Source organism: Rhizobium sp. OAE497 (assembly GCF_040546565.1).
In the GTDB taxonomy this organism is placed as follows: Bacteria; Pseudomonadota; Alphaproteobacteria; order Rhizobiales; family Rhizobiaceae; genus Rhizobium.
The window spans coordinates 3139037-3193225 of the sequence record NZ_JBEPOA010000001.1 but is presented as its reverse complement, the minus strand read 5'-3'; the positions used below and the strand labels follow the sequence as shown (position 1 = coordinate 3193225).

Annotated in this window: 54 protein-coding genes, 1 other RNA gene and 4 pseudogenes (2 of these 59 only partly in view); 29 read left to right on the top strand and 30 right to left on the bottom strand. The window is 62.4% G+C overall.

What is annotated here, in order from left to right; translation table 11 throughout:
• On the top strand, positions 1-690 hold the 3' portion of the coding sequence (locus ABIE40_RS16120) for a LysR substrate-binding domain-containing protein (RefSeq protein ID WP_199629064.1). 228 nt of this gene lie to the left of the window's left edge; 690 of the gene's 918 nt are visible here — the last part of the coding sequence; its start codon lies off the left edge, out of view; the stop codon is at positions 688-690.
• On the opposite strand, the gene ABIE40_RS16115 is transcribed toward ABIE40_RS16120, so the two are convergent.
• Complete coding sequence (locus ABIE40_RS16115; protein ID WP_199629024.1) at positions 687-1631, bottom strand: GlxA family transcriptional regulator; 945 nt, start codon at positions 1629-1631, stop codon at positions 687-689. The two genes, ABIE40_RS16120 and ABIE40_RS16115, sit on opposite strands and share 4 nt — an antisense overlap.
• Positions 1632-1749: 118 nt before the next feature.
• Between ABIE40_RS16115 and ABIE40_RS16110 the strand changes: the two genes are divergently transcribed.
• Positions 1750-2544, top strand: coding sequence for an SDR family NAD(P)-dependent oxidoreductase (locus ABIE40_RS16110; protein WP_199629025.1), 795 nt, complete (start codon positions 1750-1752; stop codon positions 2542-2544).
• Here the strand turns inward: ABIE40_RS16110 and ABIE40_RS16105 are convergent, their stop codons facing one another.
• Both ABIE40_RS16105 and ABIE40_RS16100 read right to left on the bottom strand, forming a co-directional pair.
• Complete coding sequence (locus tag ABIE40_RS16105; RefSeq protein ID WP_199629026.1) at positions 2545-3519, bottom strand: threonine ammonia-lyase; 975 nt, start codon at positions 3517-3519, stop codon at positions 2545-2547. It lies immediately after the preceding gene.
• Positions 3520-3591: 72 nt separating this feature from the next.
• Positions 3592-4656 (bottom strand): helix-turn-helix domain-containing protein, encoded by a 1065-nt coding sequence (locus ABIE40_RS16100; protein ID WP_199629027.1) that lies wholly within the window; start codon positions 4654-4656, stop codon positions 3592-3594.
• A gap of 156 nt (positions 4657-4812) precedes the next feature.
• On the opposite strand from ABIE40_RS16100, the gene ABIE40_RS16095 reads away from it, so the two are divergent.
• Positions 4813-5520 carry a hypothetical protein gene (locus ABIE40_RS16095; RefSeq protein WP_199629028.1) on the top strand — a complete coding sequence of 236 codons (708 nt, stop codon included), beginning with the start codon at positions 4813-4815 and terminating at the stop codon, positions 5518-5520.
• On the opposite strand, the gene ggt is transcribed toward ABIE40_RS16095, so the two are convergent.
• The 7 genes from ggt to ABIE40_RS16060 all read right to left on the bottom strand — a co-directional run bounded on the left by ggt (position 5521) and on the right by ABIE40_RS16060 (position 11188).
• The gene (gene ggt / locus ABIE40_RS16090) at positions 5521-7263 is read right to left on the bottom strand and encodes a gamma-glutamyltransferase (protein WP_199629029.1); all 1743 of its coding nucleotides are present in this window, start codon (positions 7261-7263) and stop codon (positions 5521-5523) included. It lies immediately after the preceding gene.
• A gap of 64 nt (positions 7264-7327) precedes the next feature.
• Entirely contained in the window at positions 7328-8341 is a 1014-nt protein-coding gene (locus ABIE40_RS16085) for an alpha/beta fold hydrolase (protein WP_199629030.1), read from the bottom strand.
• A 62-nt stretch (positions 8342-8403) separates the two neighbouring features.
• Positions 8404-9018 carry a tetratricopeptide repeat protein gene (locus tag ABIE40_RS16080; RefSeq protein ID WP_112719908.1) on the bottom strand — a complete coding sequence of 205 codons (615 nt, stop codon included), beginning with the start codon at positions 9016-9018 and terminating at the stop codon, positions 8404-8406.
• A gap of 111 nt (positions 9019-9129) precedes the next feature.
• Positions 9130-9255: a type B 50S ribosomal protein L36 gene (gene ykgO, locus ABIE40_RS16075; RefSeq protein ID WP_003582204.1), complete on the bottom strand. Its 126-nt coding sequence runs from the start codon at positions 9253-9255 to the stop codon at positions 9130-9132.
• Between the two features lie 154 nt (positions 9256-9409).
• Positions 9410-10474: a 5-(carboxyamino)imidazole ribonucleotide synthase gene (locus ABIE40_RS16070; RefSeq protein ID WP_199629031.1), complete on the bottom strand. Its 1065-nt coding sequence runs from the start codon at positions 10472-10474 to the stop codon at positions 9410-9412.
• Complete coding sequence (gene purE / locus ABIE40_RS16065) at positions 10471-10965, bottom strand: 5-(carboxyamino)imidazole ribonucleotide mutase (protein WP_112719906.1); 495 nt, start codon at positions 10963-10965, stop codon at positions 10471-10473. Before purE ends, ABIE40_RS16070 begins: the two co-directional genes overlap by 4 nt.
• 19 nt (positions 10966-10984) lie before the next feature.
• Positions 10985-11188, bottom strand: coding sequence for a YdcH family protein (locus ABIE40_RS16060; RefSeq protein WP_112719905.1), 204 nt, complete (start codon positions 11186-11188; stop codon positions 10985-10987).
• 228 nt (positions 11189-11416) lie between these two features.
• On the opposite strand from ABIE40_RS16060, the gene ABIE40_RS16055 reads away from it, so the two are divergent.
• Positions 11417-11590 (top strand): YdcH family protein, encoded by a 174-nt coding sequence (locus ABIE40_RS16055; RefSeq protein ID WP_112719904.1) that lies wholly within the window; start codon positions 11417-11419, stop codon positions 11588-11590.
• A 159-nt stretch (positions 11591-11749) separates the two neighbouring features.
• Here ABIE40_RS16055 and ABIE40_RS16050 read toward each other — a convergent pair whose 3' ends face one another.
• Entirely contained in the window at positions 11750-12010 is a 261-nt protein-coding gene (locus tag ABIE40_RS16050) for an ArsR/SmtB family transcription factor (RefSeq protein WP_112719903.1), read from the bottom strand.
• 149 nt (positions 12011-12159) lie between these two features.
• Here ABIE40_RS16050 and ABIE40_RS16045 point away from each other — a divergent pair, with 149 nt between their 5' ends.
• Positions 12160-12552 carry a GFA family protein gene (locus tag ABIE40_RS16045; protein ID WP_199629032.1) on the top strand — a complete coding sequence of 131 codons (393 nt, stop codon included), beginning with the start codon at positions 12160-12162 and terminating at the stop codon, positions 12550-12552.
• On the opposite strand, the gene ABIE40_RS16040 is transcribed toward ABIE40_RS16045, so the two are convergent.
• Positions 12549-13313, bottom strand: coding sequence for a sulfite exporter TauE/SafE family protein (locus ABIE40_RS16040; protein ID WP_112719901.1), 765 nt, complete (start codon positions 13311-13313; stop codon positions 12549-12551). The genes ABIE40_RS16045 and ABIE40_RS16040 overlap by 4 nt on opposite strands.
• A 107-nt stretch (positions 13314-13420) precedes the next feature.
• On the opposite strand from ABIE40_RS16040, the gene ABIE40_RS16035 reads away from it, so the two are divergent.
• On the top strand, positions 13421-14077 hold the full coding sequence (locus ABIE40_RS16035; protein ID WP_130282058.1) for a thiamine phosphate synthase: 657 nt from the start codon (positions 13421-13423) through the stop codon (positions 14075-14077).
• A gap of 10 nt (positions 14078-14087) precedes the next feature.
• Complete coding sequence (locus ABIE40_RS16030) at positions 14088-15167, top strand: tetratricopeptide repeat protein (RefSeq protein ID WP_199629033.1); 1080 nt, start codon at positions 14088-14090, stop codon at positions 15165-15167.
• 10 nt (positions 15168-15177) lie between these two features.
• On the opposite strand, the gene ABIE40_RS16025 is transcribed toward ABIE40_RS16030, so the two are convergent.
• Positions 15178-16914, bottom strand: coding sequence for a methyl-accepting chemotaxis protein (locus ABIE40_RS16025; RefSeq protein ID WP_199629034.1), 1737 nt, complete (start codon positions 16912-16914; stop codon positions 15178-15180).
• Between the two features lie 342 nt (positions 16915-17256).
• Here ABIE40_RS16025 and ABIE40_RS16020 point away from each other — a divergent pair, with 342 nt between their 5' ends.
• From ABIE40_RS16020 to ABIE40_RS15975, 10 genes and pseudogenes are all read left to right on the top strand, one after another.
• Positions 17257-17586: an STAS domain-containing protein gene (locus ABIE40_RS16020; RefSeq protein ID WP_246777437.1), complete on the top strand. Its 330-nt coding sequence runs from the start codon at positions 17257-17259 to the stop codon at positions 17584-17586.
• Positions 17583-17951 carry a response regulator gene (locus ABIE40_RS16015; RefSeq protein ID WP_112719896.1) on the top strand — a complete coding sequence of 123 codons (369 nt, stop codon included), beginning with the start codon at positions 17583-17585 and terminating at the stop codon, positions 17949-17951. The genes ABIE40_RS16020 and ABIE40_RS16015 overlap by 4 nt, the downstream gene beginning before the upstream one ends.
• Entirely contained in the window at positions 17948-20023 is a 2076-nt protein-coding gene (locus ABIE40_RS16010) for a chemotaxis protein CheA (RefSeq protein ID WP_199629035.1), read from the top strand. The genes ABIE40_RS16015 and ABIE40_RS16010 overlap by 4 nt, the downstream gene beginning before the upstream one ends.
• Positions 20020-20523, top strand: a complete 504-nt coding sequence (locus ABIE40_RS16005; RefSeq protein WP_112719894.1) for a chemotaxis protein CheW — start codon at positions 20020-20022, stop codon at positions 20521-20523. Before ABIE40_RS16010 ends, ABIE40_RS16005 begins: the two co-directional genes overlap by 4 nt.
• 33 nt (positions 20524-20556) lie before the next feature.
• Positions 20557-22269: a methyl-accepting chemotaxis protein gene (locus tag ABIE40_RS16000; RefSeq protein ID WP_199629036.1), complete on the top strand. Its 1713-nt coding sequence runs from the start codon at positions 20557-20559 to the stop codon at positions 22267-22269.
• Between the two features lie 313 nt (positions 22270-22582).
• Positions 22583-23134: pseudogene (locus ABIE40_RS15995) on the top strand (MCP four helix bundle domain-containing protein); the annotation flags it as partial.
• Positions 23135-23269: 135 nt separating this feature from the next.
• A pseudogene (locus tag ABIE40_RS15990) lies at positions 23270-24406 on the top strand (methyl-accepting chemotaxis protein); the annotation flags it as partial.
• A 2-nt stretch (positions 24407-24408) separates the two neighbouring features.
• Positions 24409-24885 (top strand): chemotaxis protein CheW, encoded by a 477-nt coding sequence (locus tag ABIE40_RS15985; RefSeq protein WP_112719891.1) that lies wholly within the window; start codon positions 24409-24411, stop codon positions 24883-24885.
• Positions 24886-24912: 27 nt separating this feature from the next.
• On the top strand, positions 24913-25767 hold the full coding sequence (locus ABIE40_RS15980; protein ID WP_130282048.1) for a CheR family methyltransferase: 855 nt from the start codon (positions 24913-24915) through the stop codon (positions 25765-25767).
• A 12-nt stretch (positions 25768-25779) separates the two neighbouring features.
• On the top strand, positions 25780-26877 hold the full coding sequence (locus ABIE40_RS15975) for a protein-glutamate methylesterase/protein-glutamine glutaminase (RefSeq protein ID WP_130282046.1): 1098 nt from the start codon (positions 25780-25782) through the stop codon (positions 26875-26877).
• A gap of 33 nt (positions 26878-26910) precedes the next feature.
• On the opposite strand, the gene ABIE40_RS15970 is transcribed toward ABIE40_RS15975, so the two are convergent.
• Positions 26911-27651, bottom strand: coding sequence for a 3-oxoacyl-ACP reductase family protein (locus tag ABIE40_RS15970; protein WP_199629037.1), 741 nt, complete (start codon positions 27649-27651; stop codon positions 26911-26913).
• A 71-nt stretch (positions 27652-27722) separates the two neighbouring features.
• Positions 27723-28301 carry a TetR/AcrR family transcriptional regulator gene (locus ABIE40_RS15965; RefSeq protein WP_199629038.1) on the bottom strand — a complete coding sequence of 193 codons (579 nt, stop codon included), beginning with the start codon at positions 28299-28301 and terminating at the stop codon, positions 27723-27725.
• A 211-nt stretch (positions 28302-28512) separates the two neighbouring features.
• Between ABIE40_RS15965 and ABIE40_RS15960 the strand changes: the two genes are divergently transcribed.
• The 4 genes and pseudogenes from ABIE40_RS15960 to ABIE40_RS15945 all read left to right on the top strand — a co-directional run bounded on the left by ABIE40_RS15960 (position 28513) and on the right by ABIE40_RS15945 (position 33308).
• Positions 28513-29313, top strand: coding sequence for an inositol monophosphatase family protein (locus ABIE40_RS15960; protein ID WP_112719886.1), 801 nt, complete (start codon positions 28513-28515; stop codon positions 29311-29313).
• A gap of 113 nt (positions 29314-29426) precedes the next feature.
• Positions 29427-30512, top strand: a complete 1086-nt coding sequence (locus ABIE40_RS15955; RefSeq protein WP_199629039.1) for a MotA/TolQ/ExbB proton channel family protein — start codon at positions 29427-29429, stop codon at positions 30510-30512.
• 3 nt (positions 30513-30515) lie between these two features.
• Positions 30516-31548 (top strand): annotated as a pseudogene (locus ABIE40_RS15950) (peptidoglycan -binding protein).
• Between the two features lie 122 nt (positions 31549-31670).
• Positions 31671-33308: an FAD-binding dehydrogenase gene (locus tag ABIE40_RS15945; RefSeq protein WP_199629040.1), complete on the top strand. Its 1638-nt coding sequence runs from the start codon at positions 31671-31673 to the stop codon at positions 33306-33308.
• Between the two features lie 40 nt (positions 33309-33348).
• Here ABIE40_RS15945 and ABIE40_RS15940 read toward each other — a convergent pair whose 3' ends face one another.
• On the bottom strand, positions 33349-33537 hold the full coding sequence (locus ABIE40_RS15940) for a YegP family protein (protein ID WP_112385480.1): 189 nt from the start codon (positions 33535-33537) through the stop codon (positions 33349-33351).
• Positions 33538-33602: 65 nt separating this feature from the next.
• A complete protein-coding gene (locus ABIE40_RS15935; protein ID WP_199629041.1) occupies positions 33603-34592 on the bottom strand; it encodes a Bug family tripartite tricarboxylate transporter substrate binding protein in 990 nt (329 codons plus the stop codon).
• A gap of 230 nt (positions 34593-34822) precedes the next feature.
• Here ABIE40_RS15935 and ABIE40_RS15930 point away from each other — a divergent pair, with 230 nt between their 5' ends.
• Positions 34823-36043, top strand: coding sequence for an adenylate/guanylate cyclase domain-containing protein (locus ABIE40_RS15930; protein ID WP_199629042.1), 1221 nt, complete (start codon positions 34823-34825; stop codon positions 36041-36043).
• A gap of 3 nt (positions 36044-36046) precedes the next feature.
• On the opposite strand, the pseudogene ABIE40_RS15925 reads toward ABIE40_RS15930, so the two are convergent.
• Positions 36047-37776 (bottom strand): annotated as a pseudogene (locus tag ABIE40_RS15925) (ABC transporter transmembrane domain-containing protein).
• Positions 37777-38043: 267 nt separating this feature from the next.
• Here ABIE40_RS15925 and rpmE point away from each other — a divergent pair.
• Complete coding sequence (rpmE, locus tag ABIE40_RS15920; protein WP_007527409.1) at positions 38044-38265, top strand: 50S ribosomal protein L31; 222 nt, start codon at positions 38044-38046, stop codon at positions 38263-38265.
• Between the two features lie 147 nt (positions 38266-38412).
• Here the strand turns inward: rpmE and rcdA are convergent, their stop codons facing one another.
• The 3 genes from rcdA to ABIE40_RS15905 all read right to left on the bottom strand — a co-directional run bounded on the left by rcdA (position 38413) and on the right by ABIE40_RS15905 (position 40804).
• On the bottom strand, positions 38413-38928 hold the full coding sequence (gene rcdA / locus ABIE40_RS15915) for a protease adaptor protein RcdA (RefSeq protein WP_112719877.1): 516 nt from the start codon (positions 38926-38928) through the stop codon (positions 38413-38415).
• Between the two features lie 378 nt (positions 38929-39306).
• Positions 39307-39498, bottom strand: a complete 192-nt coding sequence (locus ABIE40_RS15910) for a DUF1192 domain-containing protein (protein WP_112719876.1) — start codon at positions 39496-39498, stop codon at positions 39307-39309.
• A gap of 25 nt (positions 39499-39523) precedes the next feature.
• Entirely contained in the window at positions 39524-40804 is a 1281-nt protein-coding gene (locus ABIE40_RS15905; RefSeq protein ID WP_199629044.1) for an MFS transporter, read from the bottom strand.
• A gap of 174 nt (positions 40805-40978) precedes the next feature.
• On the opposite strand from ABIE40_RS15905, the gene ABIE40_RS15900 reads away from it, so the two are divergent.
• Positions 40979-41143: a hypothetical protein gene (locus ABIE40_RS15900; protein WP_199629045.1), complete on the top strand. Its 165-nt coding sequence runs from the start codon at positions 40979-40981 to the stop codon at positions 41141-41143.
• Here ABIE40_RS15900 and ABIE40_RS15895 read toward each other — a convergent pair.
• From ABIE40_RS15895 to tkt, 7 genes are all read right to left on the bottom strand, one after another.
• Positions 41140-42057, bottom strand: a complete 918-nt coding sequence (locus ABIE40_RS15895; protein WP_199629046.1) for a PhzF family phenazine biosynthesis protein — start codon at positions 42055-42057, stop codon at positions 41140-41142. The genes ABIE40_RS15900 and ABIE40_RS15895 overlap by 4 nt on opposite strands.
• Positions 42058-42170: 113 nt before the next feature.
• Entirely contained in the window at positions 42171-43091 is a 921-nt protein-coding gene (locus ABIE40_RS15890; protein ID WP_199629047.1) for a fructose bisphosphate aldolase, read from the bottom strand.
• 237 nt (positions 43092-43328) lie between these two features.
• The gene (locus tag ABIE40_RS15885) at positions 43329-44528 is read right to left on the bottom strand and encodes a phosphoglycerate kinase (RefSeq protein ID WP_112719872.1); all 1200 of its coding nucleotides are present in this window, start codon (positions 44526-44528) and stop codon (positions 43329-43331) included.
• A 70-nt stretch (positions 44529-44598) separates the two neighbouring features.
• A complete protein-coding gene (locus ABIE40_RS15880; RefSeq protein WP_199629048.1) occupies positions 44599-46467 on the bottom strand; it encodes a potassium/proton antiporter in 1869 nt (622 codons plus the stop codon).
• A 285-nt stretch (positions 46468-46752) separates the two neighbouring features.
• On the bottom strand, positions 46753-47250 hold the full coding sequence (locus tag ABIE40_RS15875) for a GNAT family N-acetyltransferase (RefSeq protein ID WP_199629049.1): 498 nt from the start codon (positions 47248-47250) through the stop codon (positions 46753-46755).
• Positions 47251-47342: 92 nt separating this feature from the next.
• Positions 47343-48353: a type I glyceraldehyde-3-phosphate dehydrogenase gene (gene gap, locus ABIE40_RS15870; protein ID WP_112719870.1), complete on the bottom strand. Its 1011-nt coding sequence runs from the start codon at positions 48351-48353 to the stop codon at positions 47343-47345.
• Between the two features lie 62 nt (positions 48354-48415).
• Positions 48416-50389: a transketolase gene (gene tkt / locus ABIE40_RS15865; protein WP_199629050.1), complete on the bottom strand. Its 1974-nt coding sequence runs from the start codon at positions 50387-50389 to the stop codon at positions 48416-48418.
• 341 nt (positions 50390-50730) lie between these two features.
• Between tkt and ABIE40_RS15860 the strand changes: the two genes are divergently transcribed.
• From ABIE40_RS15860 to ssrS, 3 genes are all read left to right on the top strand, one after another.
• On the top strand, positions 50731-51006 hold the full coding sequence (locus tag ABIE40_RS15860) for a DUF4164 domain-containing protein (RefSeq protein ID WP_112719868.1): 276 nt from the start codon (positions 50731-50733) through the stop codon (positions 51004-51006).
• A gap of 13 nt (positions 51007-51019) precedes the next feature.
• Complete coding sequence (locus ABIE40_RS15855; protein WP_112719867.1) at positions 51020-51397, top strand: cell division protein ZapA; 378 nt, start codon at positions 51020-51022, stop codon at positions 51395-51397.
• A gap of 60 nt (positions 51398-51457) precedes the next feature.
• Positions 51458-51616, top strand: a non-coding RNA gene (gene ssrS / locus ABIE40_RS15850) — 6S RNA.
• A gap of 1 nt (position 51617) precedes the next feature.
• Here the strand turns inward: ssrS and ABIE40_RS15845 are convergent.
• Complete coding sequence (locus ABIE40_RS15845) at positions 51618-51854, bottom strand: hypothetical protein (RefSeq protein WP_199629051.1); 237 nt, start codon at positions 51852-51854, stop codon at positions 51618-51620.
• A gap of 11 nt (positions 51855-51865) precedes the next feature.
• Between ABIE40_RS15845 and ABIE40_RS15840 the strand changes: the two genes are divergently transcribed.
• A complete protein-coding gene (locus ABIE40_RS15840) occupies positions 51866-52786 on the top strand; it encodes a LysR family transcriptional regulator (RefSeq protein ID WP_199629052.1) in 921 nt (306 codons plus the stop codon).
• A gap of 4 nt (positions 52787-52790) precedes the next feature.
• Here the strand turns inward: ABIE40_RS15840 and ABIE40_RS15835 are convergent, their stop codons facing one another.
• Complete coding sequence (locus tag ABIE40_RS15835) at positions 52791-53192, bottom strand: hypothetical protein (RefSeq protein ID WP_112719865.1); 402 nt, start codon at positions 53190-53192, stop codon at positions 52791-52793.
• Between the two features lie 278 nt (positions 53193-53470).
• Between ABIE40_RS15835 and ABIE40_RS15830 the strand changes: the two genes are divergently transcribed.
• Positions 53471-54189, top strand: the 5' portion of a protein-coding gene (locus tag ABIE40_RS15830) for an MFS transporter (protein ID WP_130282015.1). The gene runs 478 nt beyond the window's last position; the window shows 719 of its 1197 coding nt (coding positions 1-719); its start codon is at positions 53471-53473; the stop codon falls past the right edge of the window.

Sequence of the window (54189 nt, the reverse complement as noted above, 5' to 3'; positions counted from 1 at the left end):
CTGGAGCTCAACGATGAGGCGGTGGCGGCGATCCAGAGCGTCGAGCTCGAAGGCTGGGTGCGGCTCGGGCTGCAGGAGGATTTCGGCGAGACCGTCTTGCCGGAGGTGCTTGGCCGTTTTGCCAGGGCACATCCGAAAGTCCGCATCGAGGCGCGCGTGGTGCGCAATGCCGAACTGATCGAGCGGGTGACGACCGGCAAGCTCGATCTGGCGCTTGCCTGGAGCAACGGCAATGCGACGGCGCATTGCGAGATGGTGGGCGAGGTGCCGATGCTGTGGGTCGGACCGGCTTCGGGGCCGCAGGGCTGGACGGTCGAAAGCGGCGAGCCGCTGCCGCTGGCTTCGCTCGAAGCGCCCTGCCTGCTGAGGACAGCGGCGATCGATGCGCTCGACCGGGTCAACATTCCCTGGCGGCTTTCCTTCGTCAGCCCCAGCCTCGGCGGCCTCTGGGCGGCGACGGCGGCGGGGCTCGGTATCACCATCCGCACACCGCTCGGTCTCCCTGCCAAGGTGAAGCCGGTTTCGCCTGAAGCTGCCGGTTTGCCCGCTCTGCCGTCGCTCGGCCTGATGCTGCATCGCGCCGAGGCGGATCCGGATGCGGCAACCGCGCGGCTGTCATCGATCGTGCTGCAGGCGGCGCAGGAAGCGCTTGCCGGTCTTTCGCCGCAACAGATGCTGATGCGGGCCTAGGCGACCAGTTCGCTCTGGGCGTTGCGGCGGATGACGGCCGGCGGCTGGCCGAAAGCGCGCAGGAAGGCGCGGCGCATCCGCTCGCGGTCGGCAAAGCCTGTTTCGCGCGCCACGACATCGATTGGGTGCCGGCCCTGTTCCATCATCAGCCGCGCCGCCTCCAGCCGCAGGTTTTCCACGGCCTTTGCCGGGGACTGGCCGGTCTCGGAGCGGAAGGTACGGCTGAACTGGCGCGGGCTCAGATGCGCGGCATCGGCGAGTTCCTCGACGGAGAGCGCGCTCGTCAGATTGCTTCTGGCATAAGTGAGCGCCTTCTGGATGCGGTCCGATTTCGGCTCGAGATCCAAGAGCGTCGAGAATTGTGACTGGCCACCGGCGCGGCGGTGATAGACGACCAGCTTGCGGGCAACGGCGCGGGCGACGTCGGCACCATGATCGTTCTCGACCATCGCCAATGCCAGATCGAGACCGGCAGTCATGCCCGCCGAGGTCCAGATCGAGCCATCGACGATGAAGATGCGGTCCTCATCGAGCTTGATGGCGGGATAGCGGGATTTCAGCTCGCGGGCGAGATGCCAATGGGTGGTGACCCTGCGGCCGTCGAGGACACCGGCATCGGCCAGCAGAAAGGCAGCCGTGCAGATCGAAGCGAGCCGCCGCGAGGCATCTGCCGCCTCACGAATGAACGCGGCCTCTCCCGCCGTAGGCAGGCGGATATCGGGCGCACCGGAAACGATCAGCGTATCGAAGGCAGGATCAGCGAAAGCCTCCGTGTGGATGATCATGCTGAGCGAGCTCGGCACGGGGCCGCCGGTTTCCGAGACATAGAGGATCTCGTAGGCCTGCTCGCCAAGCTGGATATTGGCGAACTCGAAAGCCGAGACGGCGGCGAGGCTCATGATCTGGAAGCCGGGATAGACAAGAAAGCCGATGCGCTGCATGGCCGAAAACTCCGTTTGTCCTAAAAGGTGGTTTATATGACATTCAGGACATCGGCAATCCCTCGTAAAACATCCTTCAGGCGATGGCACCCGCCAGAGCAATTGAAGGAGAAAGACCATGAGCGATTTGAACAAGGGCATCGCGCTCGTCACCGGTGCGTCATCGGGCATCGGCGCGATCTATGCCGACAGGCTTGCCAAGCGCGGCTACGATCTCATTCTGGTGGCGCGCAATGGCGAACGCCTCTCGGCGCTCGCGAGCCGCATCGGCGCTGAGACCGGCCGCAAGGTCGAGACTGTCGTTGCCGATCTCGGCGCGCAGGCTGATCTTGCCAAGGTGGAAGCGCTGCTGAAGGGCGACCGCAACATCACGCTCTTGGTCAACAATGCCGGTGTCGGCGGCACGGCGCCGCTGCTTTCGGCCGATGTCGACAAGATGCAGCAGATGATCGACCTGAACGTCACCGCGCTGATGCGGTTGACCTATGCCGCAGTGCCGGGCTTCGTTGCCCGCGGCGACGGCGCGATCATCAATATCGCCTCGATCGTGGCAATCGCGCCGGAGATCCTCAACGGCGTCTATGGTGGCACGAAAGCCTTCGTGCTGGCCTTCAGCCAGTCGCTGAAGCATGAGCTGACGGACAAGAATATCCGCGTTCAGGCCGTTCTGCCGGGCGCCACCGCGACGGAATTCTGGGGCATTGCCGGGATGCCGGTCGAGCATCTGCCGGGCGAAATCGTCATGTCCGCCGAAGCGATGGTCGATGCCTCGCTCAAGGGCTTCGACCAGGGCGAGTTCGCGACCATCCCGGCGCTCGAAGACGCAGCGCTGTTGCAGGCCCATGAAGATGCGCGGCAGGCAATGATGCCGCACCTCTCGCGTTCGGTGCCTGCAGCGCGCTACGGCGTCTGATTAGCCGAAGCGCTCCAGCGCCGTCGCGAAGACATCGGTATCGACATTGCCGCCCGAGGTGATGGCGATGATGGTGTCGCTCTCCAATGCCTTGCCGTGGAACAGTGCCGCGGCAAGCGCCACTGCGCCGCCCGGCTCGACGATGATCTTCAGCCGCTTGAAGGCGAGCGCCATGGCACGCAGGGCTTCCTCGTCGGTGACGACGATGCCGGCGCCGGCGAGGCGCTTCAGGATCGGGAAGGTAATCTTGCCCGGTTCGGGCGTAATGATCGCATCGCAAATCGAGCCGGTCATCGCGGCATTGCGCTTGATTTTGCCTGACGCCAGCGAGCGGGCGTAATCGTCGAAATTCTCCGGTTCGCAGGTGCGGACCATGAACGACGGAGCGCTGGCCTCAAGCGCGAGGGCGACGCCGGAGCTCAGGCCGCCACCGCCGCAGGGGATCAGAACCTCGGCCGTCTTGATGCCTTCCTCTTCCGCCTGTTCGGCGATTTCCAGACCGGTCGTGCCCTGGCCGGCGATGACGAGCGGCTCGTCGAAGGGTTTGACCAGCGTCAGGCCGCGCTCGGCGGAGAGGCGGTCGCCGATCGCGTCACGGTCTTCCTTGGCACGGTCGTAGAGCACCACTTCAGCGCCGAAGGCGCGGGTGTTGTCGATCTTCAGCTTCGGCGCGTCCGAGGGCATGATGATCACCGAGGGGACGCCGTGCAGCTTGGCGGCCAGCGCCACGCCCTGGGCATGGTTGCCCGACGAGAAGGCGATGACACCGCGCTTGCGGACATCTGGCTCCAGCCCCGATACCGCCGACCAGCCGCCGCGGAACTTGAAGGAACCGGTATGCTGCAGACATTCGGCCTTCACGAAGACCCGCCGCCCGGCCATTTCATCGAGGAACGGTGAGGAGAGCAGCGGCGTGCGCCTGGCATGCCCGCGCAGGCGGGCACGGGCGGCAACGATCATTTCAATGGATGCCATGGGATGTTCTTTCGGCTGATGTGCTGGGCCATGAATAGAATGTGACAAAGCCGTTGTGAACGGCGGTTTTTGTCACGGTGACACGAATGCCGGGGCGCGGCTTGGGCTCGCGACCGTTCCGGCCTGCTCGCGCCGCCGGTATTCGGTCGGGCTCGCGCCTGTCACCCGCAGGAATTCGCGATTGAAGTTTGACTTGCTGATGAAGCCCGCCTCGAACATGACGCTGGTGACCGGCAGCTCGGTGCGGACGAGCTGATCGCAGGCAAAACGGATGCGGAACTCGTTGACATATTGCGAGACGCTCATGCCGTGGATGCGGTTGACCGCCGTCGAGACGCTGCGGGCCGGCAGGCCGAGCTTGCGGGCGATGCGGCTCAGATTGAGTTCGGGACCGCGGTAGATCTGCCTGGTCTCCATCAGGCTGTCGAGATGGGCGGCAACGGCGCCATCCTCCTCGGTCGGCAGGCTGGGCGGGGGTGGCGCGGCTTCGGTTGCCGGCTGCTCCGGCTGGCTTGTTCCGGCAGCGGCCGCCGCGCTGCCGAGGATCAGCAGCACAATGACATTGCCGAGCGCCACGATCCGCCCGGCATGGGCGCCGCCGGTATTGTCGAAATCCAGGCTGATGAAGACGTCGCTGAGCGAAGAGGCGATCAGGGCGACGGCCGTTACCATCAGGGAGCGATGGGAGAGGAAGGCGCCGTCGAGCCGCGAGGCGACGAGGCCATCGGCGCCGCTGCGCGAGATCCAGAGCAGGCTGAGGCCGTAGCCGAGAAAGATCAGGATCAGGCTCAGACCGACGATATCGCGCCAGAAGGCGAAGGAGAGCGCCACGCCGATCGCCGGCAGAAGATGCGGCCATTGGCGCTTCAGCGGACGCGGCGTCTCAAGTGTCAGGTCGGCGAAGCTGGCGAAGGAAAGCGGTGCGACGAGTGCCGCCAGCACTGCCTGAAACGGCATGATGGCGAGCGTGTCATAGCCCCAGCGAAAGCCGATGAGGACGGATTGCAGGGCATAGGCGGCGATCAGCGCCAGAAACAGCCGGCGGCCGGGCGCATTCCATTCCTCCGTCCGCAGCATCCTGACGAGCAGGATGAGCAGCAGCAGTGCGACGACGAAGGGCAGCGGCACGAAAATCATGGTCGGCGTCCGGATGATAGCCTTGAGGATATGAGCACGAGAATGGCCTCGATCGCAATTGCGGGCGACCCGAAACACGATCGAGGTCTCCGGAAAGTGGTGTGAATTGCATCGTGGTTTCGCCGGATCTGCCGGCCTTATTCAAGGAGCAAACCGATGAGCCTCATCCTTTCCATTCCGCTTTTCTTCATGACCCTGCTGTCGGCCTTCGGCGGCTCGATCACGCCGGGCGAGACATTCGATATCACCGCGATCCGCTCGATCGTCATCCGCGGCGATTCCAGCTCGATCCGGATCACCACGGATGCCGGCAGGCCCTATGAGGCCGTGACGACGGGGCGGCGCATCGGCTGGTTCTCGTCCTGGTATTCGAACTGGTTCTTCAATGCCTGCAAGGATGAGAGCCGGGTGCAGATCGACGGGACGTCGATGACGATCGATGTCGCGGTGTCGGCCTGGAGCGATATCGGCGATTGCGCGCCCGATGTCTCGGCCAACGTTCCGGCGGGGGCTTCCGTTAAGATCGACCAGCATGCCTTCATGGCGCGGCTCGACGGCAATTTCTCGAGCTTTCGCACATCGGGCAATGCCGCCGATATCACCCTCGACGGTCATGCGTCGGAGGTCGATATCTCCGGAACGGCTGTGCGGGCGAACCTCACCTATGCGTCCATCGCCAGGGACGAAAAGATCGGCATCGAGGCGACCTCGCTCGATGCCACGCTTGGGTTTGGAGCGGACGTGCCGGTCGATTACACGGTTACGGCCAAGGCATCGCTTGTCGATGCCGAGAAGCCGAGCGTGCCGGGTGCCAAACCGCAGGTGACGATCCGGGGCGATTATGTCCGCGCCCGGATCCGCTGATCAGTAACCCTTGGCAGCGCCCTCGACGGCGCGGCTGTCCATGGCGCCGTAATAGCGTGCGCCGCCGCCCTTTTCGATATGGGCAAGGCTCTTGCCGCCGACGAGGATGCCAGCTGCCTGGCCCCAGACCGGCGCGTCATTGCCGCCGTCGAATGTGTAGCCCATGGCGGCGAGCGTCTTTTCCGTGTCCGGCGAAAGCGCGTAGGGCTCGAGGAAGACCTTGTCCGGCTGCCACTGGTGGTGGATGCGCGGGGCGTTGACGGCCTGGCTGATATCCATGCCGAAATCGATGACGTTGAGGATCGCTTCCAGCGTGATGGTGATGATGCGCGAGCCGCCGGGGCTGCCGATCACCATAAAGGGCTTGCCGTCCTTGGAGATGATCGTCGGGCTCATCGAGGAGAGCGGCGTCTTCTTCGGCGCGATGGCGTTCGCCTCGCCCTGTACGAGGCCGTAGAGGTTCGGCACGCCGGGCTTGGAGGTGAAGTCGTCCATCTCGTTGTTGAGCAGGATGCCGGTGCCGGGTGCGACGACGCCGGCGCCGAAGGAGCCGTTCAGCGTGTAGGTGACGGCCACCGCATTGCCCTCGTCGTCGATGATCGAGTAATGCGTCGTCTCGGTGCTTTCCTTGCCGCCGAGCGGCTTCAGGTCGGCCGACTTGCCGGCCTTGTAGGGATCGATCTTTTCGCGGATCTCCGTGGCATAGCCCTTGTCGAGCAGCTTGCTCACCGGGTTGTCGACGAAGTCGGGGTCGCCGAGTGCGGCGTTGCGGTCGACATAGGCGTAGCGCATGGCTTCCACCATCGCATGCACCGTTTCGGCCGAGCCATAGCCGAGATAGGAGAGCGGGTAGCCTTCGAGGACGTTGAGAATCTCGCAGATGATGACGCCGCCGGATGAGGGCGGGGGCGAGGAGACGATGTCGTAGCCGCGGTAATTGCACTCGATCGGCTTCAGCTCGCGGACGGAATATTGCTCGAAATCCTCCTTGGCGAGAATGCCGCCCTTTGACTGGCTGGCCTTGACGATCGCCTCGGCGGGCGCGCCCTTGTAGAAGGCGTCGGGGCCCTTCTCGGAGATTGCCTGGAGTACGGTACCGAGCTCCGGCTGAACAAGCTTTTCGCCGGCGGCCAGCGGCTTGCCGTCCTTCAGGAAGATCTTCGCGGCAGCTTCGTCCTTGGCGAGGCGCTTGGCGCTGTCGGCGAGGATTGCGGCATCGCCCTGCTCGAAGGTGAAGCCGTCCTTGGCGAAGGCGATGGCAGGTGCGAGAAGATCGGCACGCGACTTGGTGCCGTATTTCTCGCGGGCGGTCTCGAAGCCCATGACGGAGCCGGGGACACCGACGGCGAGATAGCCATCAAGGCTGGCGCGCGGCACGATATCGCCCTTGGCGTCGAGATACATGGTCTTCGTGGCGGCAAGCGGTGCGCGCTCGCGGAAATCGAGGAAGGTGGTCTTGCCGTCCTTCATGCGGATGGTCATGAAGCCGCCGCCGCCGATATTGCCGGCGGTCGGATAGACGACGGCGAGCGCATAGCCGACGGCGACTGCGGCATCGACGGCATTGCCGCCATTCTTCAGAACCTCGACGCCGACATCGGTCGCCAGATGCTGGGCGGTCACCACCATGCCATGCTGCCCTTCGACGGGCGCGGGCGAGGCGGCGAAACTGGTGGAAAGCGGGCTGAGAGAGAAAGCGAAAGCGGTGAAAAGCGAAATGGTTCTGGCCTGAAGCCGGTCCATGAAATCCCCTCCAAAAGATAAATTATCGAGTGGATATGGTTCGGCTTTTCGCCGGTGCAAGGCTTCAGGCGGCAACTGCCGCTATCTCTCCGGCAAGGCGCGCTTCCGCTACGCGTGCGGCGGCCTGCAGATCGCGCGGAAGACCGGCGATCTTTTCGAGCGCGGCGATCGCTACATCGGTCGCGAGATAATCCGGCTTGTGGCCGACGCCGCGGATCTTCACCAGCTCGGAGCCGGCGATATCGCGGGCAAGACCCTGCGAATGAAGATGCTCCCAGACGATATCGTCGCTGTCTCCTGTTATGATCACCGTCGGCGCGGCAATCTCGGGGTAGCGGTGCGATTCCGCCTCAAGATAGGCGTGGAGACGCGTGAAGTCGGCGGCGTTGTTGTAGAAGGTATCGGGGCGCAGCACGAGGGACGGGCCGGTGCTGGCGATATAGTCCGATGGCCTGAGGTTCGGGCGGAAGACGTTCAGCGTGCCCTGTTCGAGACGCCGCAGACCCATCGGCACGACGAGGGCATGATTGAACAGCCAGCCGAGAACGGGTGCCGTCGCGATGTGATAATACCAGTCGATACCGCCGGGCCATGGATGCGTCGCAGGCGCCAGAAACAACAGGCCCGCCGTCTTTTCCGGATGATGGACGCCGAAGGCGGCGGCAATGGCGCCGCCGAAGGAATGGCCGACGATGATCGCTTTCTCGATCCCGCGCTTTTCCATCAGTAGGGCGATCGCAGCGGCCTGGCCGGAAGGGATGGCGTTTTCAGGTCCGCCGCGTTCGGAATAGCCGTGGCCCGGCCGGTCGACGAAGAGCATTTCGGCGCGGCCCTGCAGCGGACGCAGGAAGGCGCCGGTCTGGTCGAGCAGATTGCCGCTGGCGCCGTGAATAAAGACGACGGGCGGCAGATCGGCAGTCTCCGGGCGCGGGAGATGCAGCGAGTTCAGGCGATAGCCGCCGACATCGATGAGTTCACCGACATTGGGATAGTCGCGTTCGAACTGGCGGGCCTTGTAGGAACTGTAACCGATCGCGGCGGCAATGGGGGCGAGGAGGGCGGAAACTTCGGCAAGCATGGTCGGACCGGGAGGGTGTATCACTTATCCCTAAGATTGGGTGCGGCGCGCCGCCGTCAAGATCAGGTCCGGCTGCCGGCGAGTTTTTCCGAAAGGGTGTTCACCTGCTCCTGCGCCGTGCGGTTGGCGGGGAAGACGTCGAGGAAGCGTTCCCATGCCTTCAGCGTCAGCTGGTCGTTGCCGGTGTCGTTGAGGATGGCCGCCATGCCCGACAGCGCGCCGAAATGGCGAGGGTCGAGTTCGAGCACATGCTCGATATCGGACATCGACTTGCGATAGTTGCCGGAAGCATAATTCAGCGTGGCGCGGCGGTTCCAGCTCTCGGCATAGGTCGGCTTCAGCGCGATCGCCTCGTCGAGGAAGTCGAGGGCGGCCGCGCTGCGCTTGTCCTCGATCGCCTTGTCGGCCCATTGCATCAGGAGATTGACGGTGGCGCTGCCGGAATCATTCCATTCCATGCGGATTTCCTGAGCGATGCCGTTCGCCTTCTCGGGATCACGCTCGCGCTTCAGCTGCGCGTAGAGATTGTCGAGGCGTTGCTTGGGGGAGGCATTGGCATCCGGCTGCTCGACAATAACGTCCTTTTCCGCAGCGGCGGCAGGAGCGATTGGAGCGAGGAGACCAAGGGTCAGCGGCAGGGCCGCGGAGAGCAAAGCAAAAAAGCGCATGGCGGACAATGTAGCCCGCCAACGCACAAGATCAAAGAAAATTTGACGTGATCACCGCAGCGACCCACCGGAAAGCATGGCAGCGGCACGAATGCCGCCCAGATGCCCCGGAACGCTAGATCAGCCCTGACGAGCCTTGTAGCGCGGGTTCAGCTTGTTGATGATGTAGATGCGGCCCTTGCGGCGAACCAGACGGTTGTCACGGTGACGAGCCTTGAGCGACTTGAGCGAATTCTTGATCTTCATTTTTCTGATCCGCGATCTCTGGGGGGAATTTCACATTCGCCCGTATCTTTAAACATTCAAAAGCGCGCTCGTGGCGCGCCTTTAGGTTGGGCAGGCAGATAACCCGATGGCATTCCTGTGTCAACCACATGAAGGCCTTTTATCCGGCAAAATCCTAGGTTTTCGCCGTCAGCACCGTCACGTGGCCCATCTTGCGGCCCGGCCGGGACTCGGTCTTGCCGTAGAGATGGACGAGGGCATCCTTGCGCTTCAGCCAGTCCGGTACGGTCAGGATGTCGTCGCCGATCAGGTTCTGCATCACGCAGTCCGAATGGCGCCCGGCATCGCCGAGCGGCAGGCCGCCGACAGCGCGAATGTGCTGCTCGAACTGAGAAACCACGCAGGCGGCCTCCGTCCAGTGGCCGGAATTGTGGACGCGCGGCGCCATCTCGTTGGCAATCAGGCCGCCGTCGGCGAGCACGAAGAACTCGATGCCGATGACGCCGACATAGCCGAGCGAGGAGAGAATTGTCCCGGCGGCCTCGCGGGCAGCCTCGGCGGTGGCGTCCGAAATCGATGCCGGGATCGTCGAGGTATGGAGGATACCATTCCTGTGGACATTCTCGGCCGGATCGAAGGCAACGACGGTGCCGTCGGTCGAGCGGGCGGCAATGATCGAGACCTCACGCTCGAAGGCGACGAAGCTTTCGAGAATCAGCGGCACGCTGCCGAGCGCGGCATAGGCGCCCTCGGCGCTATCGGCCGGCGAGCGGAATACTTTCTGCCCCTTGCCGTCGTAGCCGAGGCGGCGGGTCTTGAGCACGCCCTGCCCACCGAAATCCTTGAGCGCCGCTTCCAGGTCTTCCTGGCTGTCGACGGCATGGAATTTCGCGGTCGGGATGCCGCAGTCATTGATGAAGCGCTTTTCGACCAGACGGTCCTGCGCCGCTTCGAGAGCCTTCGGCGGCGGATAGACCGGCACGCTTGCGGCGAGCGTTGCGGCGGCGGCAACGGGCACGTTCTCGAATTCGTAGGTAACGACGTCGCAGAGCTTGGCGAGCTCGGCAAGCGCTGCCGGGTCGTCATAAGCGGCGGTGATCTGGCGGTTGGCCACCTGGGCGGCCGGAGAATCGGCTTGTGGCTCCAGAATGACGGTGCGGAAGTTCAGCCGGGCTGCGGCCATGGCAAGCATGCGGCCGAGCTGGCCGCCGCCAATGATGCCGATCGTCTTTGCAGTCATCTGTCGTCCATCGGGTATTCGGCGATCGCTCCGCTCTGGCGTTCGCGCCATTCGTCGAGCCGGTCGGCGATATCTTCATCGGAAAGGGCGAGAACCGCGGCGGCGAGCAGCGCCGCATTGATGGCGCCCGCCTTGCCAATCGCCAGAGTGCCGACGGGAATGCCGCCCGGCATCTGCACGATCGAGAGAAGGCTGTCCTGGCCGGACATGGTTTTCGACTGAACCGGAACGCCGAAGACCGGGAGCGGTGTGAAGGCGGCCGTCATGCCCGGAAGGTGGGCTGCGCCACCGGCGCCGGCGATGATCACCTTGAAGCCTTCATCACGCGCGTTCTTGGCGAAGTTGACCATCCGGTCCGGCGTGCGGTGCGCAGAGATGATGCGCGCCTCGTAGGGAATTTCGAGCGCCTCGAGCGTGTCGGCGGCGTTCTTCATGGTTTCCCAGTCGGACTGGCTGCCCATGATGATGGCAACGGGTGGTCTGTCTGTCATCGTCAACGGCACGTCCCCTTCAGGCGATGATATCCGGGATAATCTGATCCTCGATCTTCGTCAGCTTGTCCTTGATCACAAGCTTCTTCTTCTTCATGCGCTGTACGCGCAGAGCATCGCAGCCGGTAGCAATCATGGCGTTGATCGCGGCGTCATAATCCTCGTGCTCCTGCCGCAGCCGAGCTGCCATGAGCCTGATTTCCGCCTGTTCCTGATCGGCCATTTGCATTCCCCATTACCGTCCTCGGACCTTGTCCGTTCTGCCGATGATTTCCGCAAGCTCCTATCACCAAATAGCGGTAACGGGAAGTTAGTGTTGATCATGAATTTGCCATCTAGGCACCACGTTTTCGCCTTCGACAAGCCTTCAAAAATATGTCACAGTCGAAAGGTTGACGCCTAGAACTCCAGCGATGGATGGCTGGGGAAGGCAAGAGGAAGGAAGGGTCAAATGACTGTTCAAGCTCATCTTGAGTCACTTGAGAAGAAGCATGGAGCTCTTGAGGAGGAGCTGCACGCGCTGATGACATCTCCCTCTAAGCGCGATGCAGACATTGCAGAGTGCAAGCGCAGAAAGCTGCGTATCAAGGACGAAATCCAACGTCTGAAATCTTCCGTTCACTAATGGAATAACTCGAGATCACCGGTCGATCACTTGCAGTCTTGAAGGACAAAAATCCAAACTTTAAATAGGTTTAGCAAGGGCCCGGTGGCTTTACAAAATCGTGCGTCAGTCCATTCAGTGCGGAGTTGGACTGGCGCATTTTCATTTGTAGCGCGTGCTTTAGGCCCAGAACTGGTCCAGCCACAGATTGAGCCTGTCGAAACCGCGGTTGTTGACCGCGTAGATCCGCCGCGTACCCTCGGAGGTAACGGAGACGAGGTTCGAATCCAGAAGCGCCTTCAGGTGCTGTGAGACAGCAGGGCGGCTGATCGGGAGGGTTTCGGCGAGTTCGTTGACCGTCTTCGGCGCGCGCCTCAGCTGTTCCAGCAGGAACCGCCGGTTCGGATCTGATATCGCGGCGAAGGGGTCGATGTTCGACATGCCGAAACGCTACGTCAAAGACCGCTTTCCGGCAAGGAAATTGTGCGGTGCACCCAAGCTCGATTGTCTGCCGCTGAGCGCCCGGATTTGCTGTAAAGGCGGGCTTCGTTGTAAACCGTCAGCTCTCTTGGATGACGAGGAGATGCAGGATGGACCGCTTCACCGGTGGCTGCCTCTGCGGCAATGTCCGTTTTGCCGCGACGGGAGCGCCCTACCGCGTCGGCATTTGCCATTGTCTCGATTGCCGCAAGCATCACGGCGCCTTGTTTCATGCTTCGGCGATCTATCCTGAAGACGCAGTCGAGGTTCAAGGCGAGACGGGGAGCTATGCCGGCCGCTTCTTCTGCCCGCGCTGCGGGTCTCCGGTCTTTGGCCGTAGCGGCGATGAGGTCGAGCTCAATCTCGGCTCGTTCGACGAACCCAATCAGTTCAAGCCGACCTACGAGCTCTGGACCATCCGCCGCGAGGCGTGGCTGCCGGCGTTCCCCTGGGCCCGGAGCTATGAACGCGACCGCGACAATGCCGGTCGATCGGAAGACTAGAAACCGAGACCTTCGCGCATGATGAGGAACGCGGCGATCATCGCCATGGCATACATGAACGGATAGAAAATCTCCGGCTTCATGCGGCGCACGCACCAGGCGCCGGCGATCGTTGCCAGCGGTGCGAAGGGCAGGAGGGTCATCGAGGTGACCAAGTTCTTGGTGTCGAGCTGCCCGAGCGCGAAGTAGGGGATCAGCTTGACGGCATTGAGGATGGCGAAGAAGCGGACGCTGGTGCCGGTGAATTCGCGCGGCGGCAGCTTCAGCGGCAGGGCATAGATTTGGAAGGGTGCGCCGCCGGCATGGGCGACGAAGCTGCCATATCCCGACAGCGTGCCCCAGGCGCTCGCAAGGATCGGGCGCTGGCCGCGCGGCGGCACGACCTTTCCGGCGCCGGGGCCGAAATTGTTCCAGAAGTAGCGCAGGCAGAAAAGCACGGTGACCGTGCCGATGACGATGCGCAGCGCATTGCCGGGAATGAGTGCGGATGTCGCCCAGCCGAGCGCGATGCCGAAGAGCGCGCCGGGAAGCATGATCTTCAACGTCGTCCAGTCGCCATGCTGGCGCCAGATGATCAGCGAGATGATGTCCATGAAAACGAGGATCGGCAACAGGATCGCGGCGGCTTCGACCGGCGAGACGACGAGGGCGAGGAAGGGAACGCCGATCAGCGAAAGGGCATCTCCCATGCCGCCTTTCGCGAGGCCAACGAGCAGCACGGCGGGCACTGCCGCATAAAAGAATGACAGTTCCGGCAGCATGCTTTTCAAGTCCTCCCCTTGCCAGCCCCGTCTATCGGAATTACTCACACAAAACGAGTGCGGATTTACCGCCTGCTGGCGGAATCGGCAGAAAATGGAAAGACTTCATGAGCACCGAACCAGAAAACCGCTGCCGCCTGGTCCTGATCGCGCCTGACATTGCAGACGCCGACGAGAGGGCGAAGATTGTTGGCGATGCGCTGAAAGGCGGAGATGTCGCCTCGGTGATCGTGCCGCAATACGGCCTCGACGACGGCGTTTTCCAGAAGCACGCCGAAAAGCTGGTGCCGATCATCCAGGAAGCGGGCGCGGCTGCCCTGATCGCCGGCGACAGCCGCATCGTCGGCCGCGCGAAGGCCGATGGCCTGCATCTGACCGGCCCGGCTGCCGAGATCGCCGAAGCGATCGACAAATATGCCGACAAGCTGATCGTCGGCGGTGGCAATGCCACCGATCGCCACAATGCGCTGGAGATCGGCGAGGAACGTCCCGACTACATCTTCTTCGGCAAGCTCGACGGCGACATCAAGCCGGAAGCGCATCCGAAGAATGTCGCGCTCGGCGAATGGTGGGCGTCGATGATCGAAATTCCCTGCATGGTGATGGGCGGAACCGATCCTGCTTCGGCGCTCGTGGTTGCCGAATCCGGCGCCGAGTTCGTGGCGTTGCGGCTGGCTGTTTTTGCCGATCCGGCACAGGCGCCGGCGATCGTTGCGCAGGTCAACGCACTTCTTGACGAAAAAGCGCCACGGTTTGAGGATTGAAGTCGCGCTTATGCCGATCCGCGCCGTCCACATTCGCCGTCTGATTCTCGCCGCTGCCGCGTTTTCCGCGGCCATTCCCTATGCGGTGATGGCCCAGACGGTCGACAATGTGGTGACACGGCCGGTCGGCAGCGATGCCGAACCGCTGAAGAAGGGACGCCCGCCGGAAGGTGTGCAGCCCTCGACCGGTCTCGGCGTTCTCGACCGCATGGGCGCGAAGCTTCCCGACCTGCCGCCTGAGAAGGACTACAAGGGGCCGGTCGATGATGCCTATGGCGCCTATCAGCGCGGCTATTATCTGACGGCGATGCAGCTTGCACTGCCGCGCGCCCAGCTTGGCGATCCCGCCGCACAGACGCTGGTTGCCGAAATTCAGTATGCCGGTCTCGGTGTGCGCCGCGATCCGAAGAGCTCTGCTTTCTGGTACGGCAAGGCAGCCGAAGGCGGCGACGGCGCGGCGATGTTCAAATATGCGCTGATGCTGATGGCCGGCGAAGTCGTGCCTCGCGACAAGGCCAAGGCCGACGAATACATGAAGAAATCGGCTGATGCCGGCAATTCTTCCGCGCAGTTCAACTGGGGCCAGATCCTCACCTCCGACCATCCCGGCCAGGACGGACTGAAGCTCGCGCTGCCCTATTATGAGAAGTCGGCGGAGCAGGGCATTGCCGATGCTCAGTACGCCGTGGCCGAACTCTATTCGACAATGCCCGATATTCCGGACGAGAAGCGCCGTCTTGCGCGGCCCTGGATGGCGCGTGCTGCCCATGCCGGTTTCGATACCGCGCAGGTCGATCTTGCCGTCTGGATGGTCAATGGCCAGAACGGCCCGCGTGACTTCGTGCACGGTTTCCAGTGGATGCAGCTTGCCGCCAACCGCGGCAACGTGGTGGCGCAGAACAAGCTCGCGCATCTCTACATCTACGCGCTCGGCACCAAGCCCGATCCGATCGAGGCGGCCAAATGGTATGTGCTGTCACGCCGGGCCGGCCTGCCCGATCCTGAGCTTGAGGATTTCTTCCTGGGGATCGAGGACGATCAGCAGAAGGCGGCCATCGACCGGGCGAACAAGTTCCGCCGCCTTCCGTAGTCTTTAAGTCCTAGAACAGCGCGTCGGCGAAGAGGTCTTCGTCGTCACCGGCAGCCGCGGGGGCTGCCGTAGCGGCCGGTGCCGCTTCTTCTTCGATGGCCGGAATGATGGCGCGGTGGACGTTGCGTTCCTGAACCATCGTGTAGAGCTTGAAGATCTTGCGGTCGAGCGGAGCGATCAACTCGGCGATATCGTCGATATTGGCGATTTCCATACCGGCGACGTCTTCGAGAACGGTGGCGCAGCGCACCAGCGTTTCGCCGAGATCGTGTTCGAAGTCGAGCTTGCCGATCATCAGGGTGATCTTGCTGGCGACCTCGCGGCCGTGCTCGGCCAGAACCTTCAATTCCTCTTCCATCATGTCCGCGCCCGAACGGATGCTGCCGACGGCAGCCGTCAGGCTCTCGGCGAGACCGCCGGAATTGCCGCCTGCGGCAGGGGCCATGTTGCCTGCCGCTGCTTCGAGCGCAGGCAGGCCGTTCACGATCGCGTCGGCGGAATCGTCGAGCTTGCTTGCGAAGATGCGAAGCTCCGCGGTCACGACATTGATCGACTTGCCCTCTTCACCGAGACGGCTGCAGCGCAGGTTGGTGTTTAGTGCCATGTAGTTGATGTCGGTCTTGACGGCGCGAATATTGCCGATCGCTTCCAGAAGCTTGGCCGCGGTGCCGAGCGTCGACTGGCTGACCTGGTCGGCCTGACGGCTGGAGGCATCCACCTGCTTGACGATCTCGTGGGCGGCCGAAACGCTGGATTCCAGGGCGCGCATGAAATTGCCTTCGCCGCCGCCAGCCATCTGGTCGCGCAGCTTCATGATCTCGTGCGTGTCGTGGCCGAAGCTCTTGATCGTCTGCACGACATTCTGCGAGTCGCGGCTGAAATCGGCGGACATTTCCGCCATCTGTGCCGCGGTCAAATGATTGATGACATTGCGCAGCCGCTCGCGCTGGTCGGCATTCAATGCCTTGCCATCGCCATCGAGGAATTCGTCGAGCAGCGAGAAGGTGCTCTGGACGTGCTCGATGCGCTGACGGGTGATGTCGCCGATCTGCAGGGCCGAAAGGGTGGAGGCGACCTTGGACTGGACGCCGCGGGCGATCGCGCCGACTTCGCGGGCGATGACGCCGAGTTTCTGGCGGTGTTCGGCGATCTTCTGCGCATCCTGGCGCAGCGCGCCGGCAACGGCGGGCACGGTTTCCGAATAGCTCTTCGACAGGTTGGCGCCGACACTCAGCGCCAGCTTTACTTCCTTCTGCAGGCTGTCGAGGTGGCCGGCGAAGCGATTGACTTCCTCTGTGCCGGAATAGATGCGCTCAAGAATTTCCTGGGCGAAGCCAGCGAATTCCGGGAGACCGGCGCCGGTGATCTTCACCGTCACCGCGAAGGTGCGGAGATAACGCATGGTCTCCTGCATCTCGGCGATATGCTTGTGCAGGCCGCTGCCGGTTTCGGCGAGCGTCGCAAGTGCCGTCTGGCGCGCCTGTTCGGTGACCGGCAGGGCGGTCAGGCTTTCGACGGTGGCGCGCAGATCAGCGTCGGCATTGCTCGACTCATTGTTGTCGAGAGCCTTGGTGATGTTATCGAGGGAATTCAGCAAACGGTTGAGAACGTCCATGACGGACAGCAGCACCGTGCCGCCTTCCAGGAAGCGTTCTTCGACTTGGCTGCGCGCGGTTTCGAGCGTCTGACTGACCTCCGTACCGGTGGTCAACTCTATCGCCTGTGCCGATCCTGCCCCGTTTGCCACGTTGTTCCCTTTACTTATTACTTCTGCAAAACTGATGCTATTTTTACGGGCAGGATGGAAATGAGGGGTAAACGCCGGCGACTCGCCTGCGTTGTGATTAACGATGCGTAAAAAATGCGGAGCCTTTCTCGTTAGAAAGCTCTCATGTTAATTTAACCATATGATTTTGCTTATCAAAAATACCCATAAAAATTGCCGACTATAACTTATCTTGGGTAAGAATTTGGGAGTCGGGACTCGCGGCAATTGTAGATCGGTTACAACCACAGTTTACTCCCCGTTAAGCCTGTCATGAGAGTCCTTTAGAGGAATAAAAGTATTTCTCATGCCTCGGGGGCTGTCTTGAGCGGCGATAATCAGCATCGCGATTCTATATCATTGCCTGAAGTTCTAAGTATCAGGAATGTATTGGATCTTAGCGCGACAATTTCTAGTGAAATCGAAAGTAAAGATCGAATTATACTGGAAATTCCATCGAGTGCGGAGGCCGATCTGAGCTTCGTGCAACTCGTGGAATCCGCGCGCCGCCAGGCCAAGCTGCAAGGCAAGACCCTGACGCTCTCGTCCCCTGTTGGCGAGCGTATTCTCAAGGTTCTCGAACGCGCCGGCTTCGTCGAAGCCTTCACCGCCGAGGACGCGAAGTTCTGGTTGCATAAAGAGGTTACAGCATGAGCGCCAATATCCTGACAGTCGACGATTCCGCCAGCATCCGGCTGACGACCAAGGTCACGCTGACCAATGCGGGCTATACCATCACCGAGGCGGTCAACGGTGCCGAAGGTCTGGCAACCGCGCAGACCGCGCAGTTCGACCTGATCGTCACCGATCTGAACATGCCTGTCATGGACGGCCTGACGATGATCGAGGAGCTGCGCAAGCTGCCGAGCCAGGCGGGCGTGCCGATCATCTTCCTCACCACCGAGTCCGATGCCGATCTCAAGGCCCGCGCCAAGGCGGCCGGTGCCACCGGCTGGCTGACCAAGCCGTTCGATCCTGAAAACCTCGTGAAGATCGTCAAGAAAGTTCTCGGCAGATGAGCACGCTCGATCCGGTCGCAGTATTCCGCACGGAAGCCGCCGAATGCCTCGAGGCAATCGAGGCCGGGCTTCTCGATCTCACCCATCAGCTCGACGACAAGGGCCTCGTCGATGCCGTCTTCCGCGGCCTGCACACCCTCAAGGGTTCCGGCGCGATGTTCGGCTTCGAGGCGCTTGCAGCCTTCACGCATCACTGCGAGACGGCATTCGACCGCGTCCGCAAGGGCGAAGTTCCGGCAACCGCCGAACTGGTGGCGGCGGTACTGGCGGCGCAGGATCACATGCGCGCGCTCGTCGATCAGCCCGACGCCGACCACGGCGATACCGGGCAGAAACTGCTTGCCCAGCTGCAGGCCGCCGTCGGCGGTTCCGCAGCACCGAAGGAAGCGGCACCTGCTGTAGCGGCGCCCGCAGCCGTTGTTGCACCTGCTCCGCAGAAGAAGCTCAATCACTGGCGCATCCGCTTCAGCCTGCCGTCCAATGCGATGGCCAACGGCACCAACCCGCTCGGCCTGCTCGACGAGCTGCGCGAGCTCGGCGAATGCACGGTGCGCGCCAATACGGCCGGTATCCCGCCGCTTGGCGAATTCGTGGCGAACGAACTCTACATCTCCTGGGAAGTGACGCTGAAGAGCGAGCAGGACCGTTCGGCGATCGACGATGTTTTCATCTTCGTGATGGACGACATGGAGCTCGAGGTCGTCGATATCGATGACGCCGCCCCGGCGCCCGCGCCTGTCGCAGCCGAGCCGGTCAAGGCCGCCGAGCCCGCACCGGTCGCGGCGCCCGTTGCCGCACCGCAGGCTGCCGCCGCTCCGGCCTTCAAGCCGGTCGAGGCCGTTCCGGTCAAGCGCGATGCGCCGGCCGCTGCGGCCGTCGACAGCCGTCAGGCCAAGGCACAGGAGAACGTTCGTGTTCCCGCCGAGCGCCTCGACGAACTGATGGACCGCGTCGGCGAGCTCGTCATCGCCCAGTCCCGCCTCAGCCAGCTGGCAAGTTCAAGCTCGGATATCGCACTGCGCTCCGTCTCCGAAGAAATCGAGCGCCTGTCCGGCGAGCTTCGCGACACGATGATGGTGCTGCGCATGGTGCCGGTCGCCACGCTCTTCTCGCGCTTCCGCCGCCTCGTTCACGATCTTGCCCGCGAAACCGGCAAGTCGATCGAGCTGATCACCGAAGGCGAAAGCACCGAAGTCGACAAGACGGTCATCGAGCGCCTTGCCGATCCGCTCGTCCATCTTGTCCGCAACTCGATCGACCACGGCCTGGAAACCCCGGCCGACCGTCTTGCCGCCGGCAAGAGCGAAGCCGGTACCGTGACGCTGTCCGCCCGCCAGTCCGGTGGTGAAGTGATCATCTCGATCAAGGACGACGGCCGCGGCATCAACCGCGAACGGGTCCGCGCCAAGGCCGAATCCTCGGGCCTCATCGCTCCCGGCCAGCAGCTTTCCGATCAAGAACTGTTGCAGTTGATCTTCGCGCCGGGCTTTTCGACGGCTGCTACGATCACCAATCTCTCCGGCCGCGGCGTCGGCATGGATGTCGTCAAGAAGACGGTCGAGGCGCTGCGTGGCGCCATCGATATCGAGAGCCGTTCGGGCGAAGGTTCGGAAGTCTCGCTGCGCATCCCGCTGACGCTGGCGATCATCGACGGCCTTCTCGTTCGTGTCGGCTCCGGCCGCTACGTCATCCCGCTCTCGGCGGTCGAGGAATGCCTCGAACTGTCGCTGGAAGAGGATCTGCGTTCGCGCGGCCGCAGCTTCATCTCGCTGCGTGACAGCCTGGTGCCGTTCCTGCGCCTTCGCGATCTCTTCCGCACCGGGACCAAGCCCGACGTGCATCAGAAGGTCGTGGTCATCTCGACCGGCACGGAGCGCGTCGGCCTCGTCGTCGATCAGATCATCGGCGACCACCAGACGGTCATCAAGTCGATGTCGAAGCTGCACAACGACGTGGTCACCTTCTCCGGCGCCACCATTCTCGGCGACGGCAGCGTCGCACTCATTCTCGACGTCGGCCATCTCGTGGCCGCCGGTCAGCAACAGGAAGCGCAGATGAGGGTCGCAGGATGAGCGCCGTAGCCGAACGTGTAGACCAGCATTGGGCCTATGCCGAAGAAGTCGAGGTCCTGACCTTCGACATGAACGGCGAGACCTTCGCTCTCGAGGCCGTCATGGTTCAGGAAATCCTGGACCTGCTGCCGGAGACCGCCGTGCCCGGCGCGCAGTCCTATGTGGCGAGCGTCATCAATTTTCGCGGCAAGGTCATTCCGCTGGCGGACCTGCGCCTCGCCTTCGGCATGGAGGCGACGGAAGCGACGATCGACAGCCGCATCATCGTTATCGAAATCGACCTGCAGGGCGAGCGTACGCTCGTTGGCCTCAGGACGGACAAGGTGAATGAAGTCACCACGCTCGCAAAGACGGCGAGCGAACCACCGCCAAGTGTCGGCATGCGCTGGCGCGCCGACTACATCAATTGCCTCGTCAAGCGGGGAGGGGAGTTCATCATCATCCCCAATCTGCAGGCAATCTTCTCCGCCCGGCACGACAGCGCCGGCAACTCAAACTGAAACGCCGTTGATATCAGCTAGGGGGCTGGGACGATGCGACTGACAATTAAAGCCAAATTGGTGACAGCGTTCACCTTCATCATATTAATGCTCGTGGGCACGGCCGGTTACGGCATCATGAGCCTGGGTTCGCTCAACGACACGCTCGGCAACCTGCTCGCAGGCCCGGCCGCGCGTCTCGATCTTGCGCAGCAGATCAATATCGCGCAGCTCGAAGCGATCCGTCAGCAGAAGAACCTGCTCACGGCCCGCACGCCTGACGATATCGCGTCCTCGATTCAGAAGGGCGATCAGGCCCGCAAGGACTTCACCGACGCGTTCAACGGCGTCGTCGCGATCGCCAGCGAAGAAGGCAAGCCGCGCTGGGCGCAGATTGCCGAGTTCTCGAAGGCATTCAACCAGTCCGACGACCAGATCCGCGACCTCATGAAGGCCGGCAACCTGGACGCTGCCAACAATATCTCGATCACCACGGCCCGCGACTCCGCCAACAAGATCGATGCGGCTCTTGACGATATTCTGGCGCTTGAAAAGCAGCGCATGCAGGATGCCGACGACAGCGCTGACCAGCAGTATGCCTCGACCCGCACGGTCATGATCGGCGTTGCCGGTGCTGCGCTGGTTCTGGCCGCTATTGTCGCCTTCTGGATCGCCAACACGATCTCCAAGGGGCTCGCCCGCGCCAACACCGTCGTTCGCGAAGTCTCCGAAGGTGACCTGACGAAGACCGCCGAAATCACCAACCGCGACGAAATCGGCGAATTGCTCGGCAACGTCAACGTGATGATCGAGCGTCTGCGCGGCGTCGTTGCCGATGCTCTCTCGGCCGCTGACAACGTCTCCTCGGGCAGCCAGGAACTCTCGGCTTCCTCCGAGCAGGTTTCGCAGGGCGCGACCGAGCAGGCAGCATCTGCCGAAGAAGCATCCGCCTCGATGGAAGAGATGGCTGCCAACATCAAGCAGAACGCCGATAACGCCGCCCAGACGGAAAAGATCGCCCGCCAGTCGGCAAAGGATGCCGAGGCTTCCGGCGATGCCGTCAACCGCGCTGTCGATGCGATGCGCACGATCGCCGAGAAGATCGGCATCGTTCAGGAAATCGCCCGCCAGACGGACCTGCTCGCTCTGAACGCCGCCGTCGAAGCGGCCCGTGCAGGCGAACATGGCAAGGGCTTTGCGGTCGTTGCTTCGGAAGTCCGCAAACTGGCCGAACGCAGCCAGTCTGCCGCTGCCGAGATCAGCTCGATGTCGAGCGATACGGTCAAGGCTGCCCGCGACGCCGGCGAAATGCTGGGACGCCTGGTTCCGGATATCCGCAAGACCGCCGAACTCGTCTCCGAGATCAGTGCTGCTTGCCGCGAACAGGATATCGGCGCCTCGCAGATCAACGAAGCGATCCAGCAACTCGACAAGGTGACCCAGCAGAACGCCGGTGCATCGGAAGAAATGTCGGCGACGTCGGAAGAGCTTGCTGCACAGGCAGAAGAGCTGCAGGCCTCGATCGCCTTCTTCAAGGTCGATACCGCAGGTGCGGCCCGTTCCAGCGCGCAGCGCACGCCGGTCAAGGCCGTGACCAAGGTCGTCAAGGCTTCGGCTCCGGTTCGCAAGCCCGCCAGCGATCACTCGCACTTCAGCCATAGCAGCCAGTCGGTGTCGGCCCAGCAGGCCCGTGCCAAGGGCTTCGCACTCGACATGTCGATGGGCGGCCCGGACTCGCACGACGACGACTTCCGCGAAAGCGCCTGATCGATAGATGAACAAGTGCCGCGGGCTGAGAAGTCCGCGGCATGAAATGCCCGGCGTGTGTATGCGCCGGTGTCGATCGGCCCAGGCCACCGCAGGATGCGGACCGGCTTGAAGGCTCTCCGAGGGAGAAGCATCCGTGGCTGGCGCTCAGCGGTTTGCTGCCGATCGTGAAAAGGCCGGTACAAAACGGTGCCGGTGACGCGACGATGATTTTGGAACCAGCAAGACATTTCGAACGACTGCCGTCTGGGCGGCGCGGAAAGCCGCGCGTTCAGCCGGATCAACCAGAACATCTCTAGCGAGGAATGCCCCCATGACTACCGGCCGCAAAAAGGGAATCTTCCGTTCCATCGGCGCCAAAATTCTTGCAATCCAGATCTCGTCCAGCATCGCTATCGCCAGCGTCATCGGCGGCGGCGCATATTACGGCATGAACGCCATGACGGAATCGATGAAGTCGATCTATGACGACCGCGTCGTTCCGCTGCAGCAGCTCAAGCTGGTGTCGGACGCCTATGCCGTCAGCATCGTCGATACGACGCACAAGCTGCATGCCGAAAAGCTCGACTGGCAGCAGGCCGCCTCCAATATCGAAGGCGCCAAGCATGTCATCTCCGATCAGTGGTCGGCCTATCTCGCCACCCAGCTGACGCCAGAAGAAAGCGTGATCGCCGAGAAGGTGAAGTCCGACATGGCGCGCTCCGACGTCAAGGTCGCCGAGCTTCAGGACATTCTCCAGACGCGCGACACCGCCAAGCTCGATACATTCGCCAAGAACGACCTCTATCCTGCGATCGACCCGACGACCGACGGCATCAGCAAGCTGACCGAATATCAGCTGAAGGCCGCCAAGGATCTGCGCGAGCAGGGCATTGCTCTCTTCCACTCGCTGATACAGATGACCGTGACGATGGGTCTGCTGATTACGCTCGCCGCGATCGGTGTCGTGATTTTCGTGACCCGCGCCATCAAGCGGAACCTTTCGGCAGCCACCGATCTCGCAAGTGCCGTCGCACGCGGCGATGTCTCGGCAACCGCGACCGTCAATTCCAACGATGAAGTCCGCGACCTCGTCGATGCCCTGAACACCATGACGGCCAATCTTCGCGATACGGCAAGCATTGCCGACAAGATCGCCAATGGCGATCTCACCGTCACACCGAAGCCGCTGTCCGACAAGGACGTGCTTGGACTGTCGCTGGAAAGCATGGTCGAGCGTCTGCGCGGCGTCGTTGCCGATGCTCTCTCGGCCGCCGACAACGTTTCCTCCGGCAGCCAGGAACTCTCGGCCAGCGCCGAGCAGGTTTCGCAGGGCGCGACCGAGCAGGCAGCATCGGCCGAAGAAGCGTCTGCTTCGATGGAAGAGATGGCCGCCAACATCAAGCAGAACGCCGATAACGCCGCCCAGACGGAAAAGATCGCCCGTCAGTCCGCCAAGGATGCTGAAACGAGCGGCGAGGCCGTGGCACGCGCTGTCGAGGCTATGCGCACCATTGCGCAGAAGATCGGCATCGTTCAGGAAATCGCCCGTCAGACCGACCTTCTCGCTCTGAACGCCGCCGTCGAAGCCGCCCGTGCCGGCGAACATGGCAAGGGCTTCGCGGTCGTCGCATCGGAAGTCCGCAAGCTTGCCGAACGCAGCCAGTCTGCTGCCGCCGAGATCAGCTCGATGTCGACCGACACAGTCAAGGCAGCGCAGGATGCCGGCGACATGCTCGGCCGCCTGGTGCCGGATATCCGCAAGACCGCAGAGCTCGTTTCCGAGATCAGCGCCGCCTGCCGCGAGCAGGATATCGGTGCGGCCCAGATCAACGAAGCGATCCAGCAGCTCGACAAGGTGACCCAGCAGAATTCCGGCGCATCGGAAGAGATGTCGGCAACCTCGGAAGAGCTCGCCACCCAGGCCGAGGAACTGCAGGCCTCGATCGCCTTCTTCAAGGTCGAAACCTCGGGCCATGCCCGCACGACAGCTGCCCGGATGAGCGCCCGCCCCGCCGCTTCACCGCGCAAGCCCGTCAAGGCGGTTGCGGCAGCCAACAGCGTCGCCAGCCAGCAGGCCCGTGCGAAAGGTTTTGCCCTGGACATGTCAATGGGTGGTCCCGACGACGGTGACGCCGAATTCAAGGAAAGCGCATAATCATGGCCTCGACATCCCTGGAAGCTCAATTCGTGACCTTCAGCCTCGGCGATGAAATCTTCGCCGTTCCGGTGGAGGTGGTGCGGGAAATTCTGGACTATGCGGAAGCTTTCAAGATTCCGAACGGTCCCGACTATCTGCTCGGCCTTCGCGACGTGCGCGGCCAGGGTGTTCCGACCATCGATCTGCGCCTGAAACTCGGCATGTCGAAGACCGTGCCCACGCCGCATACGCGTGTGCTCGTTCTCGACATACCGATGGAAAGCCGGGTGCTGACGCTCGGCCTCGTCGCCGACCGGGTCTTCGAGGTGACGCCCTTCCGGCAGGACCAGATCGAGGCGGCGCCGGATATCGGCACCCGCTGGCGTTCCGATTACATCGCTGGCGTCGTGCGCCGTGAAAACGGCTTCGTCGTCATCGTCGACCTGGCGCGGCTGCTGTCGCGCGAGGACGCTTCGGCATTGCAATCGGCAGCTTAGGCTGCCGACTTTTGGGGGTTTTGAGTTATGAGTATGGCAGCAGTGGAAGCCCAGTTGCCGGGCGACCGGATCAGCAAGCGCAATTTCGACAAGCTTTCCCGGTTCATCTACGACTACAGCGGCATCAAGATGCCGCCGTCGAAGCTGACGATGCTGGAGGGCCGGCTGCGCCGCCGCCTTCGCGCCACCAACCATTCGACATTCGACGACTATTGCGATTTCCTGTTCGATGAAGGCGGCCTGGATCAGGAGACGGTCTATCTGATCGATGTCGTCACCACCAACAAGACGGACTTCTTCCGCGAAGCCAAGCATTTCGAATATATGCAGATGACGGCGCTGCCGGCGCTGGTTTCGAGCGGCGTGCGCAAGATCCGCACCTGGAGCTCGGCCTGCTCGACGGGCGCCGAGCCCTATACGATGGCGATGGTGCTTTCCGAATTCGTCGAGGAGAATGCCGGTCTTTCCTACAGCGTGCTGGCGACCGACCTCAGCACCGATGTGCTGCAGACGGCGCGCCGCGGCATCTATGCGCAGGATCTGGTGCAGCCGGTGCCTTACGATCTGCAGCGCAAATATGTGATGACCGCCAAGCAGGCCGGGCGCCGCGAAGTGCGCATCTCGCCGAAGCTGCGCAGCAAGATCGGCTTTGCGCGCATGAACCTGATGGACGACAAATATCCGGTCGGCGAGCCGATGCAGATCATCTTCTGCCGCAATGTGCTGATCTATTTCGACAAGCCGACGCAGCAATCCGTGCTGACGCGGCTCTGCGACTGCCTTGCCGATGGCGGCTACATGTTCATCGGCCACTCGGAATCGATCACCGGATTCGACCTGCCGCTGAAGCAGGTTTCCAACACGGTGTTCCAGAAGAAGTAGAGCAGGAAAGAGATGGGAAAGAAGGTTCGCGTTCTCGTCATCGATGACTCCGCCAGCGTTCGTCAGACGCTGGTGCGCATTCTCGAGGAAGATCCCGATATTGAAGTCATGGGGGTGGCGACAGATCCCTTCATGGCCGCCCGCAAGCTGCAGGAAGACGTTCCAGATGTCATCACGCTGGATGTCGAGATGCCACGCATGGATGGCATCACCTTCCTGCGCAAGCTGATGTCGCAGCATCCGATCCCGGTCGTCATGTGCTCGTCGCTGACGGAAGCAGGTTCCGAAACGCTGATCCAGGCGCTGGAAGCCGGTGCCGTGGATATCATTCTCAAGCAGAAGATCGGTGCGGCCGACAGTCTGGCCGATGACGCGATCCGCATTCGCGAGGTGGTGAAGGGTGCGGCTCATGCGCGCCTTCCCTCCGCTCGCCGTGTGGCGGGTGCGGCGCGTTCAGCCTCGGCCGACGGTCCGGCCAAGAAGCTGACGGCTGACGCAATGCTGCCGCCGCCGACGGGCCGCGCCATGGCGAAGACCACCGAGATGGTCGTCTGCGTCGGCGCCTCAACGGGCGGAACGGAAGCATTGCGCGAATTTCTGGAAGGATTGCCTGCGAATGCGCCGGGTATGGTCATTGTTCAGCACATGCCGGAGAAGTTCACCGCCGCCTTCGCCAAGCGCCTCAACGGTCTCTGCGAAGTCGAGGTCAAGGAAGCGGCGGATGGCGACGCTGTTCTGCGCGGCCACGTGCTGATCGCGCCGGGCGACCGCCACATGCTGCTGGAGCGCCAGGGGGCTCGCTACTATGTCTCGGTGAAGACAGGGCCTCTGGTTTCCCGCCACCGCCCTTCTGTCGACGTGCTCTTCCGCTCGGCGGCGCGAGCTGCCGGCTCGAACGCGATGGGCATCATCATGACCGGGATGGGCGACGATGGCGCCCGCGGCATGCTCGAGATGCACCAGGCCGGCGCCTATACGGTGGCACAGGACGAAGCGAGCTGCGTCGTCTTCGGCATGCCGAAGGAAGCGATCGCCAAGGGCGGCGTCAGCCGCATCCTGCCGCTCGACCAGATCGCCCGCGAAGTGCTTCTGACACAGCAGAAATTCTAGGAAAACCGGCGGCCTTGGCCGCCGGTTCTGTTTTCAGGCGAGATAACCGCCGTCGATCGTCAGGCTAGCGCCGGTGACGAAGGATGCCTCGGGGCTGGCGAGATAGGCGGCGAGGCTTGCAATCTCGCGGTCCTCGCCGAGACGGCCGAGCGCCATCAGCCCTTGCAGCATCTCATGCGAACCCGGATCCGAGTTCATGTCCGTCGCCGTCGGGCCGGGCTGGATGGCGTTGACGGTGATGCCGCGTGGACCGAGATCGCGGGCAAGGCCGCGGGTCATGGCGGCGACAGCGCCTTTCGTCATGCTGTAGACCGATGCACCGGGAAAGCCGCTGCGCTCGGCAGTGACGCTGCCGACGGTGATGATCCGGCCGCCACTCTGCATGTGCCGTGCAGCCGCCTGCGTCCCGGCAAAGACCGCTTTGACGTTTATGGCGAACATGCGATCGAAATCGTCGAGCGAAAAGGTGTCGATCGGGCTGCGCATCAGGATCCCGGCATTGTTGACCAGAATATCGAGCCCGCCGAAGTGCCGGGCGGCCTGATCGATTGCCGCCTGCAGTGCGGCCGCATCGGCGCTATCGGCCTGGATGGCGATTGCCTTGCCGCCCTCGGCCTCGATCCGGGCCGTTAGAGCCTCGGCCTTTTCCTTCGAACTTGCATAGGTGAAGGCCACCGCCGCGCCGTCCCCGGCAAGACGGCGGACGATTGCAGCGCCGATGCCGCGGGAGCCGCCGGTCACCATTGCGGTCTTTCCATCAAGAGGTTTCGTCATTTCACGTCTCCTTATTTGGACTATTTAGTCTAGAATTGGATATGCAAAGGCGCGCTCGGCCAACCCTCTTGTTAGCGAAGGCTGCGGATGGCGAGGCGGGCGATTGTTCTGAGGATGTCCGGTGTGGCGCCGTTGCGGGCGCTGACCTTCATGCCGGATAGCGTTGCGCCAAGAAATTGTACGGCGGCATCCGGATCGATCTCGGCGCTGATCTCGCCGCTTGCCAGGCCGTCTTCGATCAGCCTGGTGATTGCCCGGCCGAGAGTGGCCGAAGCGCTGTCTGTCAGCGTCGAGACGTCATTGTCGGTCCTGCCGAACTCGCAGACGGCGCTGACGCCCATGCAGCCGAGCGATGCCTCGGCAGTGGGACGCGAGGCGAAGGCGACGAGGGCGGCTTCCAATGCGTCGAGCGCAGAGCCGTTCCCCTTCATATCATCAACGATGCGCGAGACGCTGTCGGTGTTGTAGCGCTTCAGCGCCTCCAGATAGAGGCTGCGTTTGTCGCCGAAGGTATCGTACATGCTTTGCCGGCTGATCTTCATCGCCGTTAGCAGCGCATCGGTCGAGCTCCCCTCATAGCCATACTGGGAGAAGATGCCGATAGCGGCGCCGAGAGCCTTGTCCCGGTCGAATTCCTTGTGACGTGCCATGACCCTCAGATAGGGTTTCTGGACTGATTTGTCCAGAATAATTTTAACCTCTCCGGCGTTGGCTGGCGCCGCTCAGCGCCTCTCCCCTTGAAATTTCCGTGATTTTGTGGTCTTGAGGCCGCCAATCTTATAAAGCGCTGCCTTTTCCGGCGATCAGGGACCTTTCCCGCCCTGACAGCGACCCCGTACCAGTTCCAAGGAAATTGCCAACATGGCCCGTTCTGCTCTTCTCAATGTCATGGTTCAGGCTGCCATCAAGGCAGGCAAGTCGCTGGGGCGTGATTTCGGGGAAGTTCAGAACCTGCAGGTTTCGGTCAAGGGACCGGGTGACTTCGTTTCCAACGCCGATCGCAAGGCCGAGAAGATCGTCAAGGACGAACTTCTGAAGGCCCGCCCGACCTACGGCTTCCTCGGCGAGGAAAGCGAGGAGATCAAGGGCACCGACGGCGCGCATCGCTGGATCGTCGATCCGCTCGATGGCACGACCAACTTCCTGCACGGCATTCCGATGTTTGCCGTTTCGATCGCTCTTGAGCGCAACGGCGAAATCGTCGCCGGCGTGGTCTTCAATCCGGCGACCGACGAACTCTACACCGCCGAGCGTGGCGGTGGCGCATTCCTCAACGATCGCCGCCTGCGCGTCGGCGCCCGCCGCGTCTTGTCGGATGCCGTCGTTGCCTGTGGCGTGCCGCATCTCGGCCGCGGCAATCACGGCAAGTTCCTCGTCGAGTTGCGCCATGTGATGGGCGAAGTTGCCGGCGTGCGCCGCATGGGCTCGGCCTCGCTCGATCTCGCCTACGTCGCTGCCGGCCGTTTCGACGGCTTCTGGGAAAACGGTCTCTCGGCCTGGGATATCGCTGCCGGCATCCTGCTGATCCGCGAAGCAGGCGGCTACGCAACCGATTGGGATGGTGGAGCAAACGTCGTTGAAGGTGGCGCAGTGGTCGCCGGCAACGAGTACATCCACAAAGCGCTTATGGAAGTCATCAAGCGCCCTATCCCTTCGAAGTAGGACCTCATCAAAACCGACTGTTGTAAACACACGGTTTTCTGTCCCGGCATACTTCAATTCGGCACAATGTTGCTCTAGTCTCCCGATGCTAGCAATCCGGAGGCTGCGAGACCATGGAAAATGTGAATGCGGCGGAGTTCGGCTCGACCGAAAAACCGAGCAGTACCTATACGTACAAACTCTCCAGCCCGATGTCCTTCCTCTGGACGATGCTCCTGTTCCTGGTGATCGTCGGCTTCATCGCCGCGATCCTTTTCAGGCAGACGCAGACGGCCTTCATGCACAATCCCGGCCTCAACGGGCTGATCCTCGGCGTTCTCGCCGTCGGCATCATTCTGGTTTTCAATCATGTTCTGGCGCTGCGCCCGGAAGTGCGCTGGTTCAATTCGTTCCGCGCCGCAGGCAGCGCCGACAAGGTGAACCGCAATCCGCGGCTGCTGGCGCCGATGCGGGCGCTGATCGGTAACCGCAAATCGACGGCGACGCTGTCGACGACGGCGCTGCGCTCGATCCTCGATTCGATCGCCACGCGCCTTGATGAATCCCGCGACACCTCGCGCTATCTCATCGGCCTGCTCGTCTTCCTCGGTCTGCTCGGCACCTTCTGGGGCCTGATCGGCACGATCGGCTCGATCAGCAACGTCATCCAGTCGCTCGATGCCGGTTCGAACGGTTCCGGCGATGTTCTCGCCACCCTGAAGGAAGGCCTGTCGACTCCGCTGTCGGGCATGGGCCAGGCCTTCTCGTCCTCGTTGCTCGGCCTTTCCGGCTCGCTGATCCTCGGCTTCCTCGACCTGCAGGCCGGCCGCGCGCAGAACCGCTTCTATATGGAGCTGGAAAACGCACTGTCCTCGGTCACAGACGTCGGCTCCGATATTCCCGTTGCCGCCGCGCTCGATGCGCCTGCCGGATCGTCCGAAGATGTCCGTGCGCTTTCCGATTATCTGAAGAAGGTTTCGGAAGAAGGGGGCGCGGGCAACCAGCGCTCGGTCGCCGCGATGGCGAGCCTCGCCGAAGGCATTCAGGGCCTCGTCAAGAACATGCGCAACGAGCAGCAGATGCTGCGCGACTGGATAGAGGCGCAGCAGGACGAGGCGAAGGCAATGCGCCGCACGCTCGACAGGCTTGCCGAGCGCATCGGCGGCCAGGAGCGCACCAGCTACCGCAGCAGCCAGACCGAAAAGAGCGAGGGCAAATAAGCCATGGCTCTTGCCAAGAACCGCCGCCGCGAGCGTACGGTCGACTATTGGCCGGGTTTCGTCGACGCGCTGTCGACGCTGCTGATCGCCATCATGTTCCTGCTGACGGTGTTCGTCGTCGGCCAGTTCATTCTCAGCCGCGAGATTTCCGGCCGTGACGAGGTGCTGAACCGCCTCAACAGCCAGATCAACGAGCTGACGCAGCTTCTGGCGCCTGGAGAAGGGCAGCAAGCAGGATCTCGAAGATTCCGTTGCCAATCTGCAGGCTTCGCTTGCTGGAGCCGAGAGTGAGCGCTCGCGGCTGCAGGCGCTGCTTGATGCCGGTTCCGGCGGGCAGGACGCCGCGCAGCAGAAGATCGGCGGCCTGACCAAGGAGCTCGACGAGCAGAAGCAGGTCAGCGAGCGGGCGATGAGCCAGGTCGAGCTGCTCAATCAGCAGATTTCGGCACTGCGCAGCCAGATCGCCGCCGTCGAAGCGGCCCTGCAGGCATCCGAGCAGAAGGACCAGACCTCGCAGACGAAGATCGCTGATCTCGGCCGCCGCCTGAACGTCGCGCTGGCGCAGCGCGTGCAGGAACTCAACCGCTATCGCTCCGACTTCTTCGGCCGCCTGCGCGAAATCCTCTCCGACCGCGAAAACATTCGCATCGTTGGCGACCGTTTCGTGTTCCAGTCGGAAGTGTTGTTCCCGTCGGGCAGCTCGGATCTCAATCCTGACGGCACCGCGGAGATGGGCAAGCTTGCTGCGGCCCTTCTCGACCTCGCCAAGGAAATTCCGCCGGAGATCAACTGGGTGCTGCGCGTCGATGGCCACACGGATAATGTCGCGCTCTCCGGCAGCGGCCGCTACCGCGACAACTGGGAGCTCTCCTCGGCGCGCGCGATCTCCGTCGTCAAATACCTGATCTCGCAGGGTGTTCCTGCCGACCGCCTGGTGGCCGCCGGCTTCGGCGAGTTCCAGCCGATCGCGCCGGGCGATACGCCGGAAGCCCGGGCGACGAACCGCCGTATCGAGCTCAAGCTCACCGAGAAATAAGTGTGGGGTGGCGTTTCGCCGCCCTGCCATCGCCCCAAATTTCAGAGAGTGAAATCCAGCAGTTGCGGCTGACGCTGCCACTGCATAACCTTGGATTCGTGAATGCGGGGGAGGCGTTCGGGATGGAATGTGATGTGCTCGTCATCGGCGCAGGCCTGGCGGGATTGGTGGCGGCGGCCGAGGCTGCCGATCGTGGACACAAGGTCTGCATCGTCGATCAGGAAGGGGAGCAGAGCCTTGGGGGGCAGGCTTTCTGGTCTCTGGGCGGGCTGTTCTTCGTCAACAGTCCCGAGCAGCGTCGGCTGGGCATCCGCGACAATATCGATCTGGCGCGGCAGGACTGGTCTGGATCTGCGGGTTTCGACCGGCCGGAGGATTACTGGCCGCGGCTTTGGGCCGAAGCCTATCTCGAATTTGCCGCGGGCGAGAAGCGGTCCTGGCTGCATCAGCAGGGCATGCGCTGGTTTCCCGTTGTCGGCTGGGCCGAACGCGGCGGCGGCATGGCGCATGGTCACGGCAATTCGGTGCCGCGCTTTCACCTGACCTGGGGAACGGGACCGGCGGTTCTGGAGCCGTTCATTCGCCGTGTGCGCGCGGCAGGGGAAGAAGGAAAGATCACCTTCGCCTTCCGCCATCGCGTCGACGACCTGATCGTCGAGAACGGCACTGTCGTCGGGGCCTTCGGCACCGTGCTGGTGCCCGACAATGCCCCGCGCGGCAAGCCGACAGCGCGGATGATCTCCGGCACCTTCCAGATCCGGGCCGGTGCGATCATCGTCACCTCCGGCGGTATCGGCGGCAATCACGATCTCGTCCGGCGCAACTGGCCGCAGCAGCGGCTCGGACCTCCACCGGCTTCGATGGTCGCGGGCGTGCCCGCGCATGTCGATGGCCGCATGCTGGAGATCGGCGAGCGGGCGGGCGCCCGCGTCATCAATGGCGATCGCATGTGGCACTACACAGAGGGCTTGAAGAACTGGGATCCCGTCTGGGCGAACCACGGCATCCGCATCCTGCCCGGGCCGTCGTCCTTCTGGTGCGATGCGCGCGGCAACCGGTTTGCCGCCCCTGCCATGCCGGGCTTCGATACGTTGGGGACGCTGAAGGCGATCAGACAGACTGGCTACGACTACAGCTGGTTCATCCTCACTAAGGCGATCATCAAGAAAGAATTCGCGCTTTCCGGCTCCGAGCAGAACCCGGATCTGACAGGCAAGGATATCAAGCTGCTGTTGCAGCGCCTCGGCAGCGAGCCGCCGGGGCCGGTGAAGGCCTTCATGGACAAAGGCGAGGATTTCATCGTCCGCAACACGCTGGAGCAGCTGGTCGATGGCATGAATGCGCTGACGGGCGAGGGGCTGCTCGACGTGTCGCATATCCGCCATCAGATCGAGGCGCGCGACCGCGAGATAGAAAACAGCTTCTCCAAGGACGCGCAGGTGACGGCGATCCGCGGCGCCCGCAGCTACATCGGCGACAAGCTGCTTAGAACCGCGCGGCCGCACAGGTTGCTCGATCCTGCCAAGGGTCCGCTGATTGCTGTCAAGCTGCACATCCTGACGCGCAAGTCGCTCGGCGGGCTGGAAACGGATTTGTCGGCCCGGGTTATCGGTCCTGATGGAAATGCGGTGCCTGGTCTCTATGCAGCGGGCGAGGTCGCGGGTTTCGGCGGCGGCGGCATGCATGGCTACAACGCGCTGGAAGGGACCTTCCTCGGCGGTTGTATTTTTTCCGGCCGCGTGGCCGGGCGAGCGGTATGAGAAAAGGCGGCAACCTTATCGGGTGCCGCCTTTGTCAGGATCAAGCCGTGGGCTTGGTCTGATCGTCAACTGTTGCGCCGGGCGCATTCTTCTTGATGGATTCAATGGCGCTCAGCGCGGATGCCTTGGCCTTGTAACCTTCCGAGCCGAACATCTGCTCGCCGTTTGACGCCTTGAAGCGGAAACGGAATTCGCCGGCCTTGTCTTTGTACACTTCAAACTTATACATCGAATGTCTCCCAAAATCAGGAAGTTGCCCCGGTAACAGCCGATAATCTAGAGCAAAAGTTGAGACTATTCCATCTGGATATTTGCGCCTTTTACGATTGGCTCCCACTTCGCCAATTCGGCCTTCACATGGGCGCCAAGCTCGTCCGGCGTCGAGCCGACGATGGTGGCGCTGAACTCCTTCATGCGGCCTGCGACGGCCGGATCCTTCAGCGCCTTGTTGGCTGACTCGTTCAGCCTGGCGACGACATCTGCGGGCGTATTGGCCGGGGCGAAAAGCGCGTTCCAGGTATAGGTCTCGTAGCCGGGAACGCCGGATTCTGCGACCGTCGGAATGTCAGGGAAAGAGGGCGCGCGCTGGGCCGTCGTGACCGCCAGCGCGCGAAGCTTGCCGCTCTTGATATGGCCGGACGAGGAGGGGAGGTTGTCGAACATGATCGACACCTGGTTGCCGAGAAGATCGGTCAGCGCCGGTCCTGCCCCCTTGTAGGGAATATGCTGCATCTTGGTGCCGGCCATTGAATTAAAGAGCTCGCCGGAGAGATGCAGCGGCGTGCCGTTACCCGAAGAGGCGTAGCTCCACTTGTCCGGCTCGGCCTTTAAAAGCGCGATCAGTTCCTGCACGTTCTTGGCGGGCAGCTCCGGATTGACGACCAGCACGTTCGGCACGATGACGAGAAGCGAGACCGGCGAGAAATCCTTCTGCGGGTCGTAGGGCGTCGATTTCAGGATCAGCGGGTTCAGCGCGTGGGTGGCGACGGTGCCCATCAGGATGGTGTAGCCATCCGGTTCGGCGCGGGCGACATTATCGGCGCCGAGATTACCGCCGGCGCCGGCAACGTTCTGGACGATGACCTGCTGGCCGAGATCGGCAGACATCTTTTCGGCGATGATGCGGGCCACTACGTCGGTCGATCCGCCGGCCGCGAAAGGCACGACCATCGTGATCGTGCGATCCGGAAAGCCTTCCGCCATCGCCGTGCCGGCGCTGAGCGTGGCAAACAGCCCAAGGCCGAGCGCCAGGCTTGCCCGGCGGGTGAAATTGAAAAGCGCCATTCGATTCTCCTCCCAGAATTCAACAGCTATGCACCCGGCTGCGTCTGACCGGGCAGGAGGAGGTTAGGGCAGCGGGCTTTAAAGGCAACCACGGATGGTGCCGAAGCGAATTCGACTTTAGTCGCCTTGGAATAGGGGATTGATATTACATTTGCTCCTCCGATAACCATCTAGGGATAAAGCAAGTCTTCTGCCGCTCGCCCCGCGGGTGGCCCTCATGAGGTTTTGATATGCATCCGTCCCCCGATGCTCTTTCCATCTCCACTGCTGCCGAAGACGGCGCCTGGCCGCTGCGCCGCCGCCGTATCCTCGACTGGCTCGTCAACGAAACCCGCAGCGAACGCTTCATCGATAATATCTTCGTCGAGATGAACGAGCGGCTGATCGAGGCGGGCGTGCCGCTCGGCCGCGCCAGCCTGCACTTCCGTACGCTGCATCCGCAATGGATGGGTGCGCGGGTTCTCTGGCGGCCGGGCATGAAGGACGCAAAAATCACCACCTTCGGCTATGGTGTCGAAAACACGCCGCAGTTTCTCAGCAGCCCGATGAACGAGATCTTCAGCGGCGCTTCGGAAGTGCGTCAGGACCTCGAAGGCGAGATCCGCAGCGACTATGCGCTCTACGAGGAACTGCGCGGCGAGGGGCTGACAGATTACATCGCCTGGCCGTTGGAGCACACGCTCGGCAAGCGGCATGTGGTGACCTTCTCCAGCAATGTAGCCGGTGGCTTCACCGCCGATCAGATCGCTTTCCTGCGCGATCTTCTTCCGGCGCTGACGCTGGTCAGCGAAATCCGGGTGAAGAATATCCTGGCGCGCACGCTGCTGCAGACCTATGTCGGCCCGCATGCGAGCGAGCAGATCCTGGCGGGCGCCACCACCCGCGGCAGCGGCAGCACTGTCGGCGCCGCGATCCTGATCTGCGATCTGCGAGACTTCACGACGATCTCGGACATGTGGCCGCGCGACGACGTGATCGAGCTGCTCAACGCCTATTTCGACGCGATGTCGGAGCCGATCGAGCGGCATGGCGGCGAGATCCTGAAATTCATGGGCGACGGGCTGCTCGCGATCTTCCCGCTCAGCAATCCCGATGCCTGCCGCAATTTGCTGACGTCGCTGAAGGAAGCCCGCAAGGCGATCAACGACCTCAACACGTTTAACGCCGAACGCGGCGTCGTCGAGCTCCGCTACGGCGTCGGCGTCCATGTCGGCGATGTGATGTACGGCAATATCGGCTCGCGCAAACGCCTCGACTTCACCGTCATCGGCCCGGCCGTCAACGTCGCCTCGCGGCTGGAAACCCTGACCAAGGACGTCGGCCAGCCGGTGCTGATCTCGAAAGCCTTCGTCGACATGGCCAAATGCGGCGCCGAACTGAAACCCGTCGGCACCTTCCCGCTGCGCGGTCTCGGCGAGCCAGTGGATGTCTTCACGTTTCCGGAGGGGTGAGGCTTACTTCACCGCCGCCAGAAACTCTTCAGCCCCTGCATCGAATTGCAGCTTGGCAAGCTTGGCGTAGATGCCGCCGTGGCGGATGAGGGTTTGGTGGGTGCCTTCCTCGACGACGCGGCCCTGGTCCATGACGAGGATGCGGTCGGCCTTGAGGACGGTTGCGAGGCGGTGGGCGATGACCAGCGTCGTGCGGCCCTGCATCAGGCCGTCGAGAGCCTTCTGGACCAGCGTTTCGCTTTCGGCATCGAGAGCCGATGTCGCTTCGTCGAGGAGCAGGATCGGGGCATTCTTCAGGATGGCGCGGGCAATGGCGATGCGCTGGCGCTGGCCGCCTGAAAGCGTGATGCCGCGTTCGCCGACCTCGGTATCGTAACCATTCGAAAGACGGGCGATGAACTCGTCGGCCTGCGCGGCGATTGCGGCGGCGCGCACCTCTTCGCGGCTGGCGCCGGGGCGGCCGAAGGCGATGTTGTCGTGGATCGAGGCGGCAAAGATCGTCACGTCTTGCGGCACGATCGCCATGCGCTCGCGCAGATCGTCAGGCGAGACGCTGCGGGCATCGAGACCATCGACGCTGATGCCGCCGAGTTGCGGATCGTAGAAGCGCAGCAGCAGCGAGAAGACCGTGCTCTTGCCGGCGCCTGACGGACCGACGATCGCTACGGTTTCACCGGGCACGACATTGAAGGTCAGGCCGTGCAGGGCGGACTTGTCCGGCCGCGAGGGATAGGCGAAATGGACATCGGTAAATTCGACCCTGCCACGGGCGGGCTTCGGCAGCGTTTCGGGCTTGGCCGGGGCTGAGATAGGGGAGACTTCGTCCAGCAGCTCGGTCAGCCGGTCGGCGGCGCCGGCGGCCTGCGAGAGCTCGCCCCAGACTTCCGAGAGCGCGCCGAGCGAGCCGGCGGCAATCACCGAATAGAGCAGGAACTGGCCGAGCGTGCCGGCAGACAGCGTGCCAGTCAGAACGTTATGGGCGCCGACCCAGAGAACGGCCACGACGCTGCCGAAGATCAGGGTGATGGCGATACCGGTCAGGAGCGCCCGCGAACGGATGGCGGAACGCGCGGCCTGATAGGCGGATTCGACGGCGGAAGCATAACGGCCGGAAGCGGCATCCTCGCCGTTGAAGGCCTGTACGGTGCGGGTGGCGGCAATCGTCTCGTTGGCGAAGGCGGAGGGCTTGCGCCAGCGTGTCCTGCGCGGCGCGCGAGCGTTTGCGCACCGAGCGGCCGAAGGCGACGAGCGGGAAGACGATCAGCGGAATGGCGCCGAGCGCCAGGCTTGCGAGCTTCGGCGATGTCACGACCATCATGCCCATGGCGCCGAAACAGAGGATCAGGTTGCGCAGCGCCACCGAGGCGGTCGCGCCGACGGCGGACTTGATCTGCGTCGTATCGGCCGTCAGCCGCGAGACGATCTCGCCGGACTGGTTGACGTCGAAGAAGGAGGGGGAGAGGCGGGTGACATGCGCGAACACATCCTGGCGCAGATCCGAGACAATGCGCTCGCCGAGCGTGATGACGAAATAGTAGCGCAGCGCGCTGGCGATCGCGAGCACGACGGCCATGCCCATCAGCATGGCGAAGTAGCTGTTGATGAAGGTGCCGTCAGGCTGGGTGAAGCCGTGATCGATCATCCGGCGGACGGCGAGCGGCAGGGCAAGAGAGGTGACGGCGGCGCAGTGCGAGCGCGACGAGAGCTCCGGCGACCATGCCGCGATAGCGCATGATGTAAGGCGTCAACCGTCCGAGAGGCTTCAGCGACCGCGACTTCTTTTCCCCGCCCTGCACTGCGTCTGTCAAATCATCTCCAATCGCCTTCAAACCGTTGATCACCAGCTTGTTGGCACTTGTTATCCGGATGGCCTTCATGTATAGGCACCGCATCCGAATGGGAAGCCGTGGCCTTCGAGACTGCGGCTTCATTTATTCAATCGGTTCTCTTGCCGCAATGACATGCGTCAAATTGGACCCTGGCATCGCAGGAAGATTGTTATGAAGGCTGATATCCATCCCGACTACCACACCATCAAGGTTGTGATGACTGATGGCACCGAATACGAAACCCGCTCGACCTGGGGTTCGGAAGGCGCTGTCATGAACCTCGAAATCGACTCCAAGTCCCATCCGGCATGGACGGGCGGCAACCAGCAGCTCATGGACCGCGGTGGCCGCGTTTCCAAGTTCAACAAGCGCTTCGGTGGCCTCGGCCTCTAATCGCTTCTGCGGTACTACGGAATTTGAAAAGAGCCCGGTTTCGACCGGGCTTTTTTATTGTCCGGATACTGGATTCCGGCCGGAAATGAAAAGGCCGACTGTGCAGGGAACACAGCCGGCCGGTCTTTAAAGTATGGCAGTAGAAACTTAGTTGTTGCCGAACGCCGTCTGCAGCAGGCTGAGCTGTGCCTGGACGCTGTTCTGGTTGTCGTGCACGATCGGTGCTTCCGACGGACGGTAGATTTCGCGGTCGAGCAGGGCGATGCGGTTCTGCAGGCGCAGCGAGCGCTCGACGAGATCGCGGAAGGATTCCGGCAGATCGCCCCAGCCCGGAGCGTTGCGGTCGACGTTGAAGCCGTCGAGGCGAACCTTGTTCTTTTCAGCGAGAACCTGATCGCGGGACATCTCGCCGTTGTTGACGGCGCGCTGCAGGAGCAGCCAGGATGCCATTTGCATCAGGCGGGTGGTGAGGCGCATGGATTCTGCTGCGTAGAGGACGGATGCCATACGGGGCAGGACCTTCGAAGCGGCGCGGCCGTTACCATCGAGGTAGGCTGCGGTTTCTTCGACCAGCGACATGCCTTCTGCATAAAGCGTCTTGAACTGCGACGATGCTGCGGCGCGTCCTGCGAAGCTGATCGTATTCAAACCAAGTTCCGACATTCCAATGGTCCCTGTTGCACGCGTCTACATATGGTCAGGTAACGCCAGCCGGAAGTAAAAGTTTCAGCGGCGGGTCTTTATGTCTTTAAGATGGTATCATTACCCTAAATGCGCAAGGCGTTTCTTAAGAAAGGGTTAACTTCCACAGATTCGTGGTGAACGGCCGCGCAGGCAAAAAGAAGAGCCGCAAAAGCGGCTCTCAAGATAAAACAGGGAGAAAAATCAGACCAATTCACCGCATGGAAAACTGTCTGAGATCCAGACGAAATCTGGATGCGTTAAGTAATAGCTCGTAAAGCTTAATTGTATGTTAATACTGTTCTTGATTGAGACTTGCCGCGGCGCGTTTTGCGCTTGCCTGTGACTTTTTTCGGGCTTTTACGAGCGGAACAGGCCTTCGGCCGCAGCGCGCCCGGAAGCCTTCTTCGCCGACTCGGCTTCGAGTCTCGCGATCTCGCTTTTCAGGAGCTCGACGCGCTCCTTGAGTTCGCCGACGGACAGCAGCGACAGATCCTGGCCGATCTCGTGCGCTGTCTTCTTCTGTGGCCGTTCCTCGTCAAAGAAGCTCATGGGGCAATCCTCCTGCGTTGGCTTTTCAGCCGTACTTTACAGCAGGATCGCCGCTTTCGGGAGCCTTGCTGGAACCGCGGTCGGCAAGGGTCATGCTCTCGGGCGTGATCATCGGCGAGGTTGCCGTCGGGATCGTCGTATAGGCGTCGCGTTCGCTTGGATGAATGGCGGCGCGCAGGCGGCTGCGGATGATCGCATAGGCGGCGATCAGGATATGCGCGATGGCGGTCACCAGGAACAGCGCGTGCGGGCTGACGACGGACATGACCGGGCCGCCGATGGTCGGGCCGATTACCGTGCCGATGCCGTAGAGCAGCAGCAGACCGCCCGAGACCTTTACGAAATCCTCGGAGGAGGCGAAGTCGTTCGCATGGGCGACGGCGATCGGATAGAGCGTGTTGGCGACCGCGCCGTAGAAAACGACGAGGCCGATCACCCAGAAGGGATCCGACGGACTGAAGACGACGATGAGGATGCCGGCGAGGGCGGCAAGCGCCGACATGGCGGCCAGCACATAGCGGCGGTCGATACGGTCGGAGAGGCGTCCGGCCGGAAACTGCATGACGGCACCGGCGAAGATGGTGGCGCTCATCATGATGGCGATGCTGGTATCGGAAAGGCCGGCGCCGGCGCCGAAGACGGCGCCGAGCGTACCATAGGCGCCGTTGGCGATGCCGACGAGCAGGATGCCGAGGCAGGAAACGGGCGAATTGCGGTAGAGCGCCGGCAGGTCGAGCCTGACCGCCTTCAGCGGCTGCGGCGAGGCTGCCGTCGAGAGCGTGGTAGGCAGCATGGCGACGCAATAGAAGACGCCGCAGATCATGAAGAGGATGGGCGTGCGCACATCTTCGAGCGGAATCATCATCTGGCCGCCGACAACGCCGAAGAGCGTGATGGCGATATAGAGCGAGAAGATCGCGCCGCGGCTCTCATTGGTCGCCCGCTCGTTCAGCCAGCTTTCGATGATCATCGAGGTGCCGGCGGTGGAGAAGCCGGTGACGGCACGCAGTGCGATCCACCAGAACGGATCGATGATGATGCCGCTGAACAAGGCGGAGATGGCGATGATCGAGATGAAGCCGGAGAAGGCGCGCACATGGCCGACACGGCGCACCAGGTTCGGCGCTACGAGGCAGCCGACGACGAAGCCCGCGGCCCAGGATGTGCCGAGCAGGCCGAGCGTGGTTGTGGCATAGCCCTCGAGATTGCCGCGGACGGGAAGCAGGATGCCCTGCAGGCCGTTGCCCATGAAGAGGAAAAGCGTTCCGAAAAGCAGCGCGGCGACGGACAGCAGATTTCTTCTCATATCCCCACTCTCGAAGAGTTCTGTGTTGAAAAGACATAAGACGAGACGCTGTCCCGCCTAGCCCCTATGGTGTTGATTGTGCCCCGGAATGCCGTTACGGCATGAAGAAATCTTGTGTTCGCGCGGAATAATGTCCGTCCTGTGACATTCTGATAATGTTGGAAAAATAAAACCATGACCAAGCTGCTCGCATTGCTGCTCATCCTGGCCATGGTCATACACATCATCAAGCCGCTGGGGCTGCCCGGTTTGCGACGCCGGATGGATTTTTGGAAGATTGCGCTGGTCGCTTTCGCGATCTGGTCGGTGGCGCTGATTGCCCGCGAGTTCGTCGGCTAGGCGAGGATCTCGCCGCGCATGACGAACACACAGCTGCCGGAGATCCGGACATCGGTGACCGTGTCGCCGTTTTTCGTCACATCAACCTCGATGATGCTGCGGCGGCCCATCTCGACACCCTGTTCTATGGTGACGCGTTGCTGGCCGTCGGTTCCGGGCGCGCGGGAAGCCAGATAGGCCGAGAGGGCAGCCGAGGCGCTGCCGGTCGCCGGGTCTTCGGCGACGTTGTCGAGCGGCGCAAACATGCGCGCCCGAAGGTGCCAGGGATTCTCTTGAGACCGCACATAGAGGAACAGCGAGAAGTCGTGATTGTTTTCGCTGCGGTTGCCTGCGGCTTCACGGAACAGGGCAGGGTTCGGCACCGCCGCGGCAAGCGCCTCCAGGCTGTCGAGCTCGGCAACGGCAAATTCCAGGCCGACGGAGACGAAGAGCGGGCGGTGGAGCGCGGTGGCGATCTGGTCCGGCCGGATGGCGATGCAGCGGGCGATATCGGCTTGCGGGATCGTTGCGCCCGTCTGCAGCGGCTTCGGTGCGCGGATGGTCGCGGCGGTCACCTGCCCGTTGCTGCGGCGCAGATCGACTTCGACGATCCCCGCGGCCTCCTCGAAGCGCAGGCGATCGCCGACGGGCTTGCCGAAGATCTCGCTCTGCTGCCCGATGAAATAGGCCGTGCCGACATTCGGGTGGCCGGCGAAGGGCACTTCCATGGTCGGCGTGAAGATGCGGACATGCGCGGTGTTGGCCGGATCTTTCGGCGGCAGGACGAAGGTGATTTCGGAATAGCCGAACTCTGCGGCGATCTTCTGCATCGTGCCGGTATCGAGCGCTTCGGCACCGGTGATGACGGCGAGCGGATTGCCTTCGAAACGGGTGGAGGTGAAGACGTCGAGCGTGGTGTAGGAGAGATTGGGCACGGCTGGCTCCTGTTCGGCTTTCCCAGATGTTTAGCCGGGAGCGCCTGTGACAGAAGGGGCAAACTTGTCGCCGTGACAAAGAAAAATGGGCGGCCTGGGCCGCCCATTGCTGGTCAGACGAGGGCGCTCTCGCGCGCCGGAGACTTGTCGACGCTTGCCGCATAGATCTGGGCGATCGTTGCGGTCAGGCTTGCGTCGAATTCCGCGTCGCTCATCGAAACGCGCAGATTTTCCGCCAGTGCGCGCGAGAAGCTCGCGATCATGCCATGGTTATGGCTGAGCTTTTCGCAGGCGTCCTCGGTGTTGTATCCGCCGGAAAGGGCGACGACGCGGATCACCGACTTGTGGGCGATCAACGGCGCATAGAAATCGGCAACCGTCGGGATCGTCAGCTTGATCATGACGTTGTCGCCTGCGGGAAGCTTGTCCAGTTCCTTGAGGATCTCGTCGCGCAGGATGGCTTCTGCTTCCTGCTTCGTCGGGCTGTCGATCGAGACTTCCGGCTCGATGATCGGCACGAGGCCGTGGCCGATGATCTGACGCGCGACTTCGAACTGCTGCTTCACGACGGCGGCGATGCCTGCCTTGTCGGCATGGGCGATGACCGAGCGCATCTTCGTGCCGAATATTCCCTTTTCTCGGGCGCGGATCAGCAGCGCGTCGAGATCCGGCATCGGCTTCATCACCTGAGCGCCGTTTGCCTCAGCCTCGAGACCCTTGTCGACCTTCAGGAAGGGGACGACGCCGCGCTTTTCCCAGAGGTAGGACGGAACCGGCTGGCCGTTGACATCGCCATCCATGGTGCGCTCGAAAAGGATCGCGCCGATGACCTTGTCGCCCGAAAAGCTGGGCGCGCTCATGATGCGGACGCGCATGGCATGCACAAGGCGAAACATCTCGTCGTCGCCGGAGTAATCGGATTCATTCACGCCATAGAGACGCAATGCCTTGGGTGTAGAGCCACCGCTCTGGTCCAGCGCTGCAATGAAGCCCGGTGCAGAGCTCATCTTATTCAACATCTTCGCGTCTACCATACTGCTCCTATCCCCAAAGTTTGCGCATTACGCGCCTCAAGGCTCGCTGGCCGTCATTCGCGGATAACAGATGTTTATGGACGGGAGAATGGAAGGCTAAATCATTGAAACGATTGAATTCGTTTCAATCGTTTGAAAGTTTGGGCAATTTTAGTCGCTCTGAGCAAAAGACCGCGGAAGCGATGTGTCTCCGCGGTCCTATCCACATGTAAAAATTGTCAAATCAGCGTTTGCTGATTACTTGCCGGTGAGCACGGCAACGCCCGGAAGCACCTTGCCTTCCATCCATTCAAGGAAGGCGCCGCCTGCCGTCGAGACGTAGCTGAAGTCGTCGGCAACGCCGGCGTGGTTCAGTGCCGAAACGGTGTCGCCACCGCCGGCAACGGAGGTCAGCTTGCCGGCCTTGGTGCGCTCGGCAGCGTATTTCGCAGCCGCCACGGTCGCCTTGTCGAAGGGCTCGATTTCGAAGGCGCCGAGCGGGCCGTTCCAGACCAGCGTCTGGGCGCGTTCGATCCAGGACTTGACGGCTTCGACCGACTTCGGGCCGACGTCGAGAACCATGGCATCGGCCGGGATCGCGTCGATGGCGACGATCTCGTTGGCCGCACCTGCCTTGAATTCGCGGGCGACGACGCCGTCCTCAGGCAGGATGATGGCGCAGCCGGCAGCGGCGGCTTCGATCATGATCTGCTTTGCGGTCTCGGCGAGATCATGTTCGCAGAGCGACTTGCCGACATTGGTACCGCGGGCGGCGATGAAGGTGTTGGCCATGCCGCCGCCGATGACGAGGGCGTCGACCTTCTTCACGAGGTTCATCAACAGGTCGATCTTGGTCGAGACCTTGGCACCGCCGACGATGGCAACGACCGGACGGGCCGGATTGCCGAGGCCCTTTTCAAGCGCTTCCAGCTCGGCCTGCATGGTGCGGCCGGCATAGGCGGGCAGAACCTGGGCGAGGCCCTCGGTCGAGGAATGGGCGCGGTGGGCGGCCGAGAAGGCGTCGTTGACGAAGATGTCGCCGTTGGCGGCGAGCGCCTTGGTGTGATCGGCGTCGTTCTTCTCTTCGCCCTTGTAGAAGCGGGTGTTCTCGAGAAGCAGGATGTCGCCATCCTTCATCTTGGCAACGGCAGCGGCAGCGTCATCGCCGATGGAGTCGGTGGCGGTCGCGACCGGCTTGCCGAGCACCTTGGAAACGTCAGGGGCGATCAGCGACAGCGACAGGTCCGCCGAGGGGCCGTCCTTCGGCCGGCCGAAATGGGCGAGCAGGATGACCTTTGCACCCTTTTCGGAAAGTTCGAGGATCGTCGGAGCCACACGCTCGATACGGGTCGCGTCGGTGACCTTGCCGTCCTTGACGGGAACGTTGAGGTCGACGCGGACGAGGACGCGCTTGCCGGCAATGCCGTTGAGGTCGTCGAGGGTCTTGAAAGCTGGCATGGGACTATCCGTTCGTTAGTGCCTTGGAAGGTGGCCGACCATAGCAAGGTCGCCCCGCGACGCAAGGTGTTCAGCCGTGCTTTTCGCGTGCGTTTTCGTCGCTGTCGGCGGTGGATCCGCCATGCGCGGCAACGGCCATGTGACGGCCCTTCAGCCGGTCGCGAACACGCTGGATGATATCGCGCATATTGATGAAGATCGGCAGGGTGATCGCCGGTTCGACGGCTTCCAGCGACATGCCGACCGAGCTGATGTGGTCCTGGTCGTCGAGGTCGCGAACGATGAGGATGATCGAGCCGAGACGGACGCGATCGGCATAATCCGCCTTGCCGCCGAGACGCTGCCGCATCAGCTCGGCGATCGTCAGACCCTTCTCGGATTCGTTCAACAGGCCGGGCCCGTAGGCGGCGTCGAGATCGGCGGCCGGGCGCACCGGGGAGAGCGCGAAGGCGCCGAAGAAATCGGCATCGTCCTCGTCGACCGGCGCCTTGCTGGCGAAGAGACGGTCGAGCAGGCGGGCGTAGCTCGGCACGATGAAGAGATAGACGAGGTCATTCTCGCGCAGGCGCCCCGCATATTGATAGCGCAGCGACTTGCCGTCGCGGATGACGAGCGAGGGCGTTGCCCAGCGCGGGATGCGCTCGCCGCGCAGAACCGGGCTGTCCTTGATGACGCGGTAGGCGAGCAGCTCGTGGTTTGCAGAGCCTGGAAGGTCGATCTCGACCTTGTCGACGGCGCCCATGCGCGGGGGAATGATGAGACCGAGTTTCTTGGCCACCGGCTTGATCGTCCAGCCCTGCACGAGCAGCGAGACGAGCACGATGATGAAGGCGACGTTGAAATAGACATGGCCATTCGGCAGGCCGCCGAGGATCGGCATGATGGCGAGCAGGATCGAGACGGCGCCGCGCAGGCCGACCCAAGCGACGAAGCCGATCTCCTGCTGCGTGTAGTCGAAGGGCAGCAGCGACAGCCAGATCGCCAGCGGGCGGGCGATGAAGATCAGGAACAGTGCGAGCGCCACTGCAGGCAGGATGATGGCCGGAAACTGCGAGGGGGTGGCCAGCAGGCCGAGCACCAGGAACATGATGATCTGCGCCAGCCAGGTCATGCCGTCCTGAAAGCGCTTGATGGCGGCAAGGCCCGGAAGCTTGCGGTTACCGGCATAGATGCCGGCGACATAGACGGCGAGGAAGCCGCTGCCGCCGACGGCGCCGGTGAAGGCAAAGACCAGCATGGCGAGACCGAGGACGAAGATCGGGGTGAGGCCACGGTCGGTGTCGAGGCGGCTCACCACCTGGGCGATCATCATGCCGCCGAGCATGCCGAGAATGACGCCGAGCCCCATTTCCTCGATGAAGAGGGCGAGCATGGAGAGGTTGATACCGGAATAGCCTTCGCCGCTGGCCAGCAGCTCGACGAGGACGATGGTCAGGAAGATCGCCATCGGGTCGTTGGTGCCGGATTCGACTTCGAGCGTCGAGCGTACCTTGTCGCGGATATTGATGCCGCCGATGCGCAAGAGGAAGAAGACGGCGGCGGCATCGGTCGAGGCGACGATCGAGCCGAGCAGCATGCCTTCCAGCCAGCTGAAGTTCAGCAGCCAGGTGGCGGCAAAGCCGACGAGTGCGGCGGTCATCAGGACGCCGACGGAGGCCAGCGTCAGCGACGGGATGGCGGCGAGCTTGAAGGCCTGGATCGGCGTGCCGAACCCGGAATCGAAGAGAATGACGGCGAGCGCGATGGAGCCGAGGATATAGGCGAGATAGTTGTTGCTGAACTCAATGCCGAGGCCATCGACGCCGGCGAGCAGGCCGATCGCCAGGAAGAGCAGCAGCAGGGGTGCGCCGAAACGGAAGGCGAGCAGGCTTGAGAAGGCCGCAAGAAGCACCAGCGCCGTCGAAACCAGCACGACGATATAGAATGCTTCCACGTCCATCCCCTTTCACATCCGAGCTGCGATCCGCCCCCGGAAATCGCAGCCATCTCTCAAACCTCGTCCGTTGCTTGCCTTCAGCCAGTAAACGGCAAAACAGGCCGGAAGGGTAGGCCTTGCGGCTTAACCTTGCTTACCTGCGGCGTCATGCTGCTGAACGATGAACCGGACGGATCACCGCGCTGAATGCTACGGGAGAGATTCTCTATAAAGAATGTATAGGCAAATCGGGCGAGAGCAGGGCAGCAGCAAATAAGCTTGCCGTTTTTGTCAAAGAAGTGCGGGCACTTACGCTGAGGCGACCCGATAGCGCTTGTTGATGCGGTCGACTGGCGTCCCATCGCGCAGCGGCACATCCTTCGTGGTGCTGTAGGTCTCGAAGCCCATCTTGCCGTAATAGGCGAGGCCGCCGCTATTGTCGGCGCGGATCGTCGCGTTGATGAACTCTATATCGAGCGACCGGGCTGCCGTAAGCGTTGCCGCAAACAGCGCGGTGCCGACGCCGGGGATCTTGGGGCGGATGCGGGAAAACGTGCCGATGTCGGCCCATCCCTCGGGGAGGTCTCCGTAGCGGCTGATCTCCTGGAAACCGGCAAGGCGGCCGTCAGCTTCGGCGACATGGCAGGCAAAGACGGATGGTCCGTCGATGAACCATTCCCTGAATTCTGCGGGCGAAAGGGCAACCTCCATGGCGGTCGTGCCGCCAGCGGCGATGATCTCGTTGAGGAGCGCGGTGAGTTCTTCGGCGTCTGCCGCGCGTGCTTTTCGAATTCCGAGATCCACCATGATGCCGTTCTCCCCTTTTCGGCCGTCATTTAAAACAGAACGGCCCGGTTTCCCGGGCCGTTCTCTCGATCTGCTTTTCGCGAAAGCGAAGCTTAGATGAGCTTGGCGAAGGCGACTGCGGTGTCCGACATGCGGCTCGAGAAGCCCCATTCGTTGTCGTACCAGGACAGAACGCGCACGAAGTTGCCTTCCATGACCTTGGTCTGGTCGGTCGCGAAGATCGACGAGTGGCTGTCATGGTTGAAGTCGCGGGAAACCAGCGGCTCGTCGGTGTAGCCGAGGATGCCCTTCAGCTTGCCGTTCGACGCAGCCTTGATGGCTTCGTTGATTTCGCCGACGGTCGTTGCCTTCTTGGAAACGAACTTGAAGTCGACGACCGAGACGTTCGGGGTCGGGACGCGGATCGACGTGCCGTCGAGCTTGCCCTTGAGGTGCGGCATGACGAGGCCGACGGCCTTGGCAGCGCCCGTGGACGTCGGGATCATGGACAGGGCTGCAGCGCGGGCGCGGTAGAGGTCCTTGTGCATGGTGTCGAGCGTCGGCTGGTCACCCGTGTAGGAGTGGATGGTCGTCATGAAGCCGTGGTCGATACCGACGGCGTCGTCGAGAACCTTCACGACCGGCACGAGGCAGTTCGTCGTGCAGGAAGCGTTGGAGATGACCAGGTGTTCCTTGGTCAGCTGGTCGTGGTTGACGCCGAAGACGACGGTCAGGTCGGCACCGTCGGCAGGAGCCGAAACGATGACGCGCTTGGCGCCGGCCGTCAGGTGGGCGGCGGCCTTGTCGCGGGCGGTGAAGATGCCGGTGCATTCCATCGCGATGTCGACGCCGAGTTCCTTGTGCGGCAGCTGTGCCGGATCACGAACGGCGGTCACCTTGATCGGCTTGCCGCCGCCAACGGTGATGGTGTCGCCTTCGACCTTCACTTCGGCCGGGAACTTGCCGTGGATGGAATCGTAGCGCAGCAGGTGAGCGTTGGTCTCGACCGGGCCGAGGTCGTTGATCGCGACGACTTCGATGTCGGTGCGGCCGGATTCGACGATAGCGCGGAGAACGTTGCGGCCGATGCGGCCGAAGCCGTTGATGGCAACCTTTACAGTCATGTGCATTCACTCCCTAGACATGGGGCTTGCGGATGAGGTGGAGGAGCGCTTGCGCGCTCCCCTTAAAGCTTGGCTTCTGCAGCAGCGACGACGGCGTCGGCCGTGATGCCGAAATGCTTGAAGACGTCCTTGGCCGGGCCGGAAGCGCCGAAGCTCTTCATGCCGACGAAGGTGCCTTCCGGACCGATGAACGCATCCCAGCCTTCGCGGACGGCGGCTTCGACGGCGATCTTGACCGGCGAGTTGCCGAGCACTTCCTTGCGGTATGCGTCCGGCTGCTCGAAGAACAGCTCGGTGCAGGGGACCGAAACGACGCGGACGGATACGCCCTTGGCTTCCAGCGTGGCGCGAGCAGCAACGGCGAGCTCGACTTCAGAGCCCGATGCGAAGATCGTGACCTTGGCGTCGGCCTTGCCGGCCAGCGTGTAGGCGCCCTTGGTCGTCAGGTTCTCTTCCGAATATTCGGTACGAACCGTCGTCAGGTTCTGACGGGTCAGCGCCAGAGCGGTCGGGCGGTTCTTCGTCTTCAGCGCGATCTGCCAGGCTTCCGCCGTCTCGGTGACGTCTGCCGGACGGAAGACCAGCAGGTTCGGTACGGCGCGCAGGCTCGGGACCTGTTCGACCGGCTGATGGGTCGGGCCGTCTTCGCCGACGCCGATCGAGTCATGCGTCAGAACGTGGACGACACGGATGCCCATCAGGGCGGCGAGGCGGATCGGCGGACGGCAATAGTCCGAGAAGATCATGAAGCCGCCGCCGTAGGGGATCAGACCGCCGTGCAGGGCGATACCGTTCATGGCAGAGGCCATGCCGTGCTCGCGGATGCCCCAGTGCATGTAGCGGCCGGCGAAATCCGTCGGGGTGATCGAGACCATCTGGCTGGTCTTGGTGTTGTTCGAAGGCGTCAGGTCGGCGGAGCCGCCGAGCGTTTCCGGCAGCAGGCCGTTGATGACTTCGAGCACGTCCTCGGAAGCCTTGCGGGTGGCGACGGTCGGCTTGGTCTCAACGATCTTCTTCTTCAGGTCGCTGATCGCAGCGTCGAAGCCTTCCGGCAGGTCGCCGGCGAAGCGGCGGCTGAACTCGGCCTTGTGGGCCGACTTAGCGAGGCCAGCTTCCCAGGACTTGACCAGATCGACCGAGCGGGCACCGGCAGTGCGCCATGCGTCGAGAACGTCAGACGGAATGACGAAGGGTTCGGCTTCCCAGTTCAGTGCCTTGCGGGTAGCAGCGATTTCTTCGGCGCCGAGCGGCGAACCGTGAACCTTGTGGCTGCCGGCCTTGTTCGGAGCGCCGAAGCCGATGACGGTCTTGCAGGCGATGAAGGTCGGGCGGTCGGACTTGTGGGCTTCTTCGATCGCAGCGGCGATCGCAGCCTGGTCGTGACCGTCGACTTCGATGGTGTTCCAGTGAACCGCCTTGAAGCGCATGATCTGGTCGGTCGAGTCCGACAGCGAAACGGCGCCGTCGATGGTGATCGAGTTGTTGTCCCAGAAGAGGATCAGCTTGTTCAGCTTCAGGTGACCGGCAAGAGCGATCGCCTCATGGCTGATGCCTTCCATCAGGCAGCCGTCGCCGTTGATGACGTAGGTGTAGTGATCCTGCAGGTCGGAACCGAATTCCTCGCGCAGCTTGCGCTCGGCGATCGCCATGCCGACGGCGTTGGCAATGCCCTGGCCGAGCGGACCGGTGGTCGTTTCGATGCCGGTTGCGTGGCCGTATTCCGGGTGACCGGCGGTCTTGGAGCTGAGCTGGCGGAACTGCTTCAGGTCCTCGATCGACATGTCCGGATAGCCGGTCAAATAGAGGAGCGAGTAGAGGAGCATCGAGCCGTGGCCGGCGGAGAGGACGAAACGGTCGCGGTTCGGCCAATGCGGCTTCTTCGGGTCGAAGCGGAGATACTTGCTGAAGAGGACAGTGGCGACATCAGCCATGCCCATCGGCATACCCGGATGGCCGGAATTGGCCTTTTCGACTGCATCCATGGCGAGGAAGCGGATCGCATTTGCCATCCGGTCGTGTTGTTCAGGAGAGGTCATGGCTATTCCACGGGTTCCGGGTGTCGGGGGATGGCCTCGAGCCTTCTGAAGACCATCGATGAGAGCGGGGTGACACATAGCAGTTGGAACGGCCAAGTCAATAAATTGCGGGCTGAATCCGGGCCAGGTGCGACGATTTTTAACATTTGACCATCAAATTTTACAAAAGACCAATCCGTTGGGAAGACTGCTTCAATTTCGGTCATCCACAGAATAGGCCGTGTATCCCCATATCCCGTTTATTGACGGGCAGTTGGCTAGCTGCATATCCTCTTGAAAACACTGACCCGGCACCCTTTGCCGATTCGCCAGGTCTTCTGCGGGAACACCGGACTTAAGACATGACGCCCACAGGCACTGCCATGGAAACCGCGCTGAGCGAGCTCAAACAGGCCATCTCCGGCCTGGAGAATGCCGTCGACATGCGCATCGAACGCCAGCGAGAGCAGGGCGACATCGAGAGCGAAGTGCGCCGGGTTCATGCCGACCGTTCGAAGCTGGCGCAGGAGCTGGATCAGGCGGAATTCCGTGCGAACCGCCTGGAAGAGGTCAACCGCGAGGTCTCCCGCCGTCTGGTAACGGCGATGGAAACCATCCGCGCGGTTCTGGACCGATAAAGGAAGCAGCGATATGGCGCAGGTGACGGTAACGATCGACGGCAAGGCCTATCGCATGGCCTGCGAGGAAGGCCAGGAAGGCCACCTGACGGATCTCGCCAACCGCTTCGACGGCTATGTCGGCCACCTCAAGGGGCAGTTCGGCGAAATCGGCGATCTCCGGATCACGGTCATGGCCGGTATCATGGTGATGGACGAGATTGCCGAGCTGACGCGCAGGGTGGCGGGTCTCGAGGCCGAGCTCGAAGGTCTGCGCAGCAATCGCGACACCGTGGTTGCTGCGACGGCGCGCACCGAGGAAACGCTGGCGCAGGCGCTCGGCGAGGTGACGAACCACATCCGCATCATCACCGAAAAGCTCAACAACCGGGCACCGGCCGAGCTGAATTAATTCGCCGGGACAGCACGCGCTGCCACTGGCGCAGTCCTCAGAACGTCCTTATATATTGCCTGCGATCTGCGCCTCTCGACAGGAACCACAATCCCTGGGGCCATACTCGATCCAAAGGGAGCTGTCCCTGACCAGGCCCGTGGGCTTGGACATATGGCGCCCACCTACGTTTGTAGGCACCCAGGATCGTAAACATCCATCGGTTGCCGCGGATCGCACTTCATTTTCCGGCGTGTGGCGAGGCATCGCCGATGCCGATGTCTTCCTTCAAGTGATTGCTCAGTCCCAGCGCCTTTTGCGGTGCCGGCACCTGTTTGCCTGCGGGTGCACATGCGGCGATGGCGGATTTGATCCAGGCATTCAGAATATTCATCGATAGCGTCATGGTTTTCTCCCATGAGGCCAGTTTATGCAGGCGTCCTGTCTGCGTATAATGAAACTCGCTCTGATCTTTCATGAGAAATTTTCATGTCAAACCGGCCGCTGCCACCGCTATCGAGACTGCAGGCCTTCTGCGCCATCGCCGAAACCGGCGGCTTCGGGCGGGCGGCTGAAAGGCTGGGGCTGACGCAAACCGCGGTCAGCCACCAGATCGCCCAACTTGAGGGATGGCTCGGCGAGCGGCTTTTCGAGCGCGGACGGCGCGGTGCGCGGTTGTCTCCGGCGGGGTTGAAGCTGCACCCGGATATTGCTGCGGCGCTGCAGAGCCTTGAGACGTCCTTACATCAAGCGCGGGCGGCAAGTGCCAGTCCGTCGCTTGCCATTGTGACGACACCGGAATTTTCCAGCCAGTGGCTGGCGCCGCGGCTCGAGAGCTTCTGCCGCCGCTATCCGAAGATCGAGGTGCAGATCGCGGTCAGCTACAAGCGGCCGGATTTTGCCAATGCCGATCTGGCGGTCTGGCTTGGCCGCGGTGGGCCGGAAGTGGTGACAGAGCCGTTGCTGCTCGACGACGAATTCGTGGTCTGCGCCCCCGAAGTCTCCGCCCGGCTTCCGAAGAGAGGCGCGATCCGCGCGGCGCCGCTGCTTGTCTATCGCGGCATGCGCCATACCGTGCTCGACTGGCAGCTCTGGTTCGAGCAGATTGGCGGCGATCCCGACGCGCCGGAGCTCGCCGGCTACGACATCACTGAAGCGGTTCGTGAGGCGAAGGTCTTCGATACGTTCGAGGAGATGCTGGAGGCATGCGAGCGCGGGGAGGGCTTTGCGCTGGTGCGCAGTTCGCTTGCCGGTGCGGGTCTCGCTTCAGGCACTCTGAAGCGCTGCTTCATCGAGCAACAGCCGGCGGCGTTGAACTATTCGATGCTTTACCCGGCGGGAGCGCTGGAGAAATCCTCCGTCGCGCTGTTCCGCCAGTGGCTGCTTGAAGAGACCGCTTCCGCCGGCTGACGGTCTATTCGGCGGCTGCCAGATAAACCGTGTTCTGCGAGGCTGAAGCGAGCGCCTGGACGCGGGCCTCGGCCTTGGCGATCAGCTGGTAGAACTCTTCCTGGGCATCGACATCCAGCTGGATGACGGCATTCACGTCATCCGGGGTGTCGCAGATGCAGGCAACGGCCGAGATCGGGCAGATGCCGCCGGGATAGCGCTTTCCGGTGCCGGTATAGGCGCGGCGGCCCCAGCGTTCGGAATAGACGGTCTCTTCGCGGTCGAGATGCAGGATGGTGCCCTTGCACTCGGTCACGATCGCCGCCTTGCCATAGGCGAACCAGTGATAGTTCAGTTTGCGCAGGATATATTTTCCGGTGATGTCTTCGCCGGCCAATTCCGCAGGGTCTTGAATCATTCGGATCATCAACGGGTCCTCGAAAGTGTATGCAATATCCGTTATGTATCTCTGCGCCGCAAGTCGGAAAATGCCTGCCTTTGCAACGGTTTAGTCACAATGTGTTTCCGATTCTTACAAACTGCGCATTCTTGATAGCTGCGAATTAATGCCGTTTGATGAATTGAATTCACAAGTGTTGGGCGCTGCCGCCCGATTATGCCGGGCGCTGCCATCATCCATATGGAGATCCGAACAAGAAAGGCTGCCCGTTATATGCGGGCGCCACAGCTATCGGATCTCTCATCATGCCCCTTGCTCTTTTTGCGCTCACGGTCGCGGCCTATGCGATCGGAACAACGGAATTCGTGATCGTCGGCCTGCTGCCGACCGTTGCGCAGGACCTTCACATCACCCTGCCGCTCGCCGGCTTGATCGTCAGCGTCTATGCGCTCGGCGTGACCTTCGGTGCGCCCATTCTGACGGCGCTGACCGGGCGTATCGAGCGCAAGCCGCTGCTGCTCGGCCTGATGGCGCTCTTCATCGTCGGTAACACGCTGGCGGCGCTCAGCCCCGGCTACGCGCCGCTGCTCGTCGCCCGCGTGCTCTCTGCCTTTGCCCATGGCGTGTTCTTCTCGGTGGGCTCGACCATCGCTGCCGATCTCGTGCCGGAGAACCGCCGTGCATCGGCAATCGCCATGATGTTCATGGGCCTGACGGTAGCGATCGTCACGGGCGTTCCGCTCGGCACCTTCATCGGCCAGACCTTCGGCTGGCGCGCCACCTTTGCTGCCGTCGCCGGTCTCGGCATCATCGCCTTTGCCGCGATCGCCGTTCTCCTGCCGTCAACGCTCAGCAAGGCCGAACCGGCGACGCTGCGCCAACAGGCCGGCGTGCTTGGTAGTGGTAGATTGCTGATCGTCTTTGCCATGACGGCGCTCGGCTATGGCGGCACCTTCGTTGCCTTCACCTTCCTCGCCTCGATCCTGCAGGAAGTCACGGGCTTCTCGGCCTCCGCCGTCAGCCT

Coding starts and splice junctions, on each gene's coding strand:
- ABIE40_RS15890 (WP_199629047.1), bottom strand. CDS start 43,091: ATGGTAGACGCGAAGATGTTGAATAAGATGAGCTCTGCACCGGGCTTC.
- ABIE40_RS15840 (WP_199629052.1), top strand. CDS start 51,866: ATGTCAAACCGGCCGCTGCCACCGCTATCGAGACTGCAGGCCTTCTGC.
- ABIE40_RS15905 (WP_199629044.1), bottom strand. CDS start 40,804: ATGAGAAGAAATCTGCTGTCCGTCGCCGCGCTGCTTTTCGGAACGCTT.
- ABIE40_RS15930 (WP_199629042.1), top strand. CDS start 34,823: ATGCATCCGTCCCCCGATGCTCTTTCCATCTCCACTGCTGCCGAAGAC.
- ABIE40_RS16045 (WP_199629032.1), top strand. CDS start 12,160: ATGGACCGCTTCACCGGTGGCTGCCTCTGCGGCAATGTCCGTTTTGCC.
- purE (WP_112719906.1), bottom strand. CDS start 10,965: ATGACAGACAGACCACCCGTTGCCATCATCATGGGCAGCCAGTCCGAC.
- ABIE40_RS15885 (WP_112719872.1), bottom strand. CDS start 44,528: ATGCCAGCTTTCAAGACCCTCGACGACCTCAACGGCATTGCCGGCAAG.
- ABIE40_RS15975 (WP_130282046.1), top strand. CDS start 25,780: ATGGGAAAGAAGGTTCGCGTTCTCGTCATCGATGACTCCGCCAGCGTT.
- rcdA (WP_112719877.1), bottom strand. CDS start 38,928: ATGTCGGAACTTGGTTTGAATACGATCAGCTTCGCAGGACGCGCCGCA.
- ABIE40_RS16015 (WP_112719896.1), top strand. CDS start 17,583: ATGAGCGCCAATATCCTGACAGTCGACGATTCCGCCAGCATCCGGCTG.
- ABIE40_RS15965 (WP_199629038.1), bottom strand. CDS start 28,301: ATGGCACGTCACAAGGAATTCGACCGGGACAAGGCTCTCGGCGCCGCT.
- ABIE40_RS16060 (WP_112719905.1), bottom strand. CDS start 11,188: ATGGCCGATCAGGAACAGGCGGAAATCAGGCTCATGGCAGCTCGGCTG.
- ABIE40_RS15980 (WP_130282048.1), top strand. CDS start 24,913: ATGAGTATGGCAGCAGTGGAAGCCCAGTTGCCGGGCGACCGGATCAGC.
- ABIE40_RS16100 (WP_199629027.1), bottom strand. CDS start 4,656: ATGATTTTCGTGCCGCTGCCCTTCGTCGTCGCACTGCTGCTGCTCATC.
- ABIE40_RS16050 (WP_112719903.1), bottom strand. CDS start 12,010: ATGTCGAACATCGACCCCTTCGCCGCGATATCAGATCCGAACCGGCGG.
- ABIE40_RS15845 (WP_199629051.1), bottom strand. CDS start 51,854: ATGAAAGATCAGAGCGAGTTTCATTATACGCAGACAGGACGCCTGCAT.
- ABIE40_RS15945 (WP_199629040.1), top strand. CDS start 31,671: ATGGAATGTGATGTGCTCGTCATCGGCGCAGGCCTGGCGGGATTGGTG.
- ABIE40_RS16105 (WP_199629026.1), bottom strand. CDS start 3,519: ATGGCATCCATTGAAATGATCGTTGCCGCCCGTGCCCGCCTGCGCGGG.
- ABIE40_RS15880 (WP_199629048.1), bottom strand. CDS start 46,467: ATGGACGTGGAAGCATTCTATATCGTCGTGCTGGTTTCGACGGCGCTG.
- ABIE40_RS15835 (WP_112719865.1), bottom strand. CDS start 53,192: ATGATCCGAATGATTCAAGACCCTGCGGAATTGGCCGGCGAAGACATC.
- ABIE40_RS16110 (WP_199629025.1), top strand. CDS start 1,750: ATGAGCGATTTGAACAAGGGCATCGCGCTCGTCACCGGTGCGTCATCG.
- ABIE40_RS16055 (WP_112719904.1), top strand. CDS start 11,417: ATGACTGTTCAAGCTCATCTTGAGTCACTTGAGAAGAAGCATGGAGCT.
- ABIE40_RS15875 (WP_199629049.1), bottom strand. CDS start 47,250: ATGGTGGATCTCGGAATTCGAAAAGCACGCGCGGCAGACGCCGAAGAA.
- ABIE40_RS16095 (WP_199629028.1), top strand. CDS start 4,813: ATGAGCCTCATCCTTTCCATTCCGCTTTTCTTCATGACCCTGCTGTCG.
- ABIE40_RS16035 (WP_130282058.1), top strand. CDS start 13,421: ATGAGCACCGAACCAGAAAACCGCTGCCGCCTGGTCCTGATCGCGCCT.
- ABIE40_RS16070 (WP_199629031.1), bottom strand. CDS start 10,474: ATGACTGCAAAGACGATCGGCATCATTGGCGGCGGCCAGCTCGGCCGC.
- rpmE (WP_007527409.1), top strand. CDS start 38,044: ATGAAGGCTGATATCCATCCCGACTACCACACCATCAAGGTTGTGATG.
- ABIE40_RS15860 (WP_112719868.1), top strand. CDS start 50,731: ATGACGCCCACAGGCACTGCCATGGAAACCGCGCTGAGCGAGCTCAAA.
- ABIE40_RS15970 (WP_199629037.1), bottom strand. CDS start 27,651: ATGACGAAACCTCTTGATGGAAAGACCGCAATGGTGACCGGCGGCTCC.
- ABIE40_RS15960 (WP_112719886.1), top strand. CDS start 28,513: ATGGCCCGTTCTGCTCTTCTCAATGTCATGGTTCAGGCTGCCATCAAG.
- ABIE40_RS16010 (WP_199629035.1), top strand. CDS start 17,948: ATGAGCACGCTCGATCCGGTCGCAGTATTCCGCACGGAAGCCGCCGAA.
- tkt (WP_199629050.1), bottom strand. CDS start 50,389: ATGACCTCTCCTGAACAACACGACCGGATGGCAAATGCGATCCGCTTC.
- ABIE40_RS15910 (WP_112719876.1), bottom strand. CDS start 39,498: ATGAGCTTCTTTGACGAGGAACGGCCACAGAAGAAGACAGCGCACGAG.
- ABIE40_RS16040 (WP_112719901.1), bottom strand. CDS start 13,313: ATGCTGCCGGAACTGTCATTCTTTTATGCGGCAGTGCCCGCCGTGCTG.
- gap (WP_112719870.1), bottom strand. CDS start 48,353: ATGACTGTAAAGGTTGCCATCAACGGCTTCGGCCGCATCGGCCGCAAC.
- ggt (WP_199629029.1), bottom strand. CDS start 7,263: ATGGACCGGCTTCAGGCCAGAACCATTTCGCTTTTCACCGCTTTCGCT.
- ABIE40_RS15955 (WP_199629039.1), top strand. CDS start 29,427: ATGGAAAATGTGAATGCGGCGGAGTTCGGCTCGACCGAAAAACCGAGC.
- ykgO (WP_003582204.1), bottom strand. CDS start 9,255: ATGAAGATCAAGAATTCGCTCAAGTCGCTCAAGGCTCGTCACCGTGAC.
- ABIE40_RS15985 (WP_112719891.1), top strand. CDS start 24,409: ATGGCCTCGACATCCCTGGAAGCTCAATTCGTGACCTTCAGCCTCGGC.
- ABIE40_RS16085 (WP_199629030.1), bottom strand. CDS start 8,341: ATGCTTGCCGAAGTTTCCGCCCTCCTCGCCCCCATTGCCGCCGCGATC.
- ABIE40_RS16030 (WP_199629033.1), top strand. CDS start 14,088: ATGCCGATCCGCGCCGTCCACATTCGCCGTCTGATTCTCGCCGCTGCC.
- ABIE40_RS15855 (WP_112719867.1), top strand. CDS start 51,020: ATGGCGCAGGTGACGGTAACGATCGACGGCAAGGCCTATCGCATGGCC.
- ABIE40_RS16115 (WP_199629024.1), bottom strand. CDS start 1,631: ATGCAGCGCATCGGCTTTCTTGTCTATCCCGGCTTCCAGATCATGAGC.
- ABIE40_RS16005 (WP_112719894.1), top strand. CDS start 20,020: ATGAGCGCCGTAGCCGAACGTGTAGACCAGCATTGGGCCTATGCCGAA.
- ABIE40_RS16000 (WP_199629036.1), top strand. CDS start 20,557: ATGCGACTGACAATTAAAGCCAAATTGGTGACAGCGTTCACCTTCATC.
- ABIE40_RS15900 (WP_199629045.1), top strand. CDS start 40,979: ATGACCAAGCTGCTCGCATTGCTGCTCATCCTGGCCATGGTCATACAC.
- ABIE40_RS15935 (WP_199629041.1), bottom strand. CDS start 34,592: ATGGCGCTTTTCAATTTCACCCGCCGGGCAAGCCTGGCGCTCGGCCTT.
- ABIE40_RS15940 (WP_112385480.1), bottom strand. CDS start 33,537: ATGTATAAGTTTGAAGTGTACAAAGACAAGGCCGGCGAATTCCGTTTC.